At 57.7% G+C, this 41,875-nt stretch carries 48 protein-coding genes (1 of these 48 cut by a window edge); 26 read left to right on the top strand and 22 right to left on the bottom strand.

Going from position 1 to position 41,875, the window contains the following annotated elements:
• Nucleotides 1-77: 77 nt before the first annotated feature.
• A complete protein-coding gene (gene ald / locus ACR0BU_RS15300; protein ID WP_480736529.1) occupies nt 78-1,196 on the bottom strand; it encodes an alanine dehydrogenase in 1,119 nt (372 codons plus the stop codon).
• 135 nt (nt 1,197-1,331) lie between these two features.
• On the opposite strand from ald, the gene ACR0BU_RS15295 reads away from it, so the two are divergent.
• Nucleotides 1,332-1,790, top strand: coding sequence for an Lrp/AsnC family transcriptional regulator (locus tag ACR0BU_RS15295; protein WP_298935412.1), 459 nt, complete (start codon nt 1,332-1,334; stop codon nt 1,788-1,790).
• 4 nt (nt 1,791-1,794) lie between these two features.
• Here ACR0BU_RS15295 and ACR0BU_RS15290 read toward each other — a convergent pair whose 3' ends face one another.
• On the bottom strand, nt 1,795-2,634 hold the full coding sequence (locus ACR0BU_RS15290; RefSeq protein WP_480736528.1) for a CPBP family intramembrane glutamic endopeptidase: 840 nt from the start codon (nt 2,632-2,634) through the stop codon (nt 1,795-1,797).
• 297 nt (nt 2,635-2,931) lie between these two features.
• On the opposite strand from ACR0BU_RS15290, the gene ppk2 reads away from it, so the two are divergent.
• Entirely contained in the window at nt 2,932-3,849 is a 918-nt protein-coding gene (gene ppk2 / locus ACR0BU_RS15285) for a polyphosphate kinase 2 (RefSeq protein WP_480736527.1), read from the top strand.
• 59 nt (nt 3,850-3,908) lie between these two features.
• Here ppk2 and ACR0BU_RS15280 read toward each other — a convergent pair whose 3' ends face one another.
• Together ACR0BU_RS15280 and rpsU are read right to left on the bottom strand one after the other, a co-directional pair.
• Nucleotides 3,909-5,009, bottom strand: a complete 1,101-nt coding sequence (locus tag ACR0BU_RS15280) for a CAP domain-containing protein (protein WP_298935408.1) — start codon at nt 5,007-5,009, stop codon at nt 3,909-3,911.
• A 298-nt stretch (nt 5,010-5,307) separates the two neighbouring features.
• Nucleotides 5,308-5,514, bottom strand: a complete 207-nt coding sequence (gene rpsU / locus ACR0BU_RS15275) for a 30S ribosomal protein S21 (protein WP_005614280.1) — start codon at nt 5,512-5,514, stop codon at nt 5,308-5,310.
• 111 nt (nt 5,515-5,625) lie between these two features.
• Between rpsU and ACR0BU_RS15270 the strand changes: the two genes are divergently transcribed.
• Both ACR0BU_RS15270 and ACR0BU_RS15265 read left to right on the top strand, forming a co-directional pair.
• The gene (locus ACR0BU_RS15270) at nt 5,626-6,318 is read left to right on the top strand and encodes a COQ9 family protein (RefSeq protein ID WP_298935406.1); all 693 of its coding nucleotides are present in this window, start codon (nt 5,626-5,628) and stop codon (nt 6,316-6,318) included.
• 64 nt (nt 6,319-6,382) lie between these two features.
• A complete protein-coding gene (locus ACR0BU_RS15265; protein ID WP_298935405.1) occupies nt 6,383-7,369 on the top strand; it encodes an NAD(P)H-quinone oxidoreductase in 987 nt (328 codons plus the stop codon).
• A 19-nt stretch (nt 7,370-7,388) separates the two neighbouring features.
• Here the strand turns inward: ACR0BU_RS15265 and ACR0BU_RS15260 are convergent, their stop codons facing one another.
• Entirely contained in the window at nt 7,389-8,246 is an 858-nt protein-coding gene (locus ACR0BU_RS15260; RefSeq protein WP_480736524.1) for a DUF2189 domain-containing protein, read from the bottom strand.
• Between the two features lie 191 nt (nt 8,247-8,437).
• Here ACR0BU_RS15260 and ACR0BU_RS15255 point away from each other — a divergent pair, with 191 nt between their 5' ends.
• A complete protein-coding gene (locus ACR0BU_RS15255; RefSeq protein ID WP_480736523.1) occupies nt 8,438-9,421 on the top strand; it encodes a quinone oxidoreductase family protein in 984 nt (327 codons plus the stop codon).
• Nucleotides 9,422-9,474: 53 nt separating this feature from the next.
• Here the strand turns inward: ACR0BU_RS15255 and ACR0BU_RS15250 are convergent, their stop codons facing one another.
• The 9 genes from ACR0BU_RS15250 to ACR0BU_RS15210 all read right to left on the bottom strand — a co-directional run bounded on the left by ACR0BU_RS15250 (nt 9,475) and on the right by ACR0BU_RS15210 (nt 15,536).
• Nucleotides 9,475-10,008 (bottom strand): outer membrane protein, encoded by a 534-nt coding sequence (locus tag ACR0BU_RS15250; protein ID WP_298935402.1) that lies wholly within the window; start codon nt 10,006-10,008, stop codon nt 9,475-9,477.
• Between the two features lie 269 nt (nt 10,009-10,277).
• Nucleotides 10,278-10,751, bottom strand: coding sequence for a YHS domain-containing (seleno)protein (locus tag ACR0BU_RS15245; RefSeq protein WP_298935401.1), 474 nt, complete (start codon nt 10,749-10,751; stop codon nt 10,278-10,280).
• 189 nt (nt 10,752-10,940) lie between these two features.
• A complete protein-coding gene (locus tag ACR0BU_RS15240; protein WP_299888967.1) occupies nt 10,941-11,210 on the bottom strand; it encodes a hypothetical protein in 270 nt (89 codons plus the stop codon).
• A complete protein-coding gene (gene plsY / locus ACR0BU_RS15235; protein WP_480736522.1) occupies nt 11,207-11,812 on the bottom strand; it encodes a glycerol-3-phosphate 1-O-acyltransferase PlsY in 606 nt (201 codons plus the stop codon). The genes ACR0BU_RS15240 and plsY overlap by 4 nt, the downstream gene beginning before the upstream one ends.
• Nucleotides 11,812-13,092, bottom strand: a complete 1,281-nt coding sequence (gene pyrC / locus ACR0BU_RS15230; RefSeq protein ID WP_480736521.1) for a dihydroorotase — start codon at nt 13,090-13,092, stop codon at nt 11,812-11,814. The genes plsY and pyrC overlap by 1 nt, the downstream gene beginning before the upstream one ends.
• Nucleotides 13,089-13,475, bottom strand: a complete 387-nt coding sequence (locus ACR0BU_RS15225; RefSeq protein ID WP_299080583.1) for a hypothetical protein — start codon at nt 13,473-13,475, stop codon at nt 13,089-13,091. Before ACR0BU_RS15225 ends, pyrC begins: the two co-directional genes overlap by 4 nt.
• Entirely contained in the window at nt 13,460-13,981 is a 522-nt protein-coding gene (locus ACR0BU_RS15220; protein WP_298935396.1) for a hypothetical protein, read from the bottom strand. Before ACR0BU_RS15220 ends, ACR0BU_RS15225 begins: the two co-directional genes overlap by 16 nt.
• Entirely contained in the window at nt 13,978-14,913 is a 936-nt protein-coding gene (locus tag ACR0BU_RS15215; RefSeq protein ID WP_298935395.1) for an aspartate carbamoyltransferase catalytic subunit, read from the bottom strand. The genes ACR0BU_RS15220 and ACR0BU_RS15215 overlap by 4 nt, the downstream gene beginning before the upstream one ends.
• Before the next feature lie 290 nt (nt 14,914-15,203).
• Nucleotides 15,204-15,536, bottom strand: a complete 333-nt coding sequence (locus tag ACR0BU_RS15210) for a hypothetical protein (RefSeq protein WP_480736519.1) — start codon at nt 15,534-15,536, stop codon at nt 15,204-15,206.
• 140 nt (nt 15,537-15,676) lie between these two features.
• Here ACR0BU_RS15210 and ACR0BU_RS15205 point away from each other — a divergent pair, with 140 nt between their 5' ends.
• The 6 genes from ACR0BU_RS15205 to ACR0BU_RS15180 all read left to right on the top strand — a co-directional run bounded on the left by ACR0BU_RS15205 (nt 15,677) and on the right by ACR0BU_RS15180 (nt 23,168).
• Nucleotides 15,677-16,444 (top strand): uracil-DNA glycosylase, encoded by a 768-nt coding sequence (locus ACR0BU_RS15205; protein WP_480736675.1) that lies wholly within the window; start codon nt 15,677-15,679, stop codon nt 16,442-16,444.
• The gene (locus tag ACR0BU_RS15200) at nt 16,441-17,040 is read left to right on the top strand and encodes a metallophosphoesterase family protein (protein WP_480736517.1); all 600 of its coding nucleotides are present in this window, start codon (nt 16,441-16,443) and stop codon (nt 17,038-17,040) included. The genes ACR0BU_RS15205 and ACR0BU_RS15200 overlap by 4 nt, the downstream gene beginning before the upstream one ends.
• The gene (locus ACR0BU_RS15195) at nt 17,037-17,657 is read left to right on the top strand and encodes a LysE family translocator (protein WP_480736515.1); all 621 of its coding nucleotides are present in this window, start codon (nt 17,037-17,039) and stop codon (nt 17,655-17,657) included. The genes ACR0BU_RS15200 and ACR0BU_RS15195 overlap by 4 nt, the downstream gene beginning before the upstream one ends.
• Before the next feature lie 6 nt (nt 17,658-17,663).
• On the top strand, nt 17,664-18,206 hold the full coding sequence (gene moaB / locus ACR0BU_RS15190) for a molybdenum cofactor biosynthesis protein B (protein WP_299888954.1): 543 nt from the start codon (nt 17,664-17,666) through the stop codon (nt 18,204-18,206).
• 106 nt (nt 18,207-18,312) lie between these two features.
• On the top strand, nt 18,313-19,761 hold the full coding sequence (locus ACR0BU_RS15185; protein WP_299080597.1) for an efflux RND transporter periplasmic adaptor subunit: 1,449 nt from the start codon (nt 18,313-18,315) through the stop codon (nt 19,759-19,761).
• A gap of 5 nt (nt 19,762-19,766) precedes the next feature.
• Nucleotides 19,767-23,168: an efflux RND transporter permease subunit gene (locus tag ACR0BU_RS15180; protein WP_480736513.1), complete on the top strand. Its 3,402-nt coding sequence runs from the start codon at nt 19,767-19,769 to the stop codon at nt 23,166-23,168.
• Here the strand turns inward: ACR0BU_RS15180 and ACR0BU_RS15175 are convergent.
• Together ACR0BU_RS15175 and ACR0BU_RS15170 are read right to left on the bottom strand one after the other, a co-directional pair.
• Nucleotides 23,165-23,584: an NUDIX hydrolase gene (locus tag ACR0BU_RS15175; protein WP_480736512.1), complete on the bottom strand. Its 420-nt coding sequence runs from the start codon at nt 23,582-23,584 to the stop codon at nt 23,165-23,167. The two genes, ACR0BU_RS15180 and ACR0BU_RS15175, sit on opposite strands and share 4 nt — an antisense overlap.
• Nucleotides 23,585-23,588: 4 nt before the next feature.
• On the bottom strand, nt 23,589-24,404 hold the full coding sequence (locus ACR0BU_RS15170) for a protein-disulfide reductase DsbD domain-containing protein (RefSeq protein WP_299080606.1): 816 nt from the start codon (nt 24,402-24,404) through the stop codon (nt 23,589-23,591).
• A gap of 145 nt (nt 24,405-24,549) precedes the next feature.
• On the opposite strand from ACR0BU_RS15170, the gene ACR0BU_RS15165 reads away from it, so the two are divergent.
• Complete coding sequence (locus ACR0BU_RS15165) at nt 24,550-25,104, top strand: YqgE/AlgH family protein (RefSeq protein WP_298935384.1); 555 nt, start codon at nt 24,550-24,552, stop codon at nt 25,102-25,104.
• Here the strand turns inward: ACR0BU_RS15165 and ACR0BU_RS15160 are convergent, their stop codons facing one another.
• Complete coding sequence (locus tag ACR0BU_RS15160) at nt 25,105-26,052, bottom strand: L-threonylcarbamoyladenylate synthase (protein WP_480736674.1); 948 nt, start codon at nt 26,050-26,052, stop codon at nt 25,105-25,107. It lies immediately after the preceding gene.
• 138 nt (nt 26,053-26,190) lie between these two features.
• Here ACR0BU_RS15160 and ACR0BU_RS15155 point away from each other — a divergent pair, with 138 nt between their 5' ends.
• The 7 genes from ACR0BU_RS15155 (at nt 26,191) to ACR0BU_RS15125 (ending at nt 32,700) form a co-directional block, all read left to right on the top strand.
• Nucleotides 26,191-27,894, top strand: coding sequence for an acyl-CoA dehydrogenase (locus ACR0BU_RS15155; protein ID WP_480736510.1), 1,704 nt, complete (start codon nt 26,191-26,193; stop codon nt 27,892-27,894).
• Complete coding sequence (locus tag ACR0BU_RS15150) at nt 27,894-28,940, top strand: MBL fold metallo-hydrolase (protein WP_480736509.1); 1,047 nt, start codon at nt 27,894-27,896, stop codon at nt 28,938-28,940. The genes ACR0BU_RS15155 and ACR0BU_RS15150 overlap by 1 nt, the downstream gene beginning before the upstream one ends.
• Before the next feature lie 3 nt (nt 28,941-28,943).
• Nucleotides 28,944-29,396, top strand: coding sequence for a DUF6173 family protein (locus ACR0BU_RS15145; RefSeq protein ID WP_298935379.1), 453 nt, complete (start codon nt 28,944-28,946; stop codon nt 29,394-29,396).
• Between the two features lie 64 nt (nt 29,397-29,460).
• Nucleotides 29,461-31,299 (top strand): glycerophosphodiester phosphodiesterase family protein, encoded by a 1,839-nt coding sequence (locus ACR0BU_RS15140; RefSeq protein WP_480736507.1) that lies wholly within the window; start codon nt 29,461-29,463, stop codon nt 31,297-31,299.
• Nucleotides 31,286-31,846, top strand: a complete 561-nt coding sequence (locus ACR0BU_RS15135; RefSeq protein ID WP_480736505.1) for a hypothetical protein — start codon at nt 31,286-31,288, stop codon at nt 31,844-31,846. Before ACR0BU_RS15140 ends, ACR0BU_RS15135 begins: the two co-directional genes overlap by 14 nt.
• Nucleotides 31,847-31,914: 68 nt before the next feature.
• On the top strand, nt 31,915-32,049 hold the full coding sequence (locus ACR0BU_RS15130) for an aa3-type cytochrome c oxidase subunit IV (RefSeq protein WP_298935376.1): 135 nt from the start codon (nt 31,915-31,917) through the stop codon (nt 32,047-32,049).
• Between the two features lie 18 nt (nt 32,050-32,067).
• On the top strand, nt 32,068-32,700 hold the full coding sequence (locus ACR0BU_RS15125; protein WP_299080621.1) for a hypothetical protein: 633 nt from the start codon (nt 32,068-32,070) through the stop codon (nt 32,698-32,700).
• On the opposite strand, the gene ACR0BU_RS15120 is transcribed toward ACR0BU_RS15125, so the two are convergent.
• Complete coding sequence (locus ACR0BU_RS15120) at nt 32,689-33,021, bottom strand: AzlD domain-containing protein (protein WP_480736504.1); 333 nt, start codon at nt 33,019-33,021, stop codon at nt 32,689-32,691. The two genes, ACR0BU_RS15125 and ACR0BU_RS15120, sit on opposite strands and share 12 nt — an antisense overlap.
• The gene (locus tag ACR0BU_RS15115; protein ID WP_480736502.1) at nt 33,018-33,728 is read right to left on the bottom strand and encodes an AzlC family ABC transporter permease; all 711 of its coding nucleotides are present in this window, start codon (nt 33,726-33,728) and stop codon (nt 33,018-33,020) included. The genes ACR0BU_RS15120 and ACR0BU_RS15115 overlap by 4 nt, the downstream gene beginning before the upstream one ends.
• On the opposite strand from ACR0BU_RS15115, the gene ACR0BU_RS15110 reads away from it, so the two are divergent.
• The 6 genes from ACR0BU_RS15110 to ACR0BU_RS15085 all read left to right on the top strand — a co-directional run bounded on the left by ACR0BU_RS15110 (nt 33,727) and on the right by ACR0BU_RS15085 (nt 39,536).
• A complete protein-coding gene (locus ACR0BU_RS15110; protein WP_480736500.1) occupies nt 33,727-34,674 on the top strand; it encodes a formate dehydrogenase accessory sulfurtransferase FdhD in 948 nt (315 codons plus the stop codon). The two genes, ACR0BU_RS15115 and ACR0BU_RS15110, sit on opposite strands and share 2 nt — an antisense overlap.
• A 61-nt stretch (nt 34,675-34,735) precedes the next feature.
• Nucleotides 34,736-35,689: an AEC family transporter gene (locus ACR0BU_RS15105; protein WP_480736498.1), complete on the top strand. Its 954-nt coding sequence runs from the start codon at nt 34,736-34,738 to the stop codon at nt 35,687-35,689.
• Nucleotides 35,690-35,747: 58 nt separating this feature from the next.
• Nucleotides 35,748-36,392: a molybdenum cofactor guanylyltransferase MobA gene (mobA, locus tag ACR0BU_RS15100; protein WP_480736497.1), complete on the top strand. Its 645-nt coding sequence runs from the start codon at nt 35,748-35,750 to the stop codon at nt 36,390-36,392.
• Nucleotides 36,389-36,880, top strand: a complete 492-nt coding sequence (gene mobB, locus ACR0BU_RS15095; protein ID WP_480736496.1) for a molybdopterin-guanine dinucleotide biosynthesis protein B — start codon at nt 36,389-36,391, stop codon at nt 36,878-36,880. The genes mobA and mobB overlap by 4 nt, the downstream gene beginning before the upstream one ends.
• Complete coding sequence (locus tag ACR0BU_RS15090; RefSeq protein WP_480736494.1) at nt 36,877-38,946, top strand: molybdopterin-binding protein; 2,070 nt, start codon at nt 36,877-36,879, stop codon at nt 38,944-38,946. The genes mobB and ACR0BU_RS15090 overlap by 4 nt, the downstream gene beginning before the upstream one ends.
• On the top strand, nt 38,943-39,536 hold the full coding sequence (locus ACR0BU_RS15085) for a GNAT family N-acetyltransferase (protein WP_480736492.1): 594 nt from the start codon (nt 38,943-38,945) through the stop codon (nt 39,534-39,536). Before ACR0BU_RS15090 ends, ACR0BU_RS15085 begins: the two co-directional genes overlap by 4 nt.
• On the opposite strand, the gene ACR0BU_RS15080 is transcribed toward ACR0BU_RS15085, so the two are convergent.
• The 3 genes from ACR0BU_RS15080 to ACR0BU_RS15070 all read right to left on the bottom strand — a co-directional run bounded on the left by ACR0BU_RS15080 (nt 39,533) and on the right by ACR0BU_RS15070 (nt 41,628).
• Entirely contained in the window at nt 39,533-40,528 is a 996-nt protein-coding gene (locus ACR0BU_RS15080) for a hypothetical protein (protein WP_480736490.1), read from the bottom strand. The genes ACR0BU_RS15085 and ACR0BU_RS15080 overlap by 4 nt on opposite strands.
• Before the next feature lie 14 nt (nt 40,529-40,542).
• The gene (gene greA / locus ACR0BU_RS15075; RefSeq protein ID WP_298935365.1) at nt 40,543-41,013 is read right to left on the bottom strand and encodes a transcription elongation factor GreA; all 471 of its coding nucleotides are present in this window, start codon (nt 41,011-41,013) and stop codon (nt 40,543-40,545) included.
• Nucleotides 41,014-41,247: 234 nt separating this feature from the next.
• Entirely contained in the window at nt 41,248-41,628 is a 381-nt protein-coding gene (locus ACR0BU_RS15070) for a VOC family protein (protein WP_480736489.1), read from the bottom strand.
• Nucleotides 41,629-41,714: 86 nt separating this feature from the next.
• Here ACR0BU_RS15070 and soxR point away from each other — a divergent pair, with 86 nt between their 5' ends.
• Nucleotides 41,715-41,875 carry the beginning of a redox-sensitive transcriptional activator SoxR gene (gene soxR, locus ACR0BU_RS15065; protein WP_480736487.1) on the top strand. Its footprint extends 295 nt past the window's final position, so only the first 161 of its 456 coding nucleotides appear in the window; it begins with the start codon at nt 41,715-41,717; the stop codon falls past the right edge of the window.

Here is a 41,875-nt window from a genome sequence, read left to right as displayed (position 1 = left end):
GCCGCACCTTTGGTGCGGCGCCACCCCCACTAATGTAAAAGCCCTTGTCAAAAGGGCATTTCACAGGCGGGAGGTTTTCAGGCTTTGATGACAACGCTTGGTGAGACGACATCGATGCCCAACGCCTTACCGACAGCGTAATAGGTCAACTTACCGGCGTGAACGTTTAGACCCGCTAACAAATGCGGGTCGTCCTGACACGCCTGTTTCCAGCCTTTGTCCGCAAGTGACAGCATGAAGGGCATCGTCGCGTTGCCCAATGCGATTGTAGATGTGCGCGCAACCGCCCCCGGCATGTTGGCAACGCAATAGTGCATCACTCCATCCACTTCGTAGATCGGATCGGCATGGGTCGTGGCCCGGGATGTTTCAAAGCAACCGCCCTGATCAATGGCGACGTCCACCAAAACCGCACCTGGCTTCATAGTGGAAAGCTGCTGACGGGTGACCAGTTTTGGGGCTGCAGCGCCGGGGATCAACACCGCACCGATAACCATGTCAGCGGTCTGGATCAGTTCGGCTGTTGCACCAGCGGTCGAATATTGGTTCTTGAACAGGCCGCCAAAAACATCATCCAGGTATCGCAACCGTGGCAGCGAACGGTCCAGCACGGTGACGTCCGCGCCCATACCGGCCGCGATCTTGGCTGCGTGAGTGCCGACGACGCCACCACCGATGACCACGACATTGGCGGGGCCCACACCAGGAACGCCACCCATCAGCACGCCGCGACCGCCATTGGCTTTTTGCAGGGTCCAAGAACCGACCTGAGGCGCAAGCCGACCTGCAACTTCGGACATCGGAGCCAACAGCGGTAGACCGCCACTGGCATCTGTGACGGTTTCATAGGCGATCGCCGTGCATCCGGATTCGATCAGGTCATGCGTCTGGTCCGGATCGGGGGCCAGATGCAGATAAGTGAACAGCAATTGCCCTTCCCGCAGCATCTTGCGTTCTACCGCTTGTGGTTCCTTGACCTTCACGATCATATCGGCCGTTGCAAAAACCTCCTCTGCGGTGTCCACAATGCGCGCTCCGGCCGAGACATAGGCCTCGTTTTCAAAGCCTGCGCCGATCCCGGCTCCGGTTTCGATCAGCACTTCATGACCGCGCGCAGTCGCTTCCTGAGCAGCGTTAGGGGTCATGCCGACGCGGAATTCCTGAGGTTTGATTTCCTTGGGGCAACCGATTTTCATTTGTGGTCTCCGTTTGTAAACTGCCTAAATTATGAGCATTTTTAGCGCAATTATTGTGAAACAAAACGTGCCTTTGGGCTGACTTTTGAAAGAATATCCCGTAGAAGCTAATCTTCTTGCAATGGATGTGCGTCAATGAGCTTGGATACGACGGATCGTAAGATTCTGGCCGCCCTGCAGCGAAATGGCCGCATGTCGAATGCGGAATTGTCCGAACAGGTGAATCTGTCACCATCAGCATGCCATCGCCGTGTGCAGCGGTTGGAGTTTGATGGGTATATCCGCAACTACGTGGCTTTGCTTGATGCCCGAAAAATGAATGTTCCAACAACCGTGTTTGTCGAGATCACGCTGCAAGGGCAGGCCGAGGAAGTTCTGGAAGCGTTCGAAAAGGCCGTGGCGCGTATTCCGGATGTGCTGGAATGCCATCTGATGGCGGGAACGGCGGACTATATCCTGAAAGTGGTTGCTGAAAACACCGAAGATTTTGCCCGTATTCACCGTCAGTATCTGTCGCGGTTGCCAGGGGTTGCTCAGATGCAAAGTTCTTTCGCTCTGCGTACAGTTTTCAAAACCACGGCTTTGCCGGTCTGATGTCTTAGACTGAACCGGGATACGTAAAGAGGGCGAGATGCAGGAAATTGAACCCGAAATGCATCGCTACAGGCACCCATAGACGACCGGTTGCAATGTAACCCATCCCAAGCCCCACGCCCAAAAGCGTTGCAAAAACCACCAACTCAAGCCCGCCGCCAATATGAGCAAGACCAAACAACAAGCTGGCGACAGCGATCCCGCCAGCCGTCCCTAGCTTTGACCCTAGCACCGGCTGCAGATAGCCGCGAAAGAACGCCTCTTCCGCCAAGCAAGTCAGGAACAGGTTTGAGAAGGCAAAGATCAACCACCAGGACGGCAGGCCAAACTCAAGTCGTACGGCTCCGGCATACAGCCCCAAAGCGAACAAGAGCGGGAGCAGTCCGGTTCCAAGTACAAGGGGCGCGATGCGTGTTCTTTGGTGGCTGTTCAACATTCCCGGACAGACCAGCAGGACCGCAAAAAACACCATTGGCTTGTCGACGTTAAGGAACATCGTGAAAGTAGAGCTGCCGGCACCTGCCGTCACCTGATCCAGAATACGTGTGTTGTTGAACCCGGGCAAAAGATGCGCACCTAGCGCCAAACACCAAATTATCAGTGCAATATGCCCGATGGCGGCGAGCCACCCTGATTGGTGTCGGAGGTGGAACGCACCTAGCAAACCAACACCCACAAGTGCAGTTGCCAGCGGTGACATCAGCCCGATGATCAAAGAGACGAGCCCGAACAAAGCCAATAGCGACAGGCCTAGGGCGGATCGCCCCGCGAATGCCGCCAATTGCGCCGTGATCAGGATCAGCCAAGGCCAGATTTCAGGCAGGAGAGAGAGAAATTGCGTCACGCCCATCTCATTGATTGGAGTCCGGCTGTGATGCCGCGCATTTGCACCTCAGCACAAGACGCGAATTTGATCTATAGCGGTAATGCCCATGCAATGCGTCGATTCTAACGCTTGTATCCACAGGGCGAGACGTTCACATTCAATCGGATACGGCACAGCTACCCCAGTGCCGAAAGTGCTTTGCAGGTTCGATCCGGTCAAGCCGGGGCATTGCGGTGACATCATTTTATCAGATGACATCAGGCAGTTACACACACCCGGTACGGTCCGAACCCGATGACTGAGAAGGAGCAGACCTTGGCATACGAAAACAATGGCGCCCCCAAAGACTGGCTCGAAGCCGAGCTTGAAGACACGTTGGACGAAGATTTTGAGATTGAATTCAGCGAACCCATGCTTTCGATGGAGGTTCGCAAGATCTATCGCGAACAGCATCCAGACATGTTGGATCGCAAGGTCTATTTTCGCAATCTGTTGCGGCTGCAGGCTGAATTGATCCGGGTTCAGGACTGGGTTCAGCACACGGGCGCAAAGGTTTGCATTCTGTTCGAAGGGCGCGATAGCGCGGGCAAAGGAGGGGTGATCAAACGTATCACACAACGGTTGAACCCACGTGTTGCACGTGTTGTCGCCCTGCCTGCGCCCAGCCGTCGTGAGCAGAGCCAATGGTATTTCCAGCGCTACGTGCCGCATCTGCCAGCGGCGGGTGAAATCGTGTTGTTCGACCGGTCCTGGTACAACCGCGCCGGGGTCGAACGCGTGATGGGGTTTGCAAGCGAGGATCAGGTCGAGCAGTTCTTTAAAGACGTTCCCGAGTTTGAGCGAATGCTTGTGCGCTCGGGGATCATCCTGCTGAAATACTGGTTCTCGATCACCGACGAAGAACAGCAGTTGCGATTCCTAATGCGTATTCACGATCCGATGAAACAGTGGAAGCTGTCGCCGATGGATCTGGAGTCTCGCATTCGTTGGGAGTCCTATACTAAAGCCAAAGAGGACATGTTATTTCGCACCAATATCCCCGAGGCACCCTGGTACATTGTTGAAGGCAACGACAAAAAGCGCGAGCGATTGAATTGCATCGAACACTTGCTGACGAGAATTCCGTATGACGATGTTCCGCAGGAAAAGGTTAATCTGCCGGATCGGCGGTACAATCCGGAATACGAGCGTCGCATCCTGCCCGACGAGTTGTATGTGCCTAAAATCTACTGACAGCAAACGGCCTAAGGTGGTGCGAGGCAGAAGCTACTGCCCCGCACCGGAGCGCCTGATCAGGCGGCGTCCATCATGCAGTCAAAGCTGAACGTGTTGAACATATAGAAGTCACAGGTATCGTCCGTGACCATGTCCACATCGTTTGCCGTCGCTTCTTCTTCCTGATTGGTTCCTGACCGCGGAACCATCTCGAAGGCATCCGTGTCACCCGCATCGTTTGCCGCTGTTTGGGTGGTGTTCCAGTTGAATTCATCCAACTGTGTGTGCAGCCCTTCGATGAATGATGTGAGTTCATCCAGGAAAGCCTGAACATCGAAACAGGCGAGTTCTGGTTCACCAGCATCGACCACGTCTGTTTCTGGGGTCTCTTCCCCGGGCTCTTCGGTCTCGGTGACGTCGGTGCCCGGCGTTTCAGGTTCTTCGGTTTCCGGGGTTTCTGTTTCAGGCTCCTCGGTCTCTGTGACATCAGTGTCAGGGGTTTCGGGCTCTTCAACCTCAGGAGTTTCCACTTCCGGCTCCTCAGTCTCGGTCACATCCGTCTCCGGAGTTTCCACTGTAGGTTCTTCCGTTGCGGGGGTTTCGGGTTCTGGCTCTTCTGTTTCCGTCACCCCAGTTTCCGGAGTTTCGACCTCTGGCTCTTCCGGCTCAGCGACTTCCTCGGTTGGGGTTGTGGGCGCGGGTGCTGTGGGGGCATTGCCGTTGTCCAGCATCACAGGACCGTCGGTGTTGGCAAAGTTCTGTGTGACCATGACGGCGTCATAGCCCTGCATGTCACCGGTTTCGATGCCGATTCCGATGTACTTGAAATCAGGGTTCAGTATGTTGGCCCGATGACCGGGGCTGTCCATCAGACCCTGATGCAGTTGAACGACGTCATCGTTGATGCCAGGCGCACCGCGTTCAGATTGCCAGGCAATGTTTTCGCCGGTGCGCCAGCTTCCCGACAGGTCAAACCCGGCATCTTGCATACGCTGAGTTGCCGAGGAGCCCCCCGATCCGGTGTGGCTGAATGTGTCCGAGTTCAGCATCCATTCGCTGTGATCCTCGGATGAGTCGTTCAGCCGGGTCTCAAGTTGCAGCGGATCAAGCCCGCGGGATGTGCGTTCCTGATTGATAAGCGCGAGCATTTCACGCTCGAACGTGCTTGCAGTCGACATAAGTGCCTCCGTTTTATGGTTGTGTCCTTGTGGACGCGGCCACTTAGAAGTGAGCATGTCGAGAGAAATAGGGAGGTCCGTTTATCGCGCGAATTTTGGCGACGCAGTGCTACCGCCGCGGGATTCGTTGCGCTGCAAAATGCCGGGCAAAATGCCGCTGACAGGAAAATGGCAGCTTGTCGCACGTATAAAAGCCGAGTCGGCGGATTGTATCCGGTCCCAAAAACGACAAACCCCCGGGCGATGCCTCGGGGGTCGTCAAATAGTGTCATCCAAAGCTGGACGAGTCAGGCAGCTCTTAGAGCAAACCTTCGCGCTGTGCTTTCTTACGTGCCAATTTACGGGCACGGCGGATCGCTTCAGCTTTCTCGCGCGCTTTTTTCTCGGACGGTTTCTCGAAATGTTGCTTAAGCTTCATTTCACGGAACACGCCTTCGCGCTGCAGCTTTTTCTTCAGGGCACGAAGCGCCTGATCGACATTGTTGTCGCGAACACTAACCTGCATGTGGTTGTCACCACCTTTCTAGATAGAGTTGCAAGGAAATTGCAGGAGTTGGCCGTATAGCAAAGCGCCCCTATGTTGTCTAGTACTGGGTCCGAGAACCGGAGAACCACCATGACCGTTACTTACGAAGACGCCAAACAGCAGTTGTTGAACGCCATTTTGAACCATGTTCCGTTCGACGGCTGGTCTGAAACAAGCTTTCGCGCTGCAATCACAGACAGTGATCTCGAGGACGGTTTGGCACGTGCCATTTGCCCACGCGGGGCAGTCGATTTGGCGCTGGCCTATCACGCTCGCGGTGACGCGGTTATGTTGGAACGGATCAAGACCGAAGATATGAGCGGCCTTAAATTCCGGGAAAAAATCGCTGCTGCCGTGCGCTATAGGCTTGAGGCGGTCGAAGATAAGGAACTTGTGCGTCGTGGGATGACCTTGTTTTCCCTGCCGATGCATGCGGGCGAAGGCGCCAAGGCCGTGTGGCAGACCTGCGATATGATATGGGACGCGCTGGGTGATACGTCGGATGATGTGAACTGGTATACCAAGCGTGCAACTTTGTCGGGCGTGTATTCCTCCACCCTGTTGTTCTGGCTGGGCGATGACAGCCCCGACCATCAGCGGGCATGGGAGTTTCTGGACCGCCGCATCGATGACGTCATGCAATTTGAGAAATTGAAAGCGCAGGTGAGGGACAACCCGTTGTTCAAGCCTTTCCTTGCGGTGCCCAACTGGCTGGCAAGCCAGGTGAAAGCTCCGATGAAGATGCGGGCCGACTTGCCCGGATTGCTCAACCCGCGAAAATAGAACCTCGTTCCATCTGGGCCTCTGTTCGGATGCCTGCTAGGCATTGAGCAAAGGAGATTTGCTCATGACTCAGATGATGCGCGCCGTTGAGATTACCAAGCCGGGTGGCCCCGATGTTTTACAGCTGACCGAAAGACCCGCGCCCGAACCGGGGGCAGGGCAGGTGGTTATCAAAGTCGCGTATGCCGGAGTCAATCGACCCGACGCACTGCAACGCGCGGGCGCTTATGATCCTCCGCCCGGTGCGAGTGATCTGCCAGGCCTTGAAGCGTCGGGCGAAGTTGTTGCTTTGGGCGCGGGGGTCGAAGGCCTGTCTGTTGGCGACCAAGTTTGCGCCCTGCTGCCCGGCGGTGGATATGCCGAGTATGTGGCTACTCCGGCTGCGCATTGCCTGCCGGTACCGCAAGGCATGGGCCTCAAAGAAGCCGCCTGTCTGCCCGAGACATTCTTTACCGTCTGGTCCAATGTCTTTACGCGCGGTGGTTTGAAAGCCGGCGAACGTTTCTTGGTCCATGGCGGATCCAGCGGGATCGGAACGACCGCGATCCAGTTGGCCAACGCATTTGGCGCAAGGGTGTTTGCCACTGCTGGGTCGGATGAAAAGTGCGAGGCTTGTGTCAATCTTGGAGCCGAAAAGGCCATCAACTATCGCGATGAGGATTTCGTTGGGGTCATGCGGGCCGAGGGGGGGGCGAATCTGATTCTCGACATGGTCGGTGGCGATTACATCCCTCGCAACGTCAAGGCTCTGGCCGAGGACGGACGCTTGGTGCAGATAGCCTTTCTGCAAGGTCCGATGGTCGAGTTGAACTTTGCGCTGATGATGGTCAAACGCCTGACGCTCACGGGAAGCACATTGCGGCCGCAAAGTGATCTGGCGAAAGCTCAGATTGCCCAGGATCTGCAGGAGGCCGTTTGGCCGTTGCTGGAGGCTGGCAAAGTTGCGCCGGTGATGGACAGTGCGTTTGATCTGTCGGATGCGGCTGCAGCCCACGCCCGGATGGAAAGCTCTGGTCACATCGGAAAGATCGTTCTGAACGTATCGGGGTAACCCTGGTCAAACGGATGGGTCAGGCGACTGCGCGTCGATACAGGTGCCAGGTCGCATGACCCAATATCGGCATAACCACAATCAGTCCCAGCAACATCGGGATGGCACCGATCACCAGCAGGGCTGCGACGATGAAACCCCAGGTCAGAATAACACCGGGATTGTGCCGCAGCACGCGGACCGAGGTCACCACTGCAACCGGGAGACCGACTTTCTGATCAAGCAGTAACGGGAAACTGACGACGCTAACGGCCAGGGCGCATAGGGCAAACAGAAATCCAACGGCCGTGCCGAACAGGATCATGGTCCACCCCGCTCCGGTTGTGAGAACCTGCGTGGCAAATGCAGCGAAGGATGTGGGTGGTTCCGGGCCTAAAGTGTGAACGTAAATGCTCTGCGCGACCATCAGCCAGATGAGCAACAGCATCACAAGATAAAACCCCAACACAAGGATGGCGCCAAAGGACGGTGATCGGAACACGCCGAAGGCGTCCAGCCAATGCACCTCGCTGCCTTGCTCACGCTTGCGGCTGATCTCGTACAATCCTACCGCAGCGACCGGGCCGATCAGGGCGAACCCCGCGACGAGTGGCGCCAGCAATGGCACCAAATTCATGTTCAATGCGAATCCGAACATCAACAGCCCGGCGATCGGGTAGATCAATACGATAAAGATCGCGTCTGCCCGTGTTTCGAGAAAATCGTGGTATCCGGCCCTCAAACAGGCACGCAAGTCCTGCAGGGTGAGTGTTTGGACCATGGGCAGCTGTTTTGTATCCGAACTGCCGATCCGGGAAACGCTTTCCGAAACGTGATCACCTGTCGCCCCCAGACTCTGGGCGGCCCAGCTGATCGGATTTCCGATTGTTTTAGCCATTTTCATCCCTTTCCTGGCGATTTCTGCGCCGCGGAATGGATCCGGCTCTGGTTGCCCGTGGCCGGTCCAGCCGGCAACACTTGGGACCAGTATACCACAATTTGCCGGATATCGGGATCAACACCGCAAGATCATCTGATTGCCCCATCTTGCAGGCATGTTAGCGTAGGATCAGACACGAGGAGGTCAGCATGCCGCAAACATCGCGTACGGTTGTCATTCATGAATTCGGCGGGCCAGAGGTCCTGAAGATCGAAGACCAGCCGATTGGCGAACCCGGCCCGGGCGAGGTTCTTATTCGTCACCATGCCTGCGGGTTGAACTTTATCGATGTTTATCAGCGCACAGGCCTTTATCCGCTGGATCTACCGCACGCACTTGGCATGGAAGCTGCCGGTCTGGTTGAGGCTGTGGGCGAAGGCGTGATCCATCTGGAGCCGGGTCAACGCGCTGCCTATGCTGCGGCCCCATCCGGTGCGTATTGCGAAGCCCGGGTGATGCCCGCTGCGCAGGTCTGCCCTCTGCCGAATGGTATTTCATACGATGCCGCAGCCGCGATGATGTTAAAGGGCCTGACGGTCGAATACCTGTTCCACCGAACAACTCCGCTGAAACGGGGGGATACCGTCCTGTTCCATGCGGCTGCCGGAGGTGTGGGATTGATTGCCTGCCAATGGGCGAAGTCCGAAGGCATCACCCTGATTGGAACCGCAGGTACGAATGAAAAATGCAGTCTGGCGCAATTCAATGGTGCTGCGCATTGCATCAACTACCGGACAGAAAATTTTGCCGAGCGCGTGGCCGAGATCACAGGCGGTAAAGGTGTCGATGTGGTTATGGATTCGGTTGGGGCAGATACGTTCGAAGGATCTTTGGACTGCCTGAAACCGTTGGGTATGATGATTTCCTTTGGCAATGCGTCTGGCCCGGTTCCGCCGGTGAACATCGGTGTTCTTGGTCAGAAAGGATCGCTCAAGATCACGCGGCCAACTCTATTCACGCATATCGCCGATCACGCGGTGTGTCAGGCGATGGCGCGGCGTTTGTTTGGAAAGGTCGAAGGGCGCGAGGTCAAGATACATATTGATCAGCGTTTCCCTTTGGATCAGGTCGCCGATGCGCATCGCGCGCTTGAAGCGCGACAGACCACAGGCAGTACTATTCTGGACGTCTGAAACAAAAAGACCCGGCGCGATACGCCGGGTCGATCTTCATGGCAGCTAGGAACTTAGAACCGATAGGCTGCCTTGATCTGGAATGTGGTCGCATCCACATCAATACCTGACGAATTGAAGTCATCAAATTCGTGATAAAGCAGTTCGCCAGCGATGCTGATATTGGGGGCGACGATCTGTTCGTAACCGGCACCGATGAACCAGCCATCGTCGCTGCCCAGAGTATCGGTATCTGCCTCGGCATAGCCGGCGGTTCCGTACAGCAAACCCTGCGGGTTCACTTTGTAGCCTGCGCGTGCCTTCAGGCGCCAGACGTTCTCGACCGTTGCAGCGCCAGACAGGTCAACATCGGACCAGTCATAGTCAAAACCACCGCCAACAACCCAATCCCCTAGGTCATAGTCATAGCCCAGGATGATACCACCGATCAGCCCGTCTCCGTCGACGCCAGACGCGCTGGTGTCTATGTCGGCATACCCGATCTGGGCACCGCCATAAAAACCTGTCCAGTTGCCCGAAGACTGCGCCATCGCAGATCCTGCTACCAAAGTCGCGACGGCGGTGACGAGTGCCAATTTTCCTGTCATCTGTTTATCCTTTCGATCAAAATTCCCAACTGCACGGCCAAATTCACCTGCGTGCATCTACAAACTTCTACGGTCCGGTCGTGGAACCGGATCACTGATGTTTTTTGTATTCCGACCCGAGTCTCGGCTGCTCCGATTGCCTTCGGAGGTCTGCATCCACATCAAGAGGACGCTTGTTTCCAGACTAGATAGGTTTGGTACATCATGCTTTCAAATGAGGTGCGGCGGCGGAACACTCCGCCGCCGACATGTTCATGGTTTTCAGCGGATTATTGCTGCAATTCCGCCGGATCCTTGTCGGCGATGTCAGTCCAGTTTGCGCTGGCCTGTTCGATAAAGCCCGGGATGTCGCCTTCCCAGCGTTCCTGGATGTCTTTTGACAGGTTCAAATACAGTTTGTTGTCGACGATTTTCCAGTGGTTAGGGTCGCCGTCAAACTTGAAACCCATCGCGGCACCGAAGGCGCAATAGCCGCCATAGGCCGGAAGATAGGCTGCCGGGTTGGCCTCAAATGCGGCTTTATTTTCTTCCGATGAAAAGCGATACATCGCGTCGTCATGCAGAGTGGTGATGCGGTAGTCCCCTTTGGTGGCTTCGCCTTCAGAGAAATAGGCAACGGGGTCATACCCTTGCATGGCCAACCCGGTCGAACTTGCGTTGATTTCAACACCAGCGGCCAGGGCCGAAGTCGCGATTGCAACAGACAGCGCGACGCCGCCAACCAGAGATTTAAACGTATTCATAGCTTCACCTTTCGTGAATGGGTCACCGTGTGTCGCTGAAATTGCAACTGATGACGCCAGGGTTTTGTCCAGTGCGGCCGGTAATTTGCCGTCACAAAATCTCAGGTGGGAAGCGGCCGGATCACGTTCAAAGCAATCAATCGTGAATGTGCAGCAGTGAAGAGTGCATGTTCAAAAACGCAGGGTGTGTCAGCTGTCTGGCTCAAGTGCTATAACGAACTCGGTCACCTTGCGTGCGGTCATTTCGCATGGGCGCAGCAGCATCCCACTGTTTTGGGTATGATACAGATTCAGGCTGATATAGTCGTTGCCGCCAAGCTCATGCGCGACAAGTTTGTGGGATTTTCCTTGGGCAAATACCTGCCGTGTAACAACATAGCGTCGACGTGCCGAGGTGCCAGTGAACGTGCCAATCGGCAGTGCCAGGAATGCTGTCAGAAAAGCGTCTGACGGTGTCACGATTTTCCGATTTTTGGTTCTGTTCCGGCTTTGATGCGGGCCACATTGGAATTGTGGCGCCAGTAAACCAAGATTGTCAGAATGATCCCAAGGAAGAAGGCCGATCCATCCGTCAGCAACACAACCCAGGTTGTTGACAAAGCTGCCGCCCCAAGTGCGCCGACGGACGAAATTCGCCAGAACCCGGCTGCAACCAGCCATGTCAGGCAGCAAGCGACACCGACGCGCCAATCCAGCGCCAGCCAGATTCCCAGAAAGGTTGCAACCCCTTTGCCGCCTTTGAAACCAAGCCAAACCGGAAAGCAATGGCCCAGGAAGGCCATCAGGGCCGCAATTTGCGCTGCATCGTCGCCCGCAAAGGTACGGGCCAGCAATACCGCCGCCATGCCTTTGCCTGCGTCAAACAGCAAGGTTAGCGCAGCTGCCGCCTTGTTGCCGGTGCGCAAAACATTGGTGGCGCCGATATTGCCCGACCCGATCTGCCGCAAATTGCCCAGACCCATCACGTTGGCGATGATCATGCCGAATGGGATGGACCCCATAAGATAGCCAAGAACGGCCCATAGGATCAGCTGCGTTATTGTACTGTCGATCAGGGGCATCAGGCTCTCCGGTAGACTTCTTTGCCGGCAACATAGGTTGCAACGACTTTACCTTGCATCCGCTGACCGTCAAACGGCGTGTTCTGGGATTTCGATTTTAGGGTGAACCGGTCCAGTACAAACGGGACATCCGGGTCGAACATCACCAGATCAGCCGGCGCCCCTTCCGAGAGGCGACCGCTTTCCAGTCCCAACCGTTTGGCCGGGTTCAGGGCCATGGCACGGAACAGCGTCGGCAGGTCCAACTGACCGGCATGGTAAAGGCGCAGTGCTGCAGGCAGGAGTGTTTCCAGCGCGACAGCGCCCGAGGCGGCCTCTTCAAAAGGCAGGCGTTTGCTTTCTTCATCTTGTGGTGTGTGCATCGAACTGATTGTGTCGATCAAACCGGTTCGTACAGCCTCGATCACGGCCTGCCGATCGTCCTCAGACCGCAGCGGCGGCTTGACCTTGAAGAAAGTGCGGTAGTCCGCCACGTCCAACTCATTAAGGGTCAAATGGTGGATCGAGGTGCCAGCAGTGATGTCCAACCCGTTTCGTTTGGCGCGCTCCAGGGCAGGTAGGGCACGGGCGGTTGTTATTTGGTCTGCGTGATAGGCGGCGCCGGTCATTTCCAGCAGGGCGATGTCGCGGTCCAGTCCCATACGCTCGGCCCGCGCGGAAACGGCGGGCAGCCCGCGCAAGGCCGCAAACTTGCCGCTGGTCGCAGCTGCTCCGGCGCTGAGGCCCGGTTCCTGAGGATGGGCGATGACCAAAGCGCCGCAGGATCGTGCATAGGTCAACGCGCGCGAAAAGACCTTGGTGTTGGCAACAACGTGATCACAGTCGGTAAATGCAACCGCGCCCGCATCCAGTAGAAAACCGATCTCGGTCATCTCGCGCCCTTCGCGGCCCTTTGTCAGCGCAGCCATTGGCAGCACGTTGACCGGCGTGTCGGCCTGGGCGCGCCGCGTGGCGAATTCCAGCGTTTCGGGGGTATCAATTGGCGGGCTGGTGTCGGGACGGGTTACCATAGTGGTCACCCCGCCTGCAGCGGCGGCAAGGCCCGCCGATTTATAGCTTTCCTTGTGCCGTTCACCGGGTTCGCACACTTTCACGCCGATATCGACGATGCCGGGCGCCAGACATTTTCCTCCACAATCAATGAGTTCCGCATCCAAAGCCGGTGCTTCGCCCTCACCATCCGCCTTGATGCGACCGTCAACGACATGCAGCCAGCCGAGATTGTCAGAGCCAGCTTCAGGGTCGATCACCCGGGCATTGGTGAAGATCAGATCGTTCATGGCAATGCCCTTTCGATAGCGGCCTTGGTGGCGGCGGGGTCAGCCTGATACTTGATCAGGTGTTTGTCGCCGCCTTTGGTGACGACCTGAACAAAGCTGCCCATTATGTTGACCGCCTCAATTTGGTCCAACGCAACTGAACGCGGGCCGGGGCCAGTCAGGGTTGTTTCGGTCATTTCCCACTTGGCCACCAATTCTTCCGAGGCCAAGTACCATGCGCGAAATCCGATGGCGGCAAGCCCGGCCGGTGCGCCGGTCCAGACATATGGGTTCCCGATCAGCCAAAGCACGATCATGGCCGCCGCCATAGCGCCAGCAGCAAGCCATGCGTTGGTGCGGACATAGGCGCTTTTGTCAGCTTGGAAGATCACAGGATCAGCCATAGGGCACCCCCAACAATCACCAGAATGACGAGCGCCAAAACCGCGGATCCGACCCGGTTGGTTGTTTCGCTATCATTGGGTTCGGTGCGCGGGGCCGAGTATGGTTTTGCGCTGTCCGTTTCAATAACGCCGCCTGTCCAGTTCGTGACGTCTTCGGTGAAAACGCCAATCAAATGTAGGCGCGGGTCTGGTTCCAGCGTTGCGGCCTTTTTTTTGAACGCCGCGCTGCGCACTACCATGACCCATCCGTCTACGGCATCCAGCTCGTCACGGTTTAGCTGGTCCGCTGACACACCGCATCCGTCATTCAGGTAGCCGAACAGCCCCAGGTCTTCGAGGTCCGAGGTAGGGAAGATGTCGATCTGTCCGGGGTCCAGATCATCGACCCCCAGCACCTGATCAACTGCGCCGGGTTCACGCAGGAACTTTGCTTCCTCCGGACGCATATCCAGAGAAAACAGACGCAGCACACCGTGTTCCTGAGGAGAGACGGTCAGATCGCTCATGCGGCCTCACCCAGATTTCGGGCCAGCAGTTCCATCGCGGCCATGCGCACGGCGACGCCCATCTCAACCTGTTCCTGAATGACGGATCGGTTGATGTCGTCGGCCAAGGTACCGTCGATTTCGACCCCGCGGTTCATCGGACCCGGATGCATGACGATGGCGTCAGGCTTGGCCAATGCCAGCTTGGCGACGTCGAGCCCATAACGGTGATAGTATTCGCGTTCTGAGGGGATAAAGCCCCCGTCCATCCGCTCTTTCTGAAGACGTAGCATCATCACCACATCGACATCCTGAAGACCTTCGTTCATGTCGTCGTAGATCTCGGCACCGAATTCCGAAAACTGGGATGGCACAAGTGTCGGAGGGCCGATCAGGCGGATGCGGTTTTCCATTTTGCCCAGCAAGATCAGGTTTGACCGCGCGACGCGCGAATGTGCGACGTCGCCGCAGATGGCGATGTTCAGACGGTGCAGGCGCCCTTTTGCACGGCGGATGGTCAATGCATCCAGCAAGGCCTGTGTTGGATGTTCGTGCCGCCCGTCGCCTGCGTTCAGCACAGCGCAGTTAACTTTCTGCGCCAACAGATCCACGGCGCCGGAATGCGGGTGCCGAACGACCAGCAAATCGGGGTGCATCGCGTTCAGGGTCATCGCCGTGTCGATCAGCGTTTCGCCCTTCTTAATCGAGCTGGCTTGCATCGCCATGTTCATCACATCTGCCCCCAGCCGCTTGCCTGCAATCTCAAAGCTGGCCTGCGTCCGGGTCGAGTTTTCAAAGAACATGTTGATCTGCGTCAGCCCGGCCAGCACATCCGAGTGCTTTGCCGATTGACGGTTCAGATCGACGTATTTTTCGGCCAGATCAAGGATGGCGGTGATATCGGATTGGGACAGATGCTCGATGCCAAGAAGGTGACGATGGGCAAAACGCATGGGGCGGGCTCCTGTCCGACAATCGGGCCGCTTATAGGAAGTCAGGCGTCCCGAGGCAACCTAAGGTTCTGTCCGTTCTGGCAGCGTTTCGCACCCGCCTTCAGGCAGACATTGCTCGCCGGGTTTGCACCATTTTCCGTATCCGCAGTCTATGGCCTTGATCGGCACGCATCCTTGATGTTCCGAACACTTGAACCCGGGCCGGCATTGCGATCCGGTTTCTTCGCATAAAAACCAGCCCGGGCGCGAGCATCCGCCACCGGGCAGGCAGGACGATCCACCTCTGCAAGTTAGCCCATCTGAACACTTTGTAGCAGGGCGTGGATCAAACTCGGGTGTGGTACGTTCGCACTCGCCGCGCCCGTTGCAGAAACTGCCACCGGGGCAATCAAGGCGAGATGTGCATTTGTTCGCTCCGATCGGCGCACAGCGGGTTCCCCCAGCAACGCAACGCTCAAAGGGGCCACAAGAGCGTCCGCCTCCGCAATAGGTACCCCCGGCGCGGATGCAATGACCATCGAAACTGCATCTTTGCCCGCCAGAACAGCACCGGCTGCCGCATTGAAACTGCCCGGCTCTGCATTGGCCTTGCGTGTTGTGAAACGTGGCCGAAACTGGCCCACCACCTGAGACGGTGAGCAAAAGTGTTATCAGAAGGATTCGCAAAAACGGCGGCATGACTGTCTTGATGGTCGGTGCGACCGAGTGCCAAGGCAAGGCCAATTCGCTTTCCCTCAGTCAAAAGGTGGTTAGATTGATCGGCATGGAATCGGCTAAGGATTATCATACCGCGCAGGCGTTGCTGGAATGGCAGATCGAATTGGGCGCAACCGATGCGATCGGGGATGTCCCGGTGGATCGATACGCGCTGCCCGATACTGCACCAAAGGCGAAAATACCTGCACACCGGCAAGCTGCCCCGGAAAAACCAGCGCAGGTGGACCCGGTTGCGGTGGCGAAGTCGGCGGCCAAGGGTGCCGGTTCGCTGGATCAGCTGCGTGCGGTTATGGACGCGTTCGAGCATTGCGAATTGAAACGCGGCGCGCGGCAGTTGGTGTTCGCCGACGGCACGCCCGGAGCGCGCGTGATGATTGTTGGCGAAGCGCCGGGGCGGGATGAAGACCGCGAAGGCAAGCCCTTTGTCGGTCGCGCCGGGCAATTGCTGGATCGGATGCTGGCAGCGATTGATCTGGATCGCACGCAGAATGTTTATATCACCAACGTTCTGCCATGGCGGCCGCCGCAGAACAGAGACCCCAAACCGGAAGAGATCGGCATGATGAAGCCGTTTTTGGAGCGGCATGTCGCGTTGGCAAAGCCCGATGTGCTGGTCGTGATGGGCAATATCAGTTGTCAGGCCGTGTTGGGCAAACGCGGAATCACGCGGTTGCGTGGGCAGTGGGATCAGGCGATGGACCTGCCGGTTATACCGATGTTCCACCCCGCGTATCTGCTGCGTCAACCGCAGATGAAGCGGCAAGCCTGGGCGGATTTGCTGGACCTCAAGGCGCATTTGAAAGGGAACAGATGAAAGTTTTGGCTTTCTCCGATCTTCACATGGCGCGAAATCGGGCCGCCGATATTGTTGCGGCAAGTGCAGATGCAGATCTGGTGATCGGGGCCGGGGATTATTGCAATATGCGGCAGGGTATGGATGAGGCGATGCAGATGCTGTCGGGCATCTCTGTGCCCTTGGTTCTGGTTCCCGGCAACGCTGAAAGTGCAGAAGAACTGACCGATGCCGCGCCTGAGGGTGTGCATGTGTTGCACGGATCAGGTATGAGCCTCGATGGCGTGCGCATGTTTGGTCTAGGGTACGGGGTCCCGGTTACGCCCTTTGGTGACTGGTCTTGTGATCTGACCGAAGCGGACGCTGCCGAGATGCTGGATCGGTGCGATGGCGCTGATATCCTGGTAGTGCATTCACCGCCCAAAGGTCATGGTGATGCAACTTCGCAGGGTTTCTCGGTTGGGTCTGTCGCCGTGCGCGACGCAATCGAACGGATACAACCGGGTTTTGCCTTCTGCGGCCATATCCACGATAGTTGGGGGTATCGCGGCTTGATCGGCCGGACGCATATTGCCAACCTTGGCCCGAAAGTGAATTGGTTCGAGGTTACCTCATGATTGAGACGGTCACTTTTCTGGCTTTCATACCTGCGGCTTTGGCGCTGAATTTCACGCCTGGAGCAGATATGATGTTCTGCTTTGGCCAAGGGCTTCGGTCGGGTGGTAATTCCGCCGTTGCCGCCAGTGCCGGTGTCTCGACGGGGTCCTTGGTTCACGTGCTGCTCGCAGGTCTTGGGCTGGGCGCAGCCGTTGCCACAATGCCGTGGCTGTTTGATGTGATCCGTTGGATGGGTGTCGCGTATCTGTTGTATCTCGCCTGGGGTGCCATTCGGAACGGAGCTGTGACGGCGGACGGGCCAGCGAAAGCCACCCGATTTGCCTATAGGGATGGGTTGGTTGTGAACTTGACCAATCCCAAGGTCATCCTGTTTGTTCTGGCCTTCATCCCTCAATTCGTAGATCCCGCTGCAGGATCGATTCTGCTGCAATTCCTGACCTTTGGGATCATCATCGCGCTGGGCGGGTTTGTTGTGAACGGTCTGGTTGGCATCTTTGCCGGAGGCGCAGGAAAGGTCCTGATCTCGAACCCGCGCGCCTCGCGTATCATGGGTTGGATCACCGGGGGCATTTTCTCCGCTCTGGCGATCCGGCTGGCCATCATGGAAAGGGCCTGACACCACATGTCGCGCATTGATGAGTCCCTGCAGTTCATCCCCGTCCGCATCGCCGTTTTGACGGTATCTGACACGCGGTCTTTGGACGAAGATCGTTCAGGTCAGACCCTGGTCGACCGCATCCAGTCTGCAGGTCACCAGATCGCAGACCGCAAGATCATCCGGGATGAGCGTGGGCAGATCGCTGATCAACTGCGCATCTGGATTGCCGACCCGGAGATAGACGTCGTGATCTCGACTGGCGGAACAGGATTGACCGGCCGGGACGTGACGGTAGAGGCACACCGCGATGTCTACGAGAAGGAAATCGAAGCGTTCGGCACCGTCTTCACCATCCTGTCGATGGAGAAGATTGGCACCTCTGCGGTACAATCCCGCGCAACAGGTGGGGTGGCTGGCGGTACCTATCTATTTGCGCTGCCCGGCAGCCCGGGCGCCTGCAAGGATGCCTGGGATGGCATTTTGGAAAAACAGTTCGACTACCGGCATCGCCCCTGCAATTTTGTAGAGATAATGCCCAGATTGGACGAACATCTGCGACGGAAGTAGACTGGTCATACGTTCAATACCTTGTAACCGCATTGTGGCTTGGCATTTTTCCGGCTTCAGCTACATCTTGCGGAAGGCAGCCTGACGCAACCGGGGTGAGTAATTAATGCGATTTCTACGGCAGAGTATTGTCGGTGTCTTTCTGGCGTCCCTGACGCTGGCCCTGCTGTTTGTTGCCGTTCAGATGATCGTTGGTGCGATGCAGGATGTGCTGACACGCGACAAAACGCAGCCGCAAGCACGCGAGCGCGTGTTCGCCGTCACACTCAGAACCGCTGAACTGGAAACTGTAACCCCCTATCTGGAAGCCTTTGGCGAGGTGCAGAGTCGCCGCCGCCTGGAACTTCGTGCAGCCCTTGGCGGGCGTGTGGTTTCCCTTGCCGAAGATTTTGAAGATGGCGGGTCTGTGACTGAGGGCGAAATTCTTGTCGAACTTGATCCGGCGGATACGCAATCTGCACTGGATCGCGCCAAGTCCGATCTGCTGGATGCCCAATTCGAAGAACGGGACGCCGAACGTTCCCTGCTGCTGGCGCAGGACGAGTTAAAGTCCGCCGAGGCGCAGGCCGATCTGCGCGAGCGGGCCCTGCAGCGACAACGCGATCTGGAGTCTCGGGGCGTAGGGGCGACCGCAAGCGTCGAAGAAGCCGAGCTTACGGCGGCCTCTGCCCAGCAATCCGTGCTGGCACGCCGTATCGCTTTGGCGCAAGCGGAATCCCGGGTGGATCAGGCGACGACTCTGCTGGCGAGGGCACGCATCGCTCTTGAGGCTGCCGAGCGCGATCTGGACGACATGACAATTCGCGCCGGTTTTGGTGGAACGCTGACAGACGTGACCCTTGTCGAAGGGCGATTGGTTGCGGCCAATGAAAAACTGGCCGAACTGGTGGATCCCAATGCTCTGGAAGTGGCCTTTCGGGTCTCGACCGCGCAGTATGTTCGGCTTTTGGACAACACTGGCGCGCTGATGAACGCCCCTGTCGCTGTGTCATTAGAAGTCACTGGTACTGATTTGACAGCAACGGGACGTATCAGCCGCGATAGCGGCTCGGCAGGTGAGGGGCAGACCGGACGGTTGATCTATGCCCGTCTGGACAGCGCTTCGGGGTTCAAGCCGGGTGATTTTGTAACCGTGACTGTCCAGGAACAACCGCTGCAGGCGGTTGTGCGTCTGCCCTCTTCGGTTCTCGACGCCTCAGGCTCGATTCTGGTGCTTGGTGCGGATGACCGGCTTGAGGCTTTGCCCGTGCTTCTGATCCGCAGACAAGGCGACGAAGTGCTGCTGCGCGGTGAAGGGTTGGACGGGCGCGAGGTGGTCATTGGCAGAACGCCCCTATTGGGTGCTGGCGTACGCGTGCGCCCCCTGAGGATTGAGGCCAGCGCTGACGCTGAGATGGTGGAACTGACGGACGCCAAACGTGCGGAACTGGTCGCCCAAGTTGAAGCCAGCGAAGCCATGCCACGGGACGTCAAAACGCAGGTGCTGGGTCAGCTAAGCGAGGCAAAAGTCCCCGCCTCATTGGTGCGGCGCATTGAAAACCGGGCAGGGGGCTAGGCGCCATGATGCGCGAGATACCCGGCGCGGCGGGTGGCGTCCTAAGCTACTTTACCCGACACCGCACCGTGGCGAACTTGCTGTTGCTGGTGATGCTGGTTCTGGGTGCCGCAGCGATCCCGAACATGCGGGCGCAGTTCTTTCCGGACGTCATACTTGAACGCGTTGATGTCAGCGTTGAATGGGACGGCGCAGGCCCCGAGGATGTAGACAATGGCATCGTCCAGGTTCTGGAGCCCGCGTTGCTGGCGGTCGAAGGGGTGGCCAGCACGGATACAACCTCACGAGAAGGGTCAGCCAGCATCAGGCTGGAGTTCGAGCCCAACTGGGATATGTCCCGTGCAGTGGAAGAGGTCAGAACGGCCGTCGACGGGGTAACCAACCTGCCCGAAGACGCCGAAGAACCGACGATCCGGCGTGGTGCCTGGCGTGACCGGGTGACCGATGTGGTTGTGACAGGGCCGGTCGCACCGGATCAGCTGGCAAACTTCACGGATGAGTTGATAAACCGGTTGTTTGCAGCGGGGGTCACCCGCACGACGATCCGGGGCATTGCCGCCCCCCGCGTGGTGGTCGAGGTACCGACAGCGCAATTGATCGCCAACGATATTGCAATGTCGGATATCGCATCCGCCGTATCCGCCGAGGTTAATGCCAACCCGGCCGGGGATGTGACCGGTGCCAATGCCCGTATCCGTACGGGGGCAGAAAAACGTACGCCGGAAGAAATAGAAGGGATCGCGCTGCGCAGTTTTGCGGATGGGTCCAAGTTGTTTGTTGGTGACGTGGCGCAGATCCGCGTTGAAGGGGTCGATCGCAATCGTAGCTATTTTGTTGGCGATGACCCGGCCATGTCCATTCGAGTTGACCGATCGAACCAGGGCGATGCCATCGACATCCAACACACGGTCGAAGACGTCGTGGCCGAGATGCAGGCCAGCCTGCCCGAGGGGGTCTCGGTTGAACTGATCCGAACCCGGGCTCAGGCCATTACCGACCGGCTGGATATCCTGATCGACAACGGGCTCGTGGGACTTGGGCTAGTTGTCTGCCTGCTGTTTTTGTTCCTGAATGCCCGGATCGCGTTTTGGGTTGCTGCCGGTATTCCAGTGGCCATGTCCGCGGCCATTGCACTGATGTATCTTGGTGGTCTGTCGATCAACATGGTGTCCCTGTTCGGGCTGATCATAACACTGGGCATCGTTGTCGATGATGCCATCGTTGTCGGCGAACACGCCGATTTTCGCGCGCGCCGTTTGGGCGAACCTCCGGTGGTTGCGGCTGAACGCGCCGCCCGACGCATGGCAATGCCGGTTTTTGCGGCCACTGTCACAACGGTAATCGCCTTTTTCGGCCTGACCCTTGTTGGTGGGCGGTTCGGCGAATTGATCCGCGATATTCCGTTCACGGTGATCGCGGTTCTGATCGCCTCGCTGATCGAGTGTTTCCTGATCCTGCCAAACCACATGGCACATGCCATCGCGCATTCTGCAAAGGAGCACTGGTACGACCTGCCCAACCGCGTAGTGAACCGGGGCTTCCGATGGGTGCGTGATCATCTGTTCCGCCCGCTCATCGCATGGGTCGTCTGGGCGCGATATGTGGTCGTGGCGTTGATGGTCGTGATCCTGGCCAGCCAGATTGCCCTATTCATTCGCGGGGATGTGAACTGGCGTTTCTTCAATGCGCCTGAACGAGGCTCGGTCACCGGAAATTTCATCATGGCCGAAGGGGCGACCCGGTCCGATACGCTTGAGATGATGCAACAATTGCAGCGCGCAACGGATGAGCTGGGCCGGATCTACGAAGAACGCCATGGTCGTAACCCGATCGACTATGTTTTGGCCGAGGTTGGCGGCAGCGCCGGGTTTGGATTGTCTGCAGCCGAAGGCAAAGACGAAGATCTGCTGGGTGGTATTTCCATCGAATTGATCGATGCCGACCTGCGCCCCTACTCCAGCTTTGAGTTTGTAGGAGAGTTGCAGGATTTCGTACCGCGTCATCCCAAGGTCGAATTGCTGACCTTCCGTGGCTGGCGCTCGGGTCCGGGTGGGGATGCGATTGACGTGCAGTTCTACGGCGCTGATGTAAATACGCTAAAGGCCGCGTCCGAGGATTTGCAAACTGAGCTGTCGAAATACACCGAGGTCTCGGCGCTGGAAGACAATCTGGCCTATGACAAGGAAGAATACATTCTGGACCTGACGGCGCAGGGCCAGGCGCTGGGCTTCCGGATCGAAACGCTGGGCCGTGTGCTGCGCAACCGCTTGAACGGGATCGAGGCTGCGACTTTCCCGGATGGACCACGCAGCGCAGAGATACGCGTAGAACTACCCGAGGGTGAGCTGACCGCCGACTTCCTGGAACGAACGTTGATGCGAACGCCAGACGGGGTCTATGTGCCGCTGGCCGACATCGTTTCGGTCGAGCGCAAATCGGGGTTCTCGACGGTTCGGCGCGAAAATGGTCTGCGGGTGATTTCAGTGAACGGCGACATTTCCGAAGACGATCCCACACGCGCGGTCGAGATTGAGCGTGCACTGAACGAAGAAATCCTGCCGAAGATTGCCTCGGAACGTCAGGTGGAATGGCGTGTGGCGGGTCTGAGCGAACAAGAAGATGAGTTCCTGTCCGAGGCGGCCACTGGTTTGATCCTGTGTCTCACTGGAATCTATCTGGTACTGGCTTGGGTCTTTGCCGGTTGGAGCAGGCCATTGGTGGTGATGGCTATCATTCCGTTCGGTCTGGTTGGCGCGATTTGGGGGCACTACATCTGGGACGTGCCGCTGAGTATGTTTACGGTTGTGGGCCTGCTGGGCATGACAGGGATCATCATCAACGATTCCATCGTTCTGGTGACCACCATCGACGGCTATCAACAGGAACGTGGTCTGGTGCCATCCATTGTCGAAGGTACGGCAGACCGGTTGCGGCCCGTGATGTTAACGACACTAACAACAGTTCTGGGTTTGACGCCGCTGCTGTACGAAAGCTCACAACAGGCGCAATTCCTCAAACCAACCGTCATTACGCTGGTTTACGGACTTGGATTCGGGATGTTGTTGGTTCTGGTTCTGGTGCCTGCATTGCTTGCCATTCTGAACGACGTTTCACGTCCGATGACGGCGATGCGGCGCGCGATGCGGGCCCCGGATCGGGTGGTTCAGGGGGCGCTTGCCGGAACCGGTCTGGTGCTAATGGTCTGGTTCGGTCTGACGATGGTCTGGCCGATGGTGGCGGATGCGCCGGTCGGGCTGTTGTCGGGCCTATATCCAGGTGATGATGGTGCAGCTATTTTGCAAATGGGCCTTGGCGCGTTTCTTGCCGGAGCGATACCAATTGTGATTTTGAGCGTCGTGATGTCAGGTCTGGTTTACGTTCGTTTGAGAGGCCGGGTCAGCGCTTAACTTACGCGTAAAGCGTGTTCTAACAGGTCAACAACCCGGTCGCTCATCAGTAGGTCCCCATTTCTTATCTGTTCTATGGAAAACCAACGGGCATCCAGCGCGTCATCACCGGCGATTGGTTCACCCGACCGATATGCGCATGCGACCCCGACCAGCAGATAGTGGGATACGACCTGACCTTCATCGTTCCAACGCAGCAGGTCGAGATTGTCCAGATAGTGGGATGGGTGTGCGGTGACCGAGGTCTCTTCCAGCAACTCCCGCTGCGCCGCTTGCAGCACGGTTTCCCCCCATTCGACGTGGCCGCCGGGAAACCCCCACAGACCCGCATCGGGCTGTTTGCTGCGTTGCACCAAAAGGACTTGGCCCTGATGCAAAACAACGGCCAGAGCGCCGATCTTGGGTGTGTGTGTCATGCAATCAACCGGCGCTGCAGCCTTTGATGTCCACTGCGTGCTTTGCACCCAGTACGGTGATCCGGATTTCGGACCGGTCCAGCGCAAAGGGTGCACCAGAGGCATTGATGATCTCGGACCGGGCGATCAGGGTATCGCCCTGCCTGACCGTATCCGGTTGCGATGCCCAAAGCGCCGGGTTGCCGGGTTCAATCACAGCAACCTCGCGCCCTCCGGCTGAGGGCATTGTAACGCGTGCTTCGATCTGCATTCCGTCCGCCGTCGGTGTCAGACGGCAGCTGGCCTTGGACACGCGCCCTTCACGGGCGGAATACGGACGCTGTGCAAGCGCGGCCGCTATGGCCGGATTGCGCCCTGCGTCGGCATCCAGAGTATGATCGAAGTCCAGCCGTTCGGGGATGCAGACATCTTTACATACGCCCAAATCCATCTCGCCACGCAAGTGCACGGTTTTGGCAGGGTTCTTGGGCGTGATTTCGACCGGCAGGACCAGTTGATCTTCGTAGCCAATGGATTGCAAGCCGTTTTGATCGAAGATTTCGGGAGCAGGCCAGGTGATGGAGACATCGCCAACATTGCGCGATCCGGTCCAATCAAACTGTGGCGGGATTCCGGCATCGCCGGGCGCGCGCCAATAGGTTTTCCACCCGTCCTTCAACGTCAGGCGCAGTGCACCCAGATAGGTGCCTTTGGCCGTACGCCCCCCATCGAGAACGTCCAGCTGAACGACGCCATCCAAGCCTTGTGCCGAAACGGGGGCGGCAAGACAAAGGCAGACCGTCAAAGCAGCGGCAGCAGTGGATCCTATCAACGTTTTCATAGCCTATAAATGCGCGGTACAGCGCCGGATTCCAAGTCACGTTCCGGTCACTTGAATGAAATCTGGCGAAATACCCGTTGCTCCCTTGCCAATCCACATGCCGCAGGGTCATTGTTGAAGGGTACACATCAAGAGATGCCCGACCATGGACCTGACCGGAAAACTGTTGATTGCGATGCCTGGTATGGGTGATCCGCGCTTCGATCACTCGGTCGTATATATGTGTAGCCATGGCGAAGATGGTGCAATGGGGCTGATCATCAACAAGCCCTCGGATCTACGCATTAAAACGCTGCTGGGCCAGCTGAACATCGCGTGCAAAATCCCTGTGGTTGGTGAAAGACTGGTCCATTTCGGCGGTCCGGTCGAAATGTCGCGCGGCTTTGTTCTGCACAGTGCAGATTATGAGGCCAATCTGCATTCCATGCAGATATCCGAGGATTTCAGCATGACAGCAACGCTGGATGTGCTTGAAGATCTGTCCTCGGGGCGCGGACCGCTGAATTCGATGCTGGCGTTGGGGTATTCCGGGTGGGGGCCTGATCAGTTGGAAGACGAAATCGGAATGAATGGCTGGCTAACGACCGAGGCGACATCGAATCTTGTATTTGATGTGCCGGATGACGAAAAATGGGCGGCAGCTTTGGCGACGCTTGGTGTTGATCCGTTGACACTGTCGGCTAGCGCCGGTCGCGCCTGATCAGCTGTCGCGCGGCGCGGCGGCGCGGTGCAAACGGTCGTTGATTGCGGCGCCCAGGTCAGTGTTCGGGATAGGGGACACGGCAATCGGGCGGCCAGTTTCGTTGAGCTTGTGTAATGCGGCAAACAGATTTGATGCCGCTTCGGTCAGATCACCCTTTGTGGACAGGTTCAAATCGCACTCAACAGAACCAAAGCCAAGCAGGATTTCATCGCCCTGCCGTGTACGCACGTTCAACCGAACCGGCGCGTCCGGAGCATAGTGAGATTGCAATTGGCCCGGGGCGGTCAGCAAGTCGCCGGATTGGTGCAGGTGTAAGCGGGCATTCAGAACCGCCTCAATCTGTTCCAGAGCGACGCCACCAGGGCGCAACAAGGTTGGTTCTTCCGCTAGGCCAACGATTGTGGATTCGAGCCCTACACCGCACGGGCCGTCGTCCAGTATCGCGGCAATGCGCCCGCCAAGACCCGCACGTGCATGTTCGGCTGTCGTGGGACTGATCTGACCAGACAGGTTGGCCGAAGGCGCAGCCACCGGGCCGTCGAACTCTGCCAGCAAGGCTCTGGCCGTGTGGTGCGCAGGCACACGGACAGCTAAAGTATCCAACCCTGCGGTGACCAGAGTTGAAATTCCGCTCCCCTCCCGCAGCGGCAGGACCAGCGTCAAAGGACCAGGCCAAAAGGCATCCGCCAGCATTTGAGCCTTATCGGACCACTCTACAAACCGTTGTGCTGCCTGAACCGAAGCGACATGGGCAATCAGCGGGTTGAAGCTGGGCCGTCCCTTTGCCTCGTAGATCGAAGCTACGGCTAGTCCGTTCCGGGCATCTCCTCCCAGGCCGTAAACGGTTTCGGTTGCAAAGGCGACGAGCAAGCCTTGCCGCAGCAGATCTGCGGCACGTGCTATGCCTTGTGGGTCGGCTGTCAGGTCAAGTGTGGTGGGGATCATGTCTGGTGACGCCGCGTTTTGGTTGCTTGCAACATAGGGAAGGGTAGGTAATTCATCAAAGCACAGATGAATACCGGCGTAGGACACGGAATCCAAGCCCACCTGCGCAATCCTTTTAGACATACCCAGAGGCAAACCATGCCATATCGCGCCCCGATTTCAGACTACGAATTCCTGCTTAGCAAAGTGGTGGGGTTCGATCAGATTGCATCAACCGAAAAATTCGAAGATGCCAGCCCGGATGTTGTCAGTGCGATCCTGTCCGAAGCGGGCAAAATGTGCGAAGAGATTCTGGCCCCGCTTCAGCGTCCTGGCGATCTTGAACCTGCACGTCTAGAGAACGGTGTGCTGCGTACGTCACCGGGATATGGCGACGGATGGAAGGCAATTGCCGAAGGCGGTTGGATCGGGATGAGCAGTGATCCCGAGCATGGCGGCATGGGGCTGCCTATGACCGTAACAACTGCGGTGAACGAAATGATGAGCGCTGCGTGCCTGTCACTGCAATTGGCACCACTGATGACACAGGGCCAGATTGAAGCACTGGAACATCACGCGGATGACGCGCTTAAGGCGTTGTACCTGCCCAAACTGATTTCAGGAGACTGGTCGGGGACCATGAACCTGACAGAGCCGCAGGCCGGCTCGGATGTGGGTGCATTGTCCTCTAAGGCCCAGCCGAACGGGGATGGCACCTATGCCGTAACCGGGCAAAAGATCTATATCTCCTGGGGTGACAATGATTTCTGCGAGAACATTTGCCATCTCGTTCTGGCCCGTTTGCCAGATGCCGTACCGGGCACAAAAGGGATTTCTCTGTTTCTGGTGCCAAAGTACTTGCCAGATGAAAATGGCAATCCGGGCGTGGCCAATGATCTGAAAGTTGTGTCGCTGGAACACAAGATGGGTCTGCACGGCTCTCCGACTTGTGTGATGCAATACGACGGCGCAACCGGATGGCTGGTTGGCAAGGAAAACGGCGGTATGGCGGCGATGTTCACGATGATGAACAACGCGCGCCTTGGCGTTGGCGGGCAGGGTGTTGGCGCCGCGGAAGGTGCGTATCAACATGCTATGACCTACGCTTTGGAGCGCAAGCAGGGTAAAACACCTTCGGGCACCATCATCGATCATGCGGATGTGCGGCGGATGCTGACCGAAATGCGCGCCGATGTATTCGCGGCACGCGCGATCATGCTGGCCAACGCAGCCGCTATCGATATGGCACATGCGACCGGTGACGCGGATTGGGCTGCGCGCGCAGCTCTGTTGACGCCGATCGGCAAGGCCTTTGGCACGCAGACCGGCATGCGCGTGGCTGAAACCGGGGTGCAGGTGCATGGCGGCATGGGCTTCATCGAAGAGACCGGAGCTGCGCAGTACTATCGGGATGTGCGTGTCACGGCGATTTACGAAGGCACCAACGGTATTCAGGCGATGGATCTTGTCGCTCGCAAAATGATGGACGGCGGTGAGGCAGCCTCGCGCCTGTTGGACGAGATTGAGGACCAGGCGGAACAGGCCCGTGCGACACTGCCCGAGCTTGCAGGACCGGTCTGGGAAGCCAGTGAATCGCTGCGTGAGGCGACGGAATGGTTGGTTTCGCAGGATGACATGAACAACCGTTTTGCTGGGGCTGTGGCCTATCTGAACGCCTTTGCGCGTGTGCTGGGTGGCCATTACCATCTGTCTGCCGCACTTGCCGAACCTGATGGGCCAAGGGCCAAGCTGGCGCGCTATTACATCAATGCACTGCTTCCCGAACACTCGGGCCTTTTGGCCCAGGCACAAAGCGGGGCAGAGGATTTGTTTGCGCTCAGCGCCGACGATTTGGTTGCGTGATGGACGACGAACACCCCCCGGCGATCCGATATCCGTGGTCTGAGCCGCCTGCATCTGGCGAGGCCATCGAAATCGCCGAGGGTGTGTTGTGGATGCGGCTGCCACTGCCCATGGCCTTGGATCACGTCAATGTCTATGCGCTGGACGATGGTGACGGCTGGACGGTGATCGACACGGGCGTGTCGTCGAAAAAGACGCGGGGCATCTGGGAAACACTGCTGACGGGCCCGTTGGCGGGAAAACCAGTGAACCGGGCCGTGGTCACCCACCATCACCCGGATCATGTCGGCAATGCCGGTTGGTTTCAGTCCGAGCATGGTGCTGAACTGGTGGCAAGCCGCACCGCCTGGCTGTTTGCGCGCATGCTGACGCTGGACGTGCAGGAAAACTGGCCTTCGGAAACGCTCGAATTCTATCGCAGCGCGGGCATGACGCCCGAGATTTTGGCCAAACGAATGGCGGACCGCCCGTTCAACTTTGCTGACACTGTCTATCCTATGCCCCTCGGGTTCACTCGGATCAAACAGGGTGATGTGATCCGCATGGGCGGCCGCGATTGGGATGTGCATATGGGCAATGGTCATGCACCCGAACACGCGACATTCTGGAGCCGGGATGACAGTCTTGTCCTAACCGGAGATCAGATCCTAAGCTCCATCAGCCCCAATCTGGGTGTGTACGCTACCGAACCCATGGCGAACCCGGTCGCGGACTGGCTTGAGGCCTGCGAGAGGTTGCAGCCGTTGGCCCATCCCGATCGTCTGGTTCTGGGTGGCCATAAACTGCCTTTTACCGGGTTACCGACACGGATGCGGCAATTGATTGATAACCATCACGGCGCGCTGACGCGCCTGTTGGACGATCTGGAAACGCCCAAAGCCGCCTCGGAATGCTTTGCACCCTTGTTCAAACGCACGATACGTGAAGGGGAGTATGGTCTTGCTTTGGTCGAAGCGGTTGCGCACGTGAACCATCTTCACCACATTGGAGCTGTAACCCGGACGCGCCGCGTGGATGGGGCGTGGGTGTACCAACGCAAGGGATGAGGAATGCAGGACAAGATCGAAACGTCAGCCGAGGCCGCCGAAGCAGCAGCGCTGCCGCGTTGTTATGAAGTCCATTCGAACCCCGAGGCTGAATCCGGATCGAAGGATCTGCCGGAAACGCTGCAAACACCGGTTGCCAACAAAAGCCCGGCACAATGGGCCTATGAGCGCCTGATCCTCTATATTCAGAATTTCGAAAAGACGCTGGATGGCGATCACGAGGTCGCCATGGGCTTTACCGGAGGTGATGCAGGTGTGATGCGGATCGAAGGGATGGGGTATTTCGACCCGGATATCATCACCTTTTATGGCTCGGACGGGACAGGCGCGCGGACCCAACTGGTGCAGCATGTCAGCCAATTGAACGTCATGCTGCGGGCCCTGCCAAAATCGGTCGAAGACAAACCAGCCAATCGTATCGGGTTCCGGCTGGCCGCGGATCTGGAAGAAACCTAACCGTCTGACTTGCAATTCACGTTGGCGCAGCCTTGAATGAGTTCACCATTCAGGAGGCCGCCGCGTGAGCTATTTCTCTGCCGTTACAAATGCCTATGCCGGGGCCTGGGAACGGCGGCGGGTGTTCTTGCCGATCTATATTGCGGTGCGATTGTTGCTGGTCGCATTGATCGCACCGGGCGTCGCCATCGCGGTCAATCTTGCGGTTTCCTTGTCCAACCAGTCCGCACTGACAGACCAGGACATCGCAATGTTCCTGCTTTCACCTGCCGGGTTTATCGCGGCCATGGTCGTACTCAGTCTGTTTTTGCTGGCCGAAGTTTTTGTCTTCTCGGCCATGGCCGGATCGCTGCGCATGGGGGAAAGCGACCCGTGGCGTGCAGGCAGCGCGGCTATCGGCCTGATCTTGTCCCGCCTGCCGGCTTTGTTTGGGTTCGCAGTACGTTTCATTTTCCGTGTGTTGCTTCTGGCGCTGCCATTTGTGGCCGTTGCGGGTTTGATCGCGTGGTGGACGCTGACCGAATATGACATCAACTACTACCTGACGTTTCATCCGCCAGCATTTTGGCTCGCGGTCATTCTGATTGGCGTCGTGGTTCTTTCTTTGGCCTGGGTGCTGATCCGTCGACTGTCAGCTTGGGCGCTGGCTTTGCATTTGGTCCTTTTCGAAGATTGTGCCCCCAAGGCGGCGTTTGACGAAAGCACGCGGCGGATGGATAGGAAACGCGGTCGCCTGAAGGTCGAGCTGGCCCTTTGGTTGGGCCTGCGCCTGGTTGTTGCGGCTCTGATCGCTGCGGTGGCTGGCGTGCTTTTCGGGCTTGTGCCGCTGCAAGACGGTGTGAACCTGAGACTAGCGCTGATACTCAGCTTGGTTGTCGCGGGGTTGTGGTCCTTGGCAGGTCTGATTTTGGCGGCCACTGCGCTGGGGGCTCTGGCTGTTCTGCTGGACGGCTTTTTTGATACCCAAACAAAAGACTTTCAGCATCCCGAACCGCGACAGATTAAGGCACCCGTTTTAGTAACCGTCAGCGCGGCGGCTGCTGCCGTGTTGATCGGCCTGTGGTTAGGGCAGGGATTGCTAGAGCGTGTTCAGGCCCCGGATCACGCCGATGTCATTGGCCACCGTGGCGCGGCGGCATTGCGACCCGAAAACACCATGGCCTCGGTTCTGAAAGCGATCGAAGATGGCGCAGACTGGGTCGAGATCGATGTGCAGGAAACGGCAGATGACGTTGTTATCGTTGCCCATGACAGCGATTTCATGAAACTTGCTGGCGTGAACCTCAAGGTGTGGGATGCCACGATGGAGGATGTGGCCGAGATCGATATAGGCAGTTGGTACGGACCAGAATATGCCGTGGAGCGTTCTCCGACTTTGCATGACGTGCTGCTTGCGGCAAAGGGCCGGGCCAAGGTCATCATCGAATTGAAGTATTATGGCCATGACGTTGATCTGGAAAACCGGGTCGCCGGTTTGGTCGAGGAATTGGGGATGCAGGACGATATCGCCACCATGTCGCTGAAGTACCCCGCCGTTCAAAAGATGAAGGCCCTGCGCCCAGATTGGCGAGCAGGTGTGTTGGCTGCAACAGCGATCGGTGATCTGGCGGGGCTCGAGGGCGATTTTGTAGCTGTCAACGCTGCGATGGTATCGCCGGGTCTTGTCCGCTCGGTCCATGAAGCGGGCAAGGATATCTATGTGTGGACGGTGAATGATCCGCTTCAGATGTCCGCAATGGCCTCGATGGGTGTGGATGGCCTGATCACGGATCGCCCGGCCATGGCAAAAGAGGTGCTGCGCGTTCGCGCGGAAATGGGACCCGGTGAAAGGCTGATGCTGTGGCTGGCCACCACGTTCGGAATGCAGGTCGATACTGAGGCGATGCGTGATGAAAGCCCCTAGCCTGGCCTTGGTTTTTCTAGTTCTGCCAATCTGCGCGTCAGCTCAGGACTTGATGCGCAGCTTTGAAATGCCGGCCCATCACGCTTTGATCGCGCAGCGAGACGTGGCTGATCTGACACCGTTTGAAACCGACGGATGCTCGGGCGGATTGTCGACAAGTTGGCGGTGGGTTGCCAAAACGTTCCCGCAAATTGGCGAGCTGTATGAGACACAACCGCCGTGGGAAGACTGCTGTATGATCCATGATCGGGCCTACCACAATGCGGGCGGCGCGCTGCGGGCCGAAGACAGCTATGATGCTCGACTGTCCGCTGACGAGACCTTACGGTCTTGCGTTAGGGATCATGGCGATAGCCATGCCGACGAGTACGCCCAACGCTATGACCTGACGCCCGATCAAGTCAGGTCTGTTCATTCCATAACTGCCGATGCCATGTTCGGGGCTGTCCGTTTCGGCGGAGGGCCGTGCAGCGGTCTTCCGTGGCGGTGGGGCTTTGGCTACGCCGGATGTTCGGTTTTCGCAGAGCGCGGACCTGCGCGCGAATGACGTGGTGACAGGCCCTTCGTTTTCTATTATCCAACATATCAAACACGCGAATTGGGAATCTTAGACACATGGCTGAACACAAGCACGGCGACATGGACATTACCGTTCAAACCAAAACATTTGACGGGTTTATCAAGGCCACCACATGGTGCGTAGTCGCCATCGCAATCCTTTGCCTGTTTCTGGCAGTCTTCGCGTCGTAGATTTTACCGGGGGCGGCTGTGTTCAGGATTTTGATTGTCTGCCTGCTGGCAGCCACGGTTGCAGGTTGCGCCGGGTCGAAGCGGCCGCAGGCGGATCAGGCTGAGGTTATAGCCCGGTCATACCGCGATCCCGGCCCATCAACTCTGACGCTATATACGATGATCAATACGCGCACCGGGTCCGGGGCGCATACCTCTTTGATGATCGGCGGCAGTGAACGGGTAATCTTCGATCCTGCGGGGTCATTCCGGGCTGATGTCGTACCGGTTGTCGATGACGTGCTTTATGGGATCACCCCGGCTGTCGAGCAGGCCTATCGAAGCTCGCATGCTCGCGAAACGCACTATGCTCGTATCCAGACGATCCAGGTTACGCCTCAGCAGGCTGAGATTGCACTTCAACTGGCCAAGCAGAGTGGTCCGGTCGCAGGCGCATATTGCGCAAACTCGACGGCCAGCATCCTGAAGCAGGTGCCCGGGTTTGAACAGATCGACGTCACCTTTTTCCCCGTCAAACTCTCGGAACAATTCGGCCAGATACCCGGTGTTGTCACGGAAGAGTACCGCGAGAACGATGATGCCGATCTGCAAGCAGGTCTTGCCGCCAACAATGCACGCCTCAATCAACTGAGCGCGACGTCAACCCAATAGATACAGCAACCCATAGAGCGTGCCTGCGCCGGTGAAGATCGCCGCCAGCACATTCTTAGTGATTAGCCCGACCGCCAGTGTCACGGCGGCGGCGGCCATACGCGCCACGTCGGGCTGACCTTCAGTCGCCGATGGCCAGACGACCAACGGGGCGATCAGGGCAGGCAAGATAGCCACCGCAGTGTACCGAAGATGGCGCAGCAGCCAGGTCGGCATCGGGCGATTGCCGACAAAACCGATAAAGGCAAAACGCAAGGCAAAACTGCCAATTGCCAGCCCGATGATGATGAACCAGATGGTGGTCGCGTCAATCTGTGTCATGCTTTCCGACGCTCCATCATCACTTCAGCCTGTGCCCCCGCCATCATGCCTGCAGCACCCGCAATCAGCAGGCCAAGGTTGAACGGAACCCCGACTGTCAGTATTGCAACCGCAATGGCTACAATCGCCGCAAACACATGCGCCAAGGTGCGCATCATCGGCCCGACCATGGCCAAAAACGTGATCGGCAGGGCGAAATCCAACGCCCAGCTGTCCGGGATCTGAGTTCCGAGAACAGCCCCGAGATAGGTCGCAAAAACCCACAGAGGTGTGATTGGTGTGACCGAGCCAAAAAAATACGCCATGCGTTGCGGCAGGGACATCTCAGGTTCTTTTTCGAACTGAATCATCGAGCAGGCGTAAGACTGATCCACGGTCAGATAGGCCGCACATGCCCTTTGCCACATCGGGGCGGCCCCAAGGTAGGGGGTCAGAGATGCCGAATACATCGCCACTCGCAGGTTCACTGCCAAGGCTGAGGCCAGCACAATCGCGGTCGGCGTTTGTTCCTGCAGCAATTGCAGCGCCGTGAATTGCGCAGCACCTGCAAAGACGGTGGCCGAAAAGGCAAGAACCTGGATAATGTTCAACCCGGCTTCGGTGGCAAACACGCCAAACAAGGTGCCGAAGGGAACCGCGACGAATACGAAAGGTGCCCCGTCGCGAAAACCCTTCCAGAAGTATGACTTGGGTGTGGTGATTGCCATGGCTAAATCCTATGGTGATGCCAGCAGCAGTAGCCGTCTTGGGAAAGGGTTGCAATTGTCCACGGAACTGGATGTCACGGACTACATCATCGCGCCAGACCCGGGTGCGCCGCGCCTGACCCGTGCTGTCGAGGGCGTGGATCAGAACGGAGAGGTCAGACGCATTTCGGTGGTCGAGGAACGCCCGCTGACGATTTACCTCAATTCGCAAGAAATCGTCACTGCGATGACCATCGGCGATTATCCTGAATACTTGGCGTTGGGGTTTTTGCGCAATCAGGGGATGCTGCTATCAGATGATAAGATCACGCGGGTCGACTATGACGACGATCTGGAAACCGTGGTGGTGCGCACCGCGCGTGAAACTTCGTATGAAGACAAACTGAAGAAAAAGACCCGCACCAGCGGCTGCGCGGTAGGGACGGTATTTGGTGATATGATGGAGGGGCTGGAGGATGTGCGCCTGCCGCAGGTCACGGTCCGAACCTCATGGCTCTATGACTTGGCCTCCAAGATCAACCGCACGCCGTCGCTGTATCTCGAGGCGGGTGCGATCCACGGCACAATTTTGTGCCGGGAGAACCGACCGCTTGTCTACATGGAGGACGTCGGCCGTCACAACGCCGTTGACAAGATCGCAGGCTGGATGCTCTCCGAGCGTGAGGCACCAGAGGACAAAATCCTGTACACCACAGGCCGTTTGACATCCGAGATGGTAATCAAAACCGCGATGATGGGTATCCCAGTCCTGGCTTCACGGTCCGGCTTCACCGCATGGGGCGTCGAAATCGCGCGCGAGGTCGGCTTGACGCTGATCGGCCGAATGCGAGGGCAGAGATTTGTGTGTCTTGCGGGTGAAGATCGCCTGGTCCGCGACGCGGATCCAGCGAGCGTAAGTGTCGAGGACAAAAAGCACCGCAGGAAAAGCGCCTCGAGAAACGCATAGAAGCGCATGGCCAGTTCGAGGACCGAACTGGTGAGCACAATCAATTTCGGAGGTAGTACTTTTGGAGTTTGTCAGCCTGATCGCGCCGGTGTTTGGTGTCATCGCCACCGGGTACCTCTTTTCTCTCACTAAGGTTTTTGATGAGAAACTGGCCGATGTGCTTGTGCAATTTGCCGTTTATGTCCTGATCCCAGCCCTGTTGTTTATGCTGATTGGACAGGAAGAGTTTAGCAAGCTTTTGAATTACGGATTTCTGATTGCTTTCGGCGGCGTGACCGCCGGCTTGTTCATGGTGCTGTACATTTTGATCCGCCGCGCACTGGGATGGAACGCAGGTGAAGCGACGATGCTGGCTTATCTGGCTATCGCCTCAAACGCAGGGTTGGTGGCTTTGCCGGTTCTGCATTCCTTGTTCGGCTCAAAGGGGTCGCTGCCAGCAGTAATCTCTATCGTCGTGATTGCGGTTCTGTTGTTTGTTGTCACTGTGATGCTGGAAAACGCGTCGTCGGCGCAGGATCAGAACCGCGCTGGGCTGATAACGCTGGTGTTCAACGCACTTAAAAGCCCAATCATCTTGTCCGCTTTTCTGGGTGTTCTTTATTCGCTGACAGGGTTGGGGTTTTCGGACATCGTGTCCGACTATTTGCATATCCTGGGCCAAGGGCTGTCTGCAGTGGCGCTGTTTGCAATCGGCTTTGCAACACGGCTTGGGGCGATCAGGAAAACCGGCCTGTACGTCCTTGGCGTATCGCTGATCAAACTGATCTTGCTGCCCGGCTTGGTGCTTCTAACCGCTGCCGCGTTGGGAATGACACCGCTTTGGATTATTGCCGCGACAGTGTCCGCCGCGGTCCCAACCGCAAAACATGCTTTCCTTCTGGCCAAGCACTACGACCAGAAAGCAGAGCTGGCGGCACACTCTGTTTCAGTGACGTCGCTGCTTTCGATAGGCACGTTGGTTATGTGGTTGTTCATTCTGCATCACCTATACCCATCAGCATTTCAGCTAAGCTGAAGATACGCTATCGTGCCGGGCGGAGTTGAGGATGTGAACAATTGATCGGGGCCACCAAATGAAACAGCCATTAGGCCTGATCCTCGCGGGCGGTTTGGCAACCCGGATGGGCGGTGGGGACAAGGGCCTGCTACAGCTCGGGACTAAAAGCCTATTGGCCCATGTCATTGATCGACTTAGACCCCAAGTGGACGGTCTAGCGCTGAACGCCAATGGCGATCCTGCGCGTTTTGCCGACTTGGATTTTCCGGTCCTTCCAGATTCGATAGACGGTTTTGCCGGCCCGTTGGCTGGGGTTTTGGCAGGTTTGGACTGGGCTGCCGAACTCGGGGCAGATCGCATCATCACCGCGGCTGCGGATACGCCGTTCTTCCCACGTGATCTGGTGGCTCGTCTGGTGCAGGCCTCTGAGGGCCAGGCGCATCCACTTGTACTCGCGACAACCCCCCGGACCGGGGAAGACATGTTGAAATCTGGCGGCAGGAAAAGGATAAATCGACACCCGACCTTTGGCCTCTGGCCGGTCGCCCTGCGCGATGATTTGCGCACAGTGCTGAATAACGGCCTGCGCAAAGTGGTGTTGTGGACCGACAAACATGACGGGCGCGAGGCCTTGTTTGAGGCCGAGCCCTTTGATCCCTTCTTCAACGTCAACACACCCGAAGACCTGAACCGGGCCAAAGAACTGCTGGAACACTCATGAGGCTGTACGGTGTCACCGGTTGGAAAAACGCTGGTAAAACCGGGTTGATGGAGCGACTGGTGAGCGAGATCACCGGGCGCGGCTTTACTGTTTCAACCGTCAAACACGCCCACCACAGCTTTGATGTCGATCAGCCAGGCCGCGACAGCCATCGCCACCGGGTGGCCGGTGCGCATGAGGTGTTATTGGCCTCGGGCCAGCGCGTTGCGCTGATGCAAGAGCTGCGGGGTGCACCAGAACCTACGCTGGAGTCGCTACTGGCCCGTCTCTCTCCTGTCGATCTGGTGTTGATCGAGGGGTACAAGCGCGCAGGTCACCCCAAGATCGAGGCGTTCCGCGCTGAACCCGGCAACACTCTGATCGCCACCGATGATGACACGATCCGTGCTGTTGCCAGCGACACACCGCTGGAGCTGGACCGCCCGGTTTTTGATCTGAACGCCACCGCCGAAATTGCGGATTTTATTTTGGACGAGGTCGGTTTGTGACGCTGTTTCATAGCTTTGTGATGGTGGATTGGTCCGGTGGAAATGATACCGGGCCACGCCCTCGCAAGGATGCGATCTGGGTTTGCGTTGCGCGTAGGGGTCAATCAGGTGACCCAGTGTATTTGCGCAACCGGAAGGTTGCTGAGGACTGGTTGAGCAGTTTTATCCGAAGTGAGCTTGCAACTGACCGACAGGTGCTTGTGGGATTTGACTTTCCATTCGGCTACCCGTCGGGCTTTGCAAAGGCGATTACCGGGACAGACAATCCACTTGTCCTGTGGGAGTGGTTGGAAGCACATATCAGCGACACCCCAGCGGCCAATAATCGCTTTGACCTAGCCGGTCAGATCAACAGGCAGTTTGGCGGCAAAGGCCCGTTCTGGATGAATGGCCTGCGTCGGGATATCGACGGGTTGCCGCGCACCAAAGCAGACTATCAGAACCCGTTTCCCGACCGTCGAAAGGTGGAAGGCCTGGCCAAGGGCAGCTTCACATGCTGGCAAATGGCGGGTGCAGGTGCGGTTGGCGGCCAGGTGATGATGGGTCTGCCGGTGTTGCACCGACTGCGGAGCCTGTTTCAGGGGCAAGTGTCGATCTGGCCATTCGAGCCACTTGATAAACCGGTCGCGTTCGTCGAAATCTGGCCATCGCTAAACCTTGGTGCTGCACCAGAAGGACGGATCAAGGATGCGTGGCAGGTCGAGCAGGTCGCCCTGGCACTGTCGCAATTGACAGATCAGGAATTGATGGGCCAATTGGATGTCTCAGCCGCAGAGGAAGGTTGGATTTTGGGCGTATCTCAGGACAAGTCGAACATTGTACCGCCGCCGTTGCGAAACGATTGTTTCGCGTTGCCCGCTGGCGTCTCCTGGACGCCGGTCGACGAGGCGCTGGCCCTATTGCAGGACAGATTGCGCCCGGTCACATCGTCTGAGCGTGTGTCGGTATCCAAAGCTATGGGGCGGGTTCTGACCGAGGATGTAATTGCGAACCGGTCGAACCCGCCGCAACCCAACACAGCCGTGGACGGCTATGGTTTTGCGGGGCCGATCCCTGAAGGCGTATGCGTCATGCCGTTGACCCATGGTCGCGCAGCGGCGGGTATCCCGTTTGCTGGTGAGGTCCCCGCAGGTAGTGCCCTGCGCGTGCTAACAGGGGCCGCGCTGCCTAAAGGTGTGGACACTGTAATTCTAGAAGAAGACGTGACAGTTCGGGACGACAAGATTGCGTTTCATGGCCCAATGAAACAAGGCGCCAACACAAGGCGCCCAGGCGAGGATGTGGTCGAAGGCGATGTGGCCCTTTGTGCCGGGCGTAAAGCCACACCTGCTGATCTGGCGTTGATGTCAGCGGTTGGAGTCTCTGAGGTGTTGGTGCGCCGCCCGTTGCGCGTGGCAATCCTGTCTACCGGAGATGAATTGGTGGAGCCGGGCGCCAGCGCTGGGCCGGGGCAGATTTTTGACGCCAACCGCCCGATGCTTTTGTCGCTGGTTGACCGGTTAGGGTTTATCCCGGTTGATATGGGACGTGTGTCGGATGACCGCGACAAGCTGCAGGCTCGCTTGGGTGAGGCAGCGGATCAGGCGGATGTCATTCTTACCAGCGGCGGGGCGTCCGCAGGGGATGAAGACCATGTGTCGGCTCTGTTACGGCAGGCCGGTGCCATGCAGGAATGGCGTATCGCGCTTAAGCCGGGACGCCCGCTGGCTCTGGGCATGTGGTCGGGGAAGCCGGTTTTCGGCCTGCCCGGCAATCCAGTGGCTGCACTGGTCTGCACGTTGATCTTTGCCCGCCCGGCGCTGGGCCTGATGTCGGGGCAGGGCTGGACAGAACCACAAGGGTTCGACGTTCCCGCGGCGTTTGAAAAACGCAAAAAGCCAGGGCGGCGGGAATACCTGCGCGCGCGCGTTCGCGAGGGTCAGGTCGAGGTTTTTCATTCGGAAGGGTCAGGCCGTATCAGCGGGCTCAGCTGGGCCGAAGGGTTGGTTGAAATAGAAGATGGCGAACGTCATATCAAACCCGGCGACCTAGTGCGCTTTATCCCATATGGAAGTTTTGGGTTGTGACAATTTCGATTTCGCGTGGATTTACTGCGGCTGAAAGACCGCAGGCCGCTGCCCTGTTCTGGCAGGCCTTCGCGGCCAAGCTGAGCCGGGTCATGGGGCCCGACGACAAAGGTTTGGCGTTTTTCGAAACCGTATTGAACCCGGACTTCGCACTTGTTGCCCGCGACTTGGATGGGCAGATGTTGGGGCTTGCAGGCTTCAAGACAAAAGAGGGCGGTCTTGCGGGGGGCAGCATGACCGATCTTGCCCGCGTTTACGGGTGGTTTGGTGCGATCTGGCGCGGCTTGATCCTGAGCGTTCTGGAACGTGACCTGCAACCCGGTGTGTTTCAGATGGACGGCATCTTCGTTGCAGCAGAGGCGCGCGGGCAAGGTGTGGGAACAGCGCTTCTGGCCGCCATCAAAGCCCAGGCGCGGCAGGCCGGAATGACCGAAGTGCAACTGGATGTGATCGATACCAACCCACGTGCCCGCGCTTTGTATGAACGACAAGGGTTCCAGGCCATGGGTCAGGAACAGACTGGCCCGTTCAAACACATATTCGGGTTCAACAGCGCCACTAAAATGTGCTGGGTGGTTGTCCCCGACTAGTCAAACGTGCCAGCCACGCGTCCAAGTAACATAAACGCACGCGCTGTTCTGGTTTCGCCCAATGCCGTCAGCTCGGCATCACTAGCGATCGAGTCGAACTCGACAATCATATTGTCGAAACGGCGCAGAAAATGATGCGCGGCATCTCGGAAGATCGGGTCCTGTTTCATCCGAGCCGCGGTCAGTGCCAAAGACGAACGATCCCGAATACCGCCCAACGCTGCGACCGTCTTTCCGCGTGCCCCTTGAGCAAACTGCCGCCAGACCTCAGGTCTCGCCATGTCGGGGCGCAGGTCGTCCATATAGATGCCTTCCTGGCTGAGCAGTGTCAGCACATCCTGCGAGGCTTGGACCAATTGCGCGGTCTTACGATCCTTCAGCGCGACCCTCAGCGCGTCGAACCCTTCGGTATCGTCCTGCGTTTCCGGAAAGTTCAGGGCCTTGACGAAAACATCTGTGGTCAGTGGCGGCGCGATTTCTTCTGCTGGGGTGCCAAGTTCCAGCGAGGTTTGATCGCCGGTGCCGGCCTGTTGCAATGCAACTCTCGCTGGCGCACTGCGTTTAGATGAGAAAGTCGCCAGCGCATCCTCGGTCTTCTTTGCGGTTTGAGCAATTTCGTCCAGCTTTTTGCTGACAGTCGGTTCATATGTGCTGGCGGCGCGCTGTTGTTGGATGACATAGGTATTGCGGATCGCATCAATCGCTGTTTGCAACCTGGCGCTTTCCTCGCGCATGATCCGACTGGCACGCATGGCCATGGCGGCAACCCAGATCATTGCCACAGGCATGAAGACTGCCAGAAAAGTCACAATCAGACCGCTGCCCTGTTCCTGACCCGGCATAATCAGAAAGACAACGGACACCACCAGCCAGATCAGGCTGAGTACCAATGCTGCAATTTCGATTCCGGTCACAGACGGCACGCGAGGGCGGTCGTAGATGCCAAGCGATGTTGGTCGTTCGGATTCCGGATCAGGTTTTGACCCTGACATGACGCGTGCTCCGGTCAGGCGTATGTGATGCTCAGAACTTCATAAGATCGGACGCCACCCGGCGTGCTGACCTCGACGCTGTCGCCTTCTTCCTTGCCGATCAAGGCGCGGGCGATGGGCGACTTAATGTTCAGCAGACCAGCTTCGATATTGGCCTCGTATTCGCCAACGATTTGCCAGGTCTTTTCCTCGTCGGTATCTTCGTCGACCAATGTGACCTTGGCACCAAACTTGATCGCACCGGACAGCTTGGCCGGATCGATCACATCGGCCAGCGACAGAATGCCTTCAAGCTCTTTGATACGGCCCTCGATGAATCCCTGCTTTTCGCGGGCCGAATGGTATTCGGCGTTTTCCTTCAGGTCCCCAAGTTCCCGAGCCGTCGCAATCGCCTCGATAATCGCCGGACGCTCGACGGATTTGAGATTTTTAAGCTCGGCTCCGAGCGCGGCATTGCCCGAAGGCGTCATTGGGATCTTTTCCATACTCTACTTGTCCACGCAAAAATTGAGTCGCCCCGCCGCACAAAAGCGTCGGGGCGAAGGATAGGTTGGCGAATACCTGACCCAAATGGCGTGTAAATTGCAAGAGGCCAAAGGCCGCGAGGCGCTGGATTCGCGACTTAGCGCCGTCTCGGAGGTGGCGGGGATCGCCTGTGGCGTTGCCCCAGAAGCTCACCCCGTCGCCACCGATGCGCGTCGGTTCCGAGCCACAACATCTCAATCATACTGAACGACTTCGAATTCTATGCCATTGTCATCGTCGAAGTAGAATCGCTTGCCTGGCTCGTAGTCGGCATGATTATGAGGGTCGAACCCGGCGTCCCGGACTTTGGCTTCGGTGGCGTCGATGTCCTCCACCAAAACGCCCACATGGTTCAGCCCGCCGACAACATCGTAGCTGCTTTCCCCTGCTGGCCTGGGATCGGAAGGGGCGTAAAGTGCCAGATAGGTGTGGGTGCTGCCAACATGCACCGTGTAGCCGCCCGCGATGGCCGCGCCTTCCCAGCGGGTTTTCCAGCCAAAGACTTTTTCCATCCATGCTGCAGATGCCTTTGGATCCCTTACAGTGAAGTTGGTGTGTTCAAGTGTCGCCGTCATAGTGTTTCCTTTTCAACTTTTGACTTGCTTCGACTCACCGTAATTTCTAAACCTAACTTTAGGTCAAGATATTTTTTGAGGATCTGATGGCTGTTTCTGAAGGCCTGGCAATCGGAGCATTGGCGCAGCGCACCGGGTTGGCGGTTTCTGCAATAAGGTACTACGAGACGCAGGGATTGATCTCGCCGTGGCGCAATGCCGGCGGGCAGCGGCGGTATCAGCGGGCGGACATTCGGCGCCTGAGCTT

It is taken from the genome of Ruegeria sp. CK2 (genome assembly GCF_056536585.1).
The sequence above is the reverse complement of the archived record's forward strand: the minus strand, read 5'-3'. Positions and strand labels throughout refer to the sequence as shown.

Coding starts and splice junctions, on each gene's coding strand:
- ACR0BU_RS15185 (WP_299080597.1), top strand. CDS start 18,313: ATGCGATTTCTACGGCAGAGTATTGTCGGTGTCTTTCTGGCGTCCCTG.
- ACR0BU_RS15250 (WP_298935402.1), bottom strand. CDS start 10,008: ATGACAGGAAAATTGGCACTCGTCACCGCCGTCGCGACTTTGGTAGCA.
- ACR0BU_RS15220 (WP_298935396.1), bottom strand. CDS start 13,981: ATGAGCGATCTGACCGTCTCTCCTCAGGAACACGGTGTGCTGCGTCTG.
- ACR0BU_RS15080 (WP_480736490.1), bottom strand. CDS start 40,528: ATGTCAGGGTCAAAACCTGATCCGGAATCCGAACGACCAACATCGCTT.
- ACR0BU_RS15135 (WP_480736505.1), top strand. CDS start 31,286: ATGAAAGCCCCTAGCCTGGCCTTGGTTTTTCTAGTTCTGCCAATCTGC.
- ACR0BU_RS15245 (WP_298935401.1), bottom strand. CDS start 10,751: ATGAATACGTTTAAATCTCTGGTTGGCGGCGTCGCGCTGTCTGTTGCA.
- ACR0BU_RS15265 (WP_298935405.1), top strand. CDS start 6,383: ATGACTCAGATGATGCGCGCCGTTGAGATTACCAAGCCGGGTGGCCCC.
- ACR0BU_RS15155 (WP_480736510.1), top strand. CDS start 26,191: ATGCCATATCGCGCCCCGATTTCAGACTACGAATTCCTGCTTAGCAAA.
- ACR0BU_RS15170 (WP_299080606.1), bottom strand. CDS start 24,404: ATGAAAACGTTGATAGGATCCACTGCTGCCGCTGCTTTGACGGTCTGC.
- ACR0BU_RS15160 (WP_480736674.1), bottom strand. CDS start 26,052: ATGATCCCCACCACACTTGACCTGACAGCCGACCCACAAGGCATAGCA.
- ACR0BU_RS15215 (WP_298935395.1), bottom strand. CDS start 14,913: ATGCGTTTTGCCCATCGTCACCTTCTTGGCATCGAGCATCTGTCCCAA.
- ACR0BU_RS15205 (WP_480736675.1), top strand. CDS start 15,677: ATGGAATCGGCTAAGGATTATCATACCGCGCAGGCGTTGCTGGAATGG.
- greA (WP_298935365.1), bottom strand. CDS start 41,013: ATGGAAAAGATCCCAATGACGCCTTCGGGCAATGCCGCGCTCGGAGCC.
- ACR0BU_RS15200 (WP_480736517.1), top strand. CDS start 16,441: ATGAAAGTTTTGGCTTTCTCCGATCTTCACATGGCGCGAAATCGGGCC.
- ACR0BU_RS15115 (WP_480736502.1), bottom strand. CDS start 33,728: ATGGCAATCACCACACCCAAGTCATACTTCTGGAAGGGTTTTCGCGAC.
- pyrC (WP_480736521.1), bottom strand. CDS start 13,092: ATGAACGATCTGATCTTCACCAATGCCCGGGTGATCGACCCTGAAGCT.
- ACR0BU_RS15070 (WP_480736489.1), bottom strand. CDS start 41,628: ATGACGGCGACACTTGAACACACCAACTTCACTGTAAGGGATCCAAAG.
- ACR0BU_RS15195 (WP_480736515.1), top strand. CDS start 17,037: ATGATTGAGACGGTCACTTTTCTGGCTTTCATACCTGCGGCTTTGGCG.
- ACR0BU_RS15110 (WP_480736500.1), top strand. CDS start 33,727: ATGGCTAAATCCTATGGTGATGCCAGCAGCAGTAGCCGTCTTGGGAAA.
- ACR0BU_RS15255 (WP_480736523.1), top strand. CDS start 8,438: ATGCCGCAAACATCGCGTACGGTTGTCATTCATGAATTCGGCGGGCCA.
- ACR0BU_RS15150 (WP_480736509.1), top strand. CDS start 27,894: ATGGACGACGAACACCCCCCGGCGATCCGATATCCGTGGTCTGAGCCG.
- ACR0BU_RS15130 (WP_298935376.1), top strand. CDS start 31,915: ATGGCTGAACACAAGCACGGCGACATGGACATTACCGTTCAAACCAAA.
- rpsU (WP_005614280.1), bottom strand. CDS start 5,514: ATGCAGGTTAGTGTTCGCGACAACAATGTCGATCAGGCGCTTCGTGCC.
- moaB (WP_299888954.1), top strand. CDS start 17,664: ATGTCGCGCATTGATGAGTCCCTGCAGTTCATCCCCGTCCGCATCGCC.
- ACR0BU_RS15270 (WP_298935406.1), top strand. CDS start 5,626: ATGACCGTTACTTACGAAGACGCCAAACAGCAGTTGTTGAACGCCATT.
- ACR0BU_RS15280 (WP_298935408.1), bottom strand. CDS start 5,009: ATGTCGACTGCAAGCACGTTCGAGCGTGAAATGCTCGCGCTTATCAAT.
- ACR0BU_RS15225 (WP_299080583.1), bottom strand. CDS start 13,475: ATGGCTGATCCTGTGATCTTCCAAGCTGACAAAAGCGCCTATGTCCGC.
- mobB (WP_480736496.1), top strand. CDS start 36,389: ATGAGGCTGTACGGTGTCACCGGTTGGAAAAACGCTGGTAAAACCGGG.
- ACR0BU_RS15145 (WP_298935379.1), top strand. CDS start 28,944: ATGCAGGACAAGATCGAAACGTCAGCCGAGGCCGCCGAAGCAGCAGCG.
- ACR0BU_RS15165 (WP_298935384.1), top strand. CDS start 24,550: ATGGACCTGACCGGAAAACTGTTGATTGCGATGCCTGGTATGGGTGAT.
- ACR0BU_RS15260 (WP_480736524.1), bottom strand. CDS start 8,246: ATGGCTAAAACAATCGGAAATCCGATCAGCTGGGCCGCCCAGAGTCTG.
- ACR0BU_RS15175 (WP_480736512.1), bottom strand. CDS start 23,584: ATGACACACACACCCAAGATCGGCGCTCTGGCCGTTGTTTTGCATCAG.
- ACR0BU_RS15295 (WP_298935412.1), top strand. CDS start 1,332: ATGAGCTTGGATACGACGGATCGTAAGATTCTGGCCGCCCTGCAGCGA.
- mobA (WP_480736497.1), top strand. CDS start 35,748: ATGAAACAGCCATTAGGCCTGATCCTCGCGGGCGGTTTGGCAACCCGG.
- ACR0BU_RS15180 (WP_480736513.1), top strand. CDS start 19,767: ATGATGCGCGAGATACCCGGCGCGGCGGGTGGCGTCCTAAGCTACTTT.
- plsY (WP_480736522.1), bottom strand. CDS start 11,812: ATGCCCCTGATCGACAGTACAATAACGCAGCTGATCCTATGGGCCGTT.
- ACR0BU_RS15120 (WP_480736504.1), bottom strand. CDS start 33,021: ATGACACAGATTGACGCGACCACCATCTGGTTCATCATCATCGGGCTG.
- ald (WP_480736529.1), bottom strand. CDS start 1,196: ATGAAAATCGGTTGCCCCAAGGAAATCAAACCTCAGGAATTCCGCGTC.